This window comes from Microcoleus sp. S36b_A4 (assembly GCF_036700645.1).
Lineage (GTDB): Bacteria > Cyanobacteriota > Cyanobacteriia > Cyanobacteriales > Microcoleaceae > Microcoleus.
On record NZ_JAUBPI010000055.1, the window covers coordinates 1 to 42846 of the forward strand.

Genomic DNA, 42846 nt, shown 5'->3' on the forward strand with positions numbered 1-42846 from the left:
AGTCATAATAGATTATTTAATATGCTGCGTGATTACACAATCATTCTGCCTATTCAGGACGGCGATGTCTGAGGGGTGAAACCCCTCAGACATTCGCCAACAGTCTCTTAAAATAAAAAATATAATTTATGAACCGCAGATGACAAGGAATTGATGCTGATTCACGCAGATGCAGAGAAGAGATATATGAATAATAATTCCGATGCTAACAGATTTGGAACCAGGCTTGATCATGCGTATGCGATCGCATAGTCATTTTGCGGCATCCGGGTGACAGTTGCCTAAGTCCTGATGCAAAAAGATACCTATTTAATGGACTTTCATAGATTAGTTTCGCTCTTTTGTAGTTCTTGTTGGAGAGTATTTTTGACACGATCGTACTCACCCTCGATTTGAGCCAATAGGGTTGAGGCTTGATCTAGTTCACCAGAGGTACTGATGACTTCTAACCTGCGACAAAGCTGGGCGAGAGGAGCAGCGCTTAGATTCGCACTACTACCTTTGAGGGTATGAGCCACTCGCTTTAGGGTTTGAGTATCCCCTTGGGCGATCGCTAATTTCATAGCTTCTAGCAACTTTAGACCTTCCTCCAAGTAGCAGTTCGCCAGCAAGCTCAAAATCTGGGTTGAATCTTGATCGATGCTGCTACAGAAAGCTTGCAGTTCTGTAAGATTAACTGCTGGCACATCAATTTCTGGCTTGTTGCTATCTGGTTCCTCCTTTTGGGCCTGCTGCGGTTCCGGGTTGGGTGGACACTGACTCAGCGCTTGGTTGAGAGCCTCTAGTCGAATTGGTTTACTGATATAGTCATTCATGCCAGCATCAAGACAAACCTGGCGATCGCCCTGCATGGCATTTGCCGTCATGGCAATAATCCTGGGACGAGTATGAGCCGGCCACTCCTGGCAAATACGACGGCTGGCTTCTAGTCCATCCATCTCTGGCATTTGTACATCCATCAGCACCACATCATAAGGCTGGCGATTCAGGGCTTCCAAAACTTCTAATCCATTGGCAGCAATATCTGCCCGGTATCCCAAACGCTCTAACAGCAGCAGTGCCACCTTCTGATTCACCAGATGATCTTCTGCTAAAAGAATTCGCAGTGGGAGTCTCTGGGCCAGTTTCATATCATCCTGAACAGATATAGGAAGTTGTTGTTGAACTTTTTTCGGTTGAGCTTGTAGCACATGGATCAGTATTTGATAGAGCTGGGATTTTTTGATGGGTTTGCTTAAAAAAGCCGCAAAGTGGGTCGATAGCGCTGAAGAACTCGCTTCTGGGTAGCCCATTGAAGTCAGCAACACTAGGGGTAAAGGGTGGCACTTAGGATGCTGGTGGATGGCTGAGGCGAGTGTGAGACCGTCCATTTGTGGCATTTGCATATCTAAAATAGCCACATCAAAGGTTTCTCCACTCTCAAGCCAATTGAGCGCTTCCACAGCCGATTGGGCAGCCAGACTCTGCATCCCCCAAGTCTCTGCTTGCAACGTCAGAATCTTTCGGTTAGTGGGCTGGTCATCCACGATTAATAAACGCTTGCCAGATAGTTCTGGTACCATTTCCATCGGTTCCGCTAACTCAGTAGCCACAGAGGATGCCACAATCGTGAAGTAGAAGGTAGAACCCATTGTGACTCGATTAAGCTTAGCGGCTTGCCATTTTGGTGAAGGGGTTCCTCCGATGTGGCCTCGGCTTTCAACCCAGATCGTGCCGTTCATCGTTTCACTAAGTCGCTTACTAATCGCCAGACCTAAACCTGTCCCTCCATACTGCCGAGTCGTCGAAGCATCTACTTGACTAAAAGACTTAAACAGTCGATCGAGCCGGTTGGCTGGAATGCCAATGCCTGTGTCTTGAATGGCAAACTGGATTTCATACAAGCTTTCTGACAAGTTACCTGGCTCAGAAATTGTTTTGTCAGGATCAACTAGAGAGGCTTCCACGGAAATGGTAACTTCCCCAGTTTCGGTAAACTTAATCGCATTGTTGAGCAAGTTAACTAGAATCTGACGGAGACGGGTGACATCACCCAAAATCAACTTAGGAGTCTGAGGCTGGATGAGGTAGCCCAACTCAATATCCTTCTCATCTGCTTTAACTGCAAGTTGGTCGATCGCATTTTCTATGCAATCTCTCAAGCTCAAGGGATGCTTTTCTAACTCCAGCTTGCCCGACTCAATTTTGGAGAAGTCAAGGATGTCGTTGATGATACTCAGGAGGGTATCCCCACTATTGCGAATCGTCTCGATAAAGTCTCGCTGTTGAGCCTTGAGTTCTGTATCCAGCAGTAGTCCCGTCATGCCAATAACCGCATTCATGGGAGTGCGAATTTCATGGCTCATCATCGCCAGAAACTCACTTTTGGCTCGGTTCGCAGCTTCTGCTTCCCGTCTAGTTTGCTCCAGGGCACAGTTTTTCAGAGTTAATTCTTCTCGTTGTTGAGTTTCTTGCTCTAGTAACTTGGCTTGAGCTAGGGCAATTCCTACTTGAGCCGCGACGGATTCTAGCAACTCCACTTGATCGGTAGTCCAATGACGGTAACGATCGCACTGGTGCAAACAAATGGCACCATTCGGTTCTCCTTGGTAAGAGGTTCGCACTGCTAATGTCGATCTCAAATTCAGACGGGTACAAATTGAATGAGCACAGGTGACCAATGAATCGCAGTAGACATCCGGGGAGGCGATCGCTTCATCTTGAGCCATCAACCGTTTTGTATAAGCAGGACTCGCCGCCAGAAGGTTATGCTCGCCGCTAGGCCCAGAGCCCACTCCTAGATACTCTGCAACGACAGGAAACTGAGCCAGTGGATTGTCCTGGTATGTGCTAATTAAGCAGCGACTGACCCCAAAAGTTTGCCCAATCTGAATAGCAGCCGTTGCAAATATCTGCTGAGCATTAAGGCTTTGACGAATTTCTTGGGTAATTTGCTTCAGCAGTAGGGCCTTTTGCAACTGTCGTTGTAGTGCTTCTTCTGCCTGCTTGCGATCGCTAATATCCTTCATGAAGCAGTGATGCCCGACAAACACATTTTGCTCGTCATAAGCAGAAACCATCACCAATTGTTTATAGAAGCTAGAGCCATCTTTTCGCATTCCCCTAGCTTCCGCTTCGACTCTGCCGTCTCTCAACATTTGCTCATAAGCAGCCCCCATCTTCTCAACATCTTCAGGATGAAAGGTTTTTTGCCAGTCCATCCCTAGCAGTTCCTCGGGCTGATATCCGCAGATGGCAGCATAAGTCACATTGACAGAGATATAGCGTCCTTGAGGGTCAAGCCGAGAAATGCCTGCCACGGCATTTTCTAGAGCCGCACTCATTTGTTGCAGTTCTGCTTCGGCTCGTTTGCGATCGCTAATTTCAATTAGAATGCAACCCACTGCTATAGGCTGCTCTGCATCCTTGAAAATGGGAAAGTGAGAAACGAGCCAGTGGCGCTTGACACCCGTTTGACTGGATAGTGCTGTGCTCATTTCCAAGTTGATGGAAGGTTTTCCTGTCGTTAAAACCTGTTGTAACAGTGCATTTACAGTAGGAGCAAATTCCCCCAAAATATCATCGGTTGTCTTACTTAAGTGAGCCTCCACAGAGTGGCCATTAAATTCAGCTAGTGCCTCATTGATTTGTAAAAATCTCAACTGCCGATCGTGGATACACAGCCCCACCCCTGCTAGGGAAGCTCCTTTAAAAAAAGCATTCAATAATTGCTCTCTGGCTTGAATTTCCTGCTCTAAGTTTTTGCGCTCGGTAATATCGCTGTGAGAACCAGTCATACGGACAACTCGGCCCGCTTCATCCGAAAGCGCCTGCCCTCGAGTTAGAATCCACTTGTAGCTCCCATCCTTACAAAGAACTCGATGTTCCGTAGTATAAAAAGAAGTTTTTCCCTCAAAGTGATCTTGAATTACTTGCATGACGCAACCGAGATCCTCGGGATGCACCCGCTTGCTCCATTCGTCCAAGTGATGGGGAATTTCATGGTCTTCGTAGCCCAACATTTCTTTCCAGCGAGCGGAGAAGAATACTTCATTGGTGTTGACGTTCCAATCCCATACCCCATCATTACTACCACGTAGGGCGAGTTCCCACCGCTCTTCACTCGCTTGCAGAGCGACTTCTGCCTGATGCCGTTCAATTTCACTACCAATCCATTGAGCCATCAGCTTCAGTAATTCCACATGGGCAGATTTAAAGCTGTCTGCACGGGGAGATTTACTAGAAAAGCTGAGTGTACTGTAGACTTGGCCTGCAACTAAAACTCGTGTTCCAATATAAGCTTCCATGCCAAGGGCAAGATAGGCAGGATGGTAACGCCATTTTGAGGTGCCTATATGTTCGATGGTTAGGGGTTCATTTGTGTCTAAAGCTTCACAGCACAAAGTTTGCTTAATATCAAAGACATCACCTGGTTTCAGGACTCGATCGGGCGATCGCGCAACCATCACCTCATAACGGTTATCTTGCACACGAGCCAAGACGCCACTTTCAAGCCCCAAATTCTGACATCCCATGTCAATCAACGCTTGGATGCGCTGCTCAAAATTGAGATTTTGGGTAGCAGTGACTTCATATAAAGCTCGTATCGCCGCTTCTCTTGTTCTTAGTTCAGATTCGGCTTGTTTACGTCTCTTAATTTCCCCTTTCAGAGAGTGATTGATTCTGGATAATTTTTGCGTTCGTTCGTGAACCCGCTGTTCTAATGTAGCGTTGGCGTGTTTAATCTCCCTAAATTTTTGATAAAGCGCGATCGCCATCAATTGAAAATTGCGAGCAAGCTCATTGATTTCACTAACAGAGGTATGTTTCCATTCAAATGTTTCTTCTGAAAGCTTGTTGGGTAAGTCAGTAGTCGCACGAGCTAAATAAGATAATGGCTTGACCAGTCGTTCGCTAACCAACGTTGCAAACAAAAATGCCAACATTGTGACGACGAGTAGAATACTCAAGTCAACCTTGTAGCGATTTTGTAAATTTTCTACATAGGGAGCTGCTGGAATTTGTAAGCGTAATTTCCAGTCGAGATCGGAGCTAATAGTAAATTCCTGTATATACAGAGAATTTTTCCAACGGATCATCGGATTCTTGCCATTGCTAGGAAGCCACTGCTGCAAGGTTCCCTCTAAGGTGCGAGTGCTGCCGTCCTTTGACTCCTGAACACTGGTCAAAAGCTTTTGGTCGGATTGATTACTAGCAATGACTCGGTTGTTTTCATCGAGTAATGTAATGCCTAGTTGCTGATTGTTTCTCTGGAAAATGTAGAGAGCTTTGATCTGGCTTAATGCTAATGAACCGTGGATCAGCCCAAGAAAACGACCTTGAAATTGCAGGGGTACATTCAATCCTACATGAGGTTCGTCCACTAATATATCTTTGTGGATAGGAGTCATCCAAGGTCTCAACCGCTCTTGAGCCAGGGGAATTAGAGATTGATGTTCCCTGCTTTGTTCGATCAATCGCCGGCGGGTTTGATCTAAAGGAGAAGAAGTAGCTAAAATTGTTCCAGATGAATCGGCAACATAAATTGTGTCGAAATCTGGAAACAACTGCTCGATCAGGCGAATGTCTTGTTGTAGCTGCTGGGATGAATGAATCGCTTGATTAGTAGCAGTGGTGGCTTCAGGCATGAGCGATATGTCAGCTAATTGGTTCAAAGCTGTGAGGTATCGGTGATGCCATCGAGATATTGCGCTAGTGATAGTTTTTGCGTTTGCTTGTAACTCCGTTTGCACCGTCGTTGGGATTTGACCAACAAAGTATCTACCATCAAGAACTAATAGCATCAGTCCTGGAATAAAGACAAAAGCAACCAAAAGATGAAAAATAGTTTGTTGTAAAGAGAGGGCGAGATGCTTTGAAGGACTAATCCACCGAGAAATCGGCGCATACGAAATGATTAAGCTGGCAACTAAGGCATTAAAAATGCCGTTGACTGCTTGCTTGCACATAACGAGGATGGTCTGATTCGCTTCCATGTGCATCATTTGACCGTAGAAAAGCCAAACGAGGGGCATTCCAATTAAGAACCAGTAAATCCCATCGAATAAAAGGATATTTGGCTGTTGGCGCTTCTTGCAAAGAAACCCTACAAACAGAGCCTCAATTACCAAAATAATCGTGGCGTATGGATGATGCCAAAGGATATAAGTATAGCTGCCTGCAATTAGACCAGCCACGCCTCCCCAGCCCCAGCCGAAGTAGTAAGTAATAATCAGTATGGGAATACTGCCAAAGAGGAAATCAACCCCAAAGAAAAGAGACAAATTGCAATGGTTGCCCAGAACACCCGCACCAGTGAGAAGGGCGATCGCACCAAACCATCTTTGATCACGCACTGAGCTAGCTCTTTCCATAAACTTCTAGAATCGCTACTTGCTGAATATAAACTAATTTTGATAAAAAATTGTCGTAGACACACTCTCGTTCTATCCCTGACAGTTTTCATGAATGTCGCACAACCGATTATTGAGGCTTTAATACTAAAATCAAGGCTTACTCATGTAGGACTTGATATTTCCCTAAACTTTTAAAAAATAATTATTCCAAATTACGAGAGGCATAGTTTTTACCCTTATGATTTAACGGGTGAATTCATTAACTGTATGAATCTTGGTGCAAAAAGTATTACGACCTTTGTCTTTGGCTTGATAAAGTGCTGCATCGGCAGCAGTAATTAAAGTTTCTGGCCGGCTCTCTTGGGTAGGAATCACACTGGTAATACCGAAGCTGAGCGTAATGCAATGATTCGGAGAACTCTTATGAACTATTGCTAAAGCTTGGATGCAAGCCTGAATTTTTTTAACGATTTGGACGGCTCCCTCAAGCTCTGTTTCGGGCAAAATCACTACAAATTCTTCACCTCCATAACGTGCGACTAAATCTCCAGCTCGATTAATACTGCGATTGAGAGCTGCGGCAACTTGCTGTAAACATACATCCCCTGCTTGATGTCCATAAGTATCGTTGTAAGGCTTGAATAAATCGATATCACACAAAATCAGTGACAAAGGAGTTTGCTGCCTCGTCATGCGTCGCCACTCCTCCTCTAGCTGTTGGTCAAACTGACGGCGATTGGCAATCTGAGTCAAGCCGTCAATTGACGCGAGGTATTTTAATTGCCGATTGGCGGCTTCTAGCTGTTTGTAAAGTAGGGTTTGTTGCTGTTGCAAGTGGAATTGCTGAATCAACCGTCGCACTCTCTGTCCCAGAACAGCCCAGTGAATTGGTTTGGTTATATAGTCAGCCGCTCCCGCTGCAAACGCTCGATCGACAGATTCTTTGTCTTCCAAGCTAGTAATCATCAAGATAGGTGGGCGATCGCTCTGAGCCACTTCAGATAATTTTTGACAACAAGCAAAACCATCCATAGTGGGCATCACTGCATCTAGCAGGATGAGGTCTGGATGTACTTCCTCATAAACTGCTAGCCCTGTCAACCCATCATTAGCTTCAGCCACTCGGTATTTTTCCTTCTGTAAATACAGTCGAAGTTGCAAACGCATCAAGGCATCGTCATCCACAATCAGAATTAGAGAGGACGATTCCGTAGATGGGTTAGTCGAAATGGCTGACTCTTCTAATGATTGATACATACGTCATGGTGTATCTCAAGCTTTGGAAATATTCTAGCCTAGCATATTTTGAGCTTGGGATGGAAAGTAAAAAATTGGCTAATATGTCATAAATTATACACCAGCTAAGCTGCCGCAACAACATCCTAGGTAGCGTCCGGTTTATTAAACCAACAGCCACACTCTACTTAAAATTTGTCGCTTTTTTTCGGAGATATAAAGTCTGGTCACTTGCACTAATTTTTGTAAATATGTAATTATTTTTGGGGTTTTAAACAGTTTTTACAACGTTGAGCGAGCTTTGACGAACGATCGCCTGTTATCTGGCGATCGCCGCTCGAATAATATGCTATATTTCTCAACTTAATTCAGCCTTTTTTAGGTGCATCAAATTCCTACCTCATCTTTGAGCGATCGTCCGAGCTATTTTTGGGAAATACATCTGATGGTCACATTATCGCGTATAGCTTCGCCCTTAGTTGAGCGTTTGTTCGCACTAGGAAGCTCTGACGGCTAAAAGGCGTAAGCTTTGTTAAGAAATATTTACAGCCTTTTGCGCGTTCTCGGATAGGTTGTTTCTCTCCTTTCTCCCAATAATCCCCCCAGATAGTGTCTAAACTCCTGTCTTTGGGCTTGAGTCTGGAACACATCGTCAAAGCGTTGGCACTATCTTTCAAAGCATGGGGGCATGGAAGCTAATACTATAGAATTCTCGCATCATTTGTGAATTTCTTACGGACTCCCCGCGAGTTCGGGGAGGGTTGGGGTGGGTAAAAAAAATATGACTCTTGCAAGAATTGCTATATAATATAATCACTGGAAAACAGTAAATTAACTTGATAGAGATCACTAACTATGGAAGTAGCACTCGCTGATTTTTCTCAAAGCTTTCAAAAAACGAAAGAAGTTTGGACGGAACAAGTCGGACAAGCAGTGAATTCTATTTCAGAAGCAACAGCAGAACCTAAATCCTCTCTCTCCGAAACTGCATTTCAGGCAAAAGAAGCTCTCAGTCAAACTACTAATTCTGCAGTTAATACTGTTAATCAAGCTACGAACAATGCTTGAGGTACTGTAGCGGAGAAAATAGAAAAAGCGAGAATTTATATATCGGAAGTCGGCAATCAAGCAGTTAGTCGCATCAGTGAAAGTACCAACAAAGCTGTTGATGCTGTTTCTCACTCTGCGGCAACTGCTAAAGAAACTATTAATCAAACGACTAACTCTGCGATCAATACTCTGAATCAAAGCACTAACCAAGCTGTAGAGAGTGTAAATCAAGCTACCGAAAAGGCTAAGGCTTCATTAGAAGATAGCATTAACAAGGCGGGAAATATGAGCGGTGCCGTTTCAGATGCCATCAAAAGTGCTATCAATGGTACTGTCAAAGATTGGATTGATGCTCACCCTGTAGTCTTCTGGTTGGTGAGTCATCCGCTGATATTTTTAGCAAGTTTGCTACTATTTATATTCATTATATTGGGTCTTTTTCAGGGTTTAAGTAGCTTTTTTGCTGGAGGATGGTTATTTATTCTGCAAAGCCCTGTAAAATTTATGCAAAGAGTTGTGAGTGTCGGCTCTAAATCTGTAAGTAATGTCGGTGGAGTGGCTGTAAACTCATTGGTTTCAAAGAATCCCCAAGACAAAAATAATTCAGGTTTACAATTGAGGGGAGTTGAATCAAACCGTTTGGAGTCTCAAGAACGACTTGCTAATATTTTGGGCAGATTGGAGGCAATTCGAGAAGAGCAGAATCAGCTTTTACAAGAAGCGTCGGCTATTTTAGGCAACAAATTTAAGGCAGAGTGATCAGGTGTGGGGCGATCGCAACTCGTGGTAAATTTAAGACATCCAGGCTTTCCATCAAAGCCAGATCCATGAAGGCTTGTAGTCGATCGCTCAATACGCCATGCCCGATTCCGAATTTTCCGATGATTTAAAATGGACGCCAGAAGCCAAGGCGAAGCTGAAAAATATTCCCTATTTTGTCCGGGGACAAGCTCGCGTCCGCATCGAGCAGTTGGCCCGCGAAGCCGAAACCGAAGTCGTCACCGTTGACTTAGTTGAGCAAGCTCGCATCGAGTTTGGGCAATAAGGCCTCGAAATGTACCCTAAAGCTTTAAACTATAAGTTGCCTGATTTTGATGTTCACAGAGCTACTGAGTCACCCGTGCGGAAAATAGTTATTGCTGGCAACTGGAAAATGTACAAAACTAGGACTGAATCCCTAGAGTTTCTTCAAGGATTCATGTCCTGCCTGACGGAAACCCCAGAGGAACGGGAAGTCGTGCTTTGCGTTCCCTTCACTTCCTTGGCTGTCCTCTCGAAAAATTTGCACGGCAGCCGGATCAGACTCGGTGCTCAGAATGTTCACTGGCAAGAGTCTGGAGCTTTTACTGGGGAAATTTCCGGGCCAATGCTGAGTGAACTTGGTGTCCGTTATGTCATCATCGGCCACAGCGAGCGACGCCAATATTTTGGGGAAACTGACGAAACGGTCAATTTGCGGCTAAAAGCGGCTCAGAAATACGATTTAATTCCGATTCTGTGCGTTGGGGAAACCAAGCAGCAGCGAGATGCAGGGGAAACTGAATCTCACATTTTTTCTCAGTTGGCAAAAGATTTGGTTGATGTTGACCAAAATAAGTTAGTCATTGCTTACGAACCGATTTGGGCGATTGGCACTGGCGATACTTGCGAAGCTAAGGAAGCTAACCGAGTTATTGGTTTGATTCGCAGTAAATTGACTAATCCTGGCGTGCCAATTCAGTACGGCGGCTCTGTTAAACCGGAGAATATTGATGAAGTTATGGCGATGCCTGAGATTGACGGGGTTCTGGTAGGCGGTGCTAGTTTGGAAGCTGCGAGTTTTGCTCGAATTGTCAATTACAAATAAGTCCTAATGGGTAATTAGTAATTGGGGGGTTATGCCAGGAGTTATGACACCAAAACCAGATAATCTGTAAGAGTTATAGCAGACGAAAGCTGGAAAATTGTTTGCTTCAACACTTGAACCAGGACAGTAGGAAAAGTGTCATACACTCCTCTAGCAAACTTTGTTAAACAATTAAAAATCGAGTTTAAGTAAAATAAAACTTTAAAAGGACATAGGCATGGATGCACTCGTAGCAACAATCGCACAAATTTTAGATTACGTTCACACCCAAGGACCAAACGCGATCACGCAGCTAACCGCACTACTCACAGCTCTCAAAGCGGGAGTTGGAGCTGTGGCGTTTCTGTCTGGCTTGGTTGCTCAAGAACCCGCTATTACTGCGGCGTTACCTGCTGTCACTGAAATTATCAGCCAGTTGATAGCTTTAATCAGTTCCGGGGCGGGAATTACTGAAATAGCAACGGGGCTCGGTCAATTGGCGACCTTGCTAGGATTGTCTATTGAGACTGTTGTCTCTGTCTTGCAAACGATTGGCGCTTTATTGGTAGCATTTTAAATTGAGTCGCCTAGCTTTTTAGGGAATTAACCACGCCTTCCGACTTACGCGCTCGCACTGGGCGGATCAGCTAGTCGAAAAAGAAGGTAGTCACCAAATAAAAATGACAATTAGAGGTCAATCTTTCGAGTGGGGAAAACGCACTTATTTAATGGGCGTTTTGAATGTTACCCCTGATAGCTTCAGCGACGGCGGAGATTTCTATACCATAGAATCTGCTTTGGCGCAAGCGGAAAATATGGTAAAATCGGGGGTAGATATTATTGATATTGGCGGTCAATCTACTCGGCCTGGTGCAGCGGAAATATCATTAGGAGAAGAGATTAATCGCGTTATACCTGTCGTACAAATACTCCGACAAAAAGCCGATATTTTTGGCTCAGTTCCTATTTCAGTCGATACTACCAGAGCGCAGGTTGCGAAAGCTGCGGTTGAGGCGGGAGCGGATATAATTAACGATATTTCGGGAGCTACTTTTGATGCGGAAATGCTGTCAACGGTTGCTCAGTTAAAAGTGCCAATAATTTTGATGCACATTCGGGGAACTCCCCAAACGATGCAACAACTGACAGATTATCGGGATTTAATGGGGGAAATTGGGGGATTTTTCGAGAGTCGAATTGCTGCAGCAGTTGCTGCGGGGATTGACAAATCTCAAATAATTCTCGACCCTGGTATTGGCTTTGCCAAGACTTACAGTCAAAACTTAGAAATTCTGCGAGATTTGCGAAAATTCCGTGTTTTAAACTGTCCGATTTTAGTCGGAGTATCGCGAAAAAGCTTCATCGGTCACATTTTGAATCAGCCAGAAGCGAAACAAAGAGTTTGGGGGACAGCGGCGGCTTGTACAGGTGCGATCGCAAATTTGGCAGATATCTTGCGAGTTCACGATGTCAGAGAAATGCACGATGTTTGTCTGGTTGCCGACGCTATCTTCAGAAATCAGTCTTGAGAAGTGTGAGTATCAATAACTTTCATTTCCCCGCCCTCAGAATGAATGACATCGGGCATAGAACCCATCAGCTCGCCCAGAGCTTCCGTCATGCTTCTCGGATCCATAAACAGAATTTTGGCATTGTCGCTTTCGCCCAATTTTTGTTGAGCGTCTAAGTATTTTTCGGTTACTAAGTAATTCAAAACTTGCTTACTATTGGGATGGGAGTCTAAAGCTTCAACTAAGAGCCTCATATACTCCTTAGTGCCGATCGCCTTATTAACCATTGCTTGCCACTCGCTCTTAGTGGCGCGCTCCAATTCCATAGCTTCTTGCACCCTTTTCGGAGGTGTAATGCTTTGAATTTCCACCCGAATTACTTTGACACCCCAAGTTTCGGTAGCTTCGTCCAACTTTTTGAGTAACTTTTTATTCATGTCATCTCGGGAACCCAAGATGTCTTGCATTGGCAATCGACCAATTTCAGCGCGAAACGTCGTTAACACTAAGTTGGCGATCGCATTTTCAATTTGATCGATTCCATAATAAGCTTTCTGTAAATTCACAACCCGCCAATACACAACGGCATCGACTTCGAGAGCCACATTATCTCCCGTGATTGCTGACTGAGGTTTAATGTCTAAAACTCTTTCACGGCTTGTGTCCACGCAGACGACTTTTTCGACCAGGGGACTGATAAAGTGGAATCCTGGCTTGAGGGTGCGCTTGTATTGACCCAAACGTTCCACTAAAGCTTCGTCGCCACCGCTGACTATTTTGACGCTTGAGTTAACAGCGTAGCCGAGGATGAGCGCAAAGAGCATGGTAAGAATAGACTGCCCCATTTCTATTTTCCTGCTAAGGTTGACTGAGAATCGATCGGAATTCTACTCTAATTTAACTCAAACTCGGCCCCGCAGTGCTAAAATATCTCGACTGTTAATAACTACCTATTTCATCGGGTGGGCCCCATCGGCTCCGACTCTTACGGCGCTAGTGAAACCCAGGATATCAACAACACGTTTCCACAAAAGACATGAAAAACGATCGAGAGTTTCGCTTGTTCAAACCCTTAAGGTGGATCGCCCCAAGCATTTTGGTGGGTGCAGGAATCTGCAATGCAGCAGTGGCTCAATCGGCACAAGCTGAGCCAATCGCCCTGCAACTCTCGCAAAACTCGCAGCCACCGCGCCGAGGCCCTGCTGTTCGGGAAGTAATTTCCTACGAAATGAAGGGAGACGAACTCAGGATTTGCAAGCAAGAAGGCAACTCCGAGAAAAAGTGCCAAGTTGTAGGTAAAGGCTACACGGTGGGCTTGAGAACTGCCAACGACCTTTACGGTCAAGGGAATCTTGTCAATGCCGAAGCTTTGTACCGACAACTAATCGCTCGCTATCCCAAAGAAGCGGATGCTTATTACAAGTTGGGAACTATGCTGTCGGGGCAAGATAAAATGAGCGATGCGATCGTTTTATTCCAAAAAGCAATTGAAGTCAACCCACAGCACGCCAAAGCTCACAACGATTTAGGCGTGGCAATGGCAAGTCAAGGCCAGTTGCCAGAAGCAATTGTTCAGTGGAGACAAGCCGTTAAAATTAACGATCGATATCCCGATGCTTTAAACAATTTAGGAGTCGGTTTGTACCAGCAAGGAGACAAGGAAAACCAAGCGGAGGCGGTAGCCAGTCTCAAAAAAGCTAAGGAGTTATTTATCAAGCAAGGTAGAACTCAAGCTGCTAACAGAGTAGATAAAATTTTGGAGGAAATCAATTCGCGATCCAGCGAGTCCTAAACTCAACCGCCGATCGCACATTGAAAGAAAAAACACCTTTGGCGATCGGCGTTAATGGGCGTTCAGCGGCGGTTAAACAGCCCCAAAAACGAGAATCTAAAGCATTTCCTTCAAAACTTGTATAATCAAATCCCCATCCACCCGATCGCTCACAGCAGCCTCACCCAAGCGCACCGGCAGCACAAACCGCACCTTGCCATCCTGCACCTTCTTATCCAGTTGCAAAGTATGCAAAATTTCCTCAACATCCACACCCGCCGGCAATTTGGCAGGTAAACCCGCTTTTTCAATCAAAGCAGACTGACGGCGATCGCACTCAGCATCCCACATTCCCAACTCCACAGCCAATCGGCTTGACGCAGCCATGCCGATTGCCACTCCTTCCCCGTGATTGATCACCTTGTAATTGGTCAAACTTTCCACAGCATGACCGATGGTGTGTCCGTAATTCAAAATCGCCCGCAAACCCGATTCCTTCTCGTCTTTGCTAACCACCTCAGCCTTAGCTTGGCAAGACCTGCTTAAAATTTCAGCCAACAAATCCGCCTTCACATAGCGCATTTGATCCAAACGCTTGCACTTTTCCAACTTTTCAAACAATTCAACATCCCAAATCACTCCGTACTTAATCACTTCCGCCATCGCCGAACGAAACTCCCTCGCCGGCAGAGTTTTGAGTACATCCGGGTCAATTAACACCAAACGTGGCTGGTGAAAAGCCCCGATTAAATTCTTCCCTAAAGGATGATTTACCCCTGTTTTGCCACCAATAGAAGCATCAACCATCGCCAGCAGCGAAGTCGGAACCTGCACGACATTAATTCCCCGCAGCCAAGTCGCCGCCGCAAAACCCGTCATATCGCCCACAACCCCGCCGCCCAAAGCGACCATTGTCGAGGAACGTTCTAAGCGGTTTTCCAAAGCCGCACCGTAAATTTTCTGTACCGAATTTAAAGTTTTGTACTGTTCTCCCGGTGGTAAAATGCAGCTACCGACTTCCAGACCGGCTGATTCGAGGGCTGCGGTTGCTCTTTCGCCGTACTGCCGAAAAATCGACTGATTGGACACCAGCAGCACTTTTTTGCCCAAACTTAGATCGCCCATCAGACTGCCGAGTTCGTCTAATCCGCCCGATCGCACGCAAACATTGTAAGATTGTGGCCCCAAGTCAACTTTAATTATGGATTGCATATTTATCTAATTTAGATATTAGATTTTAGATTATAGTTCTTATAGGTCTTTTTATTGATTGTTTTGGAGAAATTGCAATGACTCTTAGCGGAGCAATAACTTATTTTGGGATTTTTGGCGGCATGATCGGCTTGGCGACAGTGCTGATGTTTGGTCTCCGGGCTGTCAAACTCATCTAATTTGCTAATTTAGATGTCTCAACCAGAGGATTTAATCTCTGGCAAAAGTATCAGTTCGACAACGTATTTGCGCCAAAAATCTCTAGGTTTATCTGTAGATTGACGGCGCAAATGCTTCATTTCATAAAACTTTTGGATTGAACGATCGTGCTTATTCTAATTGACGAGCATCTTCAGCAGGTGGATGCCAACCACATTTTACCCAAAACCTGCGCGATCGCCGAATCGAATCCTCTTCATCATAACGTTCATAATTAAGGTCAAGCCGATTGCACGTTGCTCGACCTATGGGAGTTTTAGGGACAATATTTAGACCATCTGCTGTCCAGATAAAATGTTCTGACCACTGCTGCTGACGAGAATTAAATAATAAACATTCTTGCTGAGTTTCCTGGTCAATTCCGTTGTTGACATACTCCCCTGCCTAAAGGCGAGGGGATTCTAAGCTCAGCCAGCAATTGCAGGCGAAGCCTGTCTAACATTGCCTAACTTAGCGGTCGATGCCCCAACCGCTTGAATATTTTTAGCTGCGTTTTCATCCCGTCCGTTCACCGATTGACAGGACGGACAGCGCCATTCACGAACTGACAGATCCAACTCTTTCAGAACGTGTCCACAATGCGAACAAGTCTTGCTGGATGGATACCAACGGTCGATGAAGACTACTTCTTTTTCTTTCTTCTTAGCAACCCATTGAAGAATTGAGAGGAATTCACCAAATGCCAGATCCGAGATTTTGCGTCCCCATAAGCGCTGCATCCCTTTGAGATTCAACGTCTCAAAGCACAATACATCAAACTGATTCGTCAAATCATGTGCCAACTTCCAAAACCAATCAGAGCGGCGATTAACTACGTCTTCATGTTTGCGGACAAGATTCAATCTCGCTCGTTCTCGATTCGCTGAACCTTTCCGTTTCTTTGAGTGCTGACGACTGGCTTTCTTGATGACATTGAGTGATTGTTTGAGGAATTGAGGCGATTCGATTTTGGAACCATCCGAGACGGTGAGGAACGTTTTCAGCCCGAAATCAAAGCCAGCGATGCGACTCGTCTCGACTCTAATTTCAGGCCGGGTCACGTCGTCAACAACCACGACCATGAACAGTTCTCCGAGCGGAGTCCGTTTAATGGTGAGTGTCTTGACGTTACCCTCAATGTCTCTAGAATTCCAATACTGATAGACCTTGCTCCCAATCTTGATGCGATTGCCTCCCAAGAATTTGTAGCCAGCCTGCTTGAGGGTGAAGGATTTGTATTTTCTAACCTTCTTAAAGTTGGGGGGTCTAACTCCTTTTTTGTGATGCTTAAAAAACAGTTTGTAGGCTTTCTCAATGCGTTGACAGATATCCTGTACAGCTTGAGAACCGACTAATTTCCAAAACGGGTTACGTTTCCGCAGTTTTGCGATATGAGCCTGAAGTTTTGCACAGTTCAAATGCTTACCCCAAATCCGGTAGTACCGTTTGTGGAGGGCAATGCAATGGTTATAAATCACCCCAGCGGCATTGATTGACCGCTTGAGATGTTTATTTTGCTTGCTTTGATAGAGCTTGAACTTCAGTGTCTTCATGTTAGTATTGTATATCATTTAGATCTACTCACGCAATGAAAAAGAGCGTATTTTTCCGACTCACAGAAGAATAATTTAAGAAGCTAGAAGCTTATTGCGAATCAATAGGAATATCTTTCATCAGATATCTTAAGGGAATTCATTAGAAGCCTTAAGACAAAGAAAAAGCCGTCCTAAAGGGACGGGGCTTTAGACCCATTTTCTCGGTAAAGCGATCTGGGCTTAGATATTCTGGAGAGTGGCAGTATTCGCAGAGATATTTAGCTCGTTGTCGTATAAATTGTCGAGTGCGATCGGACACCATTTAGCTTGGGTGGAAAGTTGGGCGTTAATCAAGGTAAAAATTCGGGATAGTTCGATGATGCCAGCTAATTCTGGAATTTCATCGACAGTTAACAAATCTAGTCTTTTTATCTCTAGCAGTTCTTCCATGCGAGATTGGAGATCGTCGGTAAATCTGAATAAGTAAATATTCCCAAATTCTACCATTTTGATGCCTTGGGGCATCAAAGAAGAAGGTTTCACCATTAATTGAGTATTCATAGGGATCAAAACTCTCAGATACTCTTGGAATATTGTAGCTTATCCGTTGTTAAGTGAATTTAAGGAAAGAGCGATCGCACTTGCTATAAAACACGATCGATCCTGATTAATTAAAACATTCAATCTAATTGAGTCGATCGAACTTCTGCCAATTTCTCAGCCCCTGTCGTATCAAAAACTATCGCGTGTTTAGCCGTCGGCAACAACCGCCATAAAATCTGTATGTATCCCTCCGCATCGCCCCGACGGTGGAACCGAGCAACCACCAATCGCTGCATATTTGGTAATTGCCGCACGATACACCAGGTATGAGTGTTTAATTTGGGCTTGGATGTTGGTATCATAGGGTAATCCTTCCCCACGTTCGTGGGGTGTGGTAGAAAAAGCGATCGCCCTTAAGTTTTCGAGGCTAGGAGGGCGATCGTTTTCACTGTACATAGATCATATGTTGCATACGCATCAATGTCAAGTTAAAACATGGGATACGTTAGACTGCGGATTCGAGAACTAGCTGAGCAAAAGGGTTGGACACTAAAGCAAGTTGCCGATCAATCCGGAGTTAATTACAACACTGTCAGAAGCTACGTTCAGCGCGATGCTTTGAATACAGTCGATCTTTCTGCTGTCTACAAAATTGCCCGCGCCTTCGACGTGACAATGGAAGATTTGGTCGAGATTTTGGAAGATTGAGGGCGCACCAATGGGGCGTGTTCGACTAAAAATTCTAGCGCTGGTAGAAGAAAAGGGCGATCGCGCTAATGGGATACGTTGATTAATGCCGTACTTATCGCCGCCGTTTCTTTACTTGTTCGTAGGGGAAACAATCAATAACGTCAGATAGCATATAACTACCTTTGGAATCTGATTCCATCAGTTCCAAGTAGACAGTCTTGGGGACTTCAAAGTATCGATATGTTTTGCCACTATTGAAAACAACTTCGAGGGTGTAGCTTTCCTCGTCATAACCCGCAGATTGGATCATGCTAGATTCAACAGGTTCTAGTTTCATGGTAATTAGGCGATGCTTTTCTCTAACTATTTATAGCCGATCGCCCTGCAATTTAAATTAGCCCGCCTAAAAAAACAGAATACTCAGATCCTCGACTTCGCAGAAGTCCGGGATGTAGCGCGCGATCGCCCGCTTTCCCCTAAAATAACTTCTACTCCCCCAATCCAAAATCTAAAATCTAAAATCTAAAATCGATATGTCTCATTCCACAGATATCGTCACCCTCGCCCGCTGGATGGCTGCCGATTTCAGCAACCAAGCCCAAGCCTTTGAAAATCCGCCATTCTTCGCCCACATCCGCGTCTGCATGAGGCCTTTGCCGATCGAAGTTCTGGATGGGATCAGCTTGTACCTAGAACAAGCCTACGATATTGAACTGAATGTACCGTACCGAGTCCGAGTTTTGAAATTAGTCCCGGTGGGCGATCGAATCGACATCGAAAATTATGCCATAGAAAACGAAGAACAATTCTACGGCGCTGCCCGCGACCCGCAACGGCTGCAAGAAATCAAAAAAGCACAACTGACTCTACTTCCCGGCTGCACCTTTATTACGCAGTGGACGGGCAACAGCTTCAAAGGGTCTGTCGAACCCGGAAAAGGCTGCATGGTGGTCAGAAAGGGCAAAAAAACCTATTTAGACAGCGAATTCGAGATTGACCAAGAAAAGTTTATTAGCCACGATCGCGGACGTGACCCAGAAACCGACGCCCACGTCTGGGGTGCCCAGGCCGGCCCCTTTGAATTCACCCGCCGAGCCAGTTTCGCCGACGAAATTCAGGTTTAATCTAAAAAAACAGACTCCTTCCTGGGCGAACACGCTTGATTAAAGGTTCAGAATGCACCAATACCTGGTACATTAACCCAGTATTGGCAAGCAAGATTCACCGTTGATTTATGAAAGTCCTGGTTATTGGTGGCGATGGCTATTGCGGTTGGGCAACCGCACTCTACCTTTCTAACAAAGGTTACGAAGTTGGCATCCTCGACAGCTTCGTGCGGCGGCACTGGGATCTGGAACTGTGCAGCGACACCCTCACTCCCATCGCACCGATTCAGCAACGACTCCAGCGATGGCAAGATTTAACGGGCAAGTCGATCGACTTGTTCGTCGGTGACATCACCAACTACGATTTTCTCAGCAAAAGCATGAGAAAATTTGCACCAGAGGCGATCGTCCATTTCGGCGAACAGCGTTCGGCACCTTTCTCAATGATCGATCGCGAACACGCAGTCCTTACTCAAGTCAATAACGTCGTCGGGACACTCAACCTGCTGTACGCCATCCGCGAAGACTTCCCCGATTGTCACCTAGTGAAATTGGGGACAATGGGCGAATACGGCACGCCGAATATTGACATTGAAGAAGGCTACATTACGATCGAACACAACGGGCGCAAGGATACACTACCCTATCCCAAACAACCAGGCAGTTTCTACCACCTGTCAAAAGTCCACGACTCCCACAACATCCATTTTGCTTGCAAAATCTGGGGTTTAAGAGCCACCGACTTAAATCAGGGCGTAGTTTACGGCGTGCTCACAGATGAAACCGGCATGGATGAACTGCTGATCAACCGTTTGGACTACGACGGAGTATTCGGTACAGCATTGAACAGATTTTGCATCCAAGCTGCGATCGGTCATCCTTTGACGGTTTATGGCAGTGGCGGACAAACCCGCAGCTTCTTAGACATTCGGGATACCGTGCGGTGCGTGGAATTAGCGATCGCCAACCCCGCCGAAGCCGGACAATTCCGCGTCTTCAACCAATTCACCGAACAATTCAGCGTCGGCGACTTAGCCTCCTTGGTGCAAAAAGCAGGCACGGCAATGGGATTAAAAGTAGAAATCAACAACATCGAAAATCCCAGAGTCGAGAAAGAAGAACATTATTTCAATGCCAAAAACACCAATTTGCTAGATCTCGGTTTGCAACCGCACTATCTCTCAGATTCCCTGCTCGATTCTCTGCTGAATTTTGCTACAAAATATCAGCACCGTGTGGATAAAAACCAGATTTTGCCGAAGGTTTCTTGGAAGTAAGTTCTGGTATCTATTTGCGGGGTAAGAGATTTTTTAACGAACCGCGAAGGCGCGAAGCGCGCGAAGTAAGAGAAAAGAAGGGAAGATAGGAGAAGGGTTCGCAAGTTCTGAATGGACTTGGCTGTATATTACGATAATCTATCTTTTTTATCTCTTGCTCTGTGTTCTCTGTGTCCTCTGCGGTTAATTAAAAGATGGCATCAGGTTTTTACTGCTGGCTTGTTTGAGAAGAAAAGCCGTGAAAAGTCGAATTCTAATTCTGTTACTTTTAGTGGTTATGCCTGGATTTTCAGCGAAGGCAGTTTGGGCTTATTATTTAATAGGACAATGGGCTGCTGTAACGCCGAGCGATCTAAATTAGTGGCGAGTTAGCGAAGGCTTATCTGCCACTTAAAAAGCAAGATAAATTGCCGGAACAGCACAGGAAATTTACAGAATTAATTGCTTGACCAAAAGTGTGGGATGGCTTTTAGGTGGGATAATTGTATCAATTGGCATTCAGGGAATTGGCATTTTATCCCAAAAACCTCTCGCTCGGAATTAGCTGTACTGCAACTGACAGAAAAAGTGTAGAAAAGCAGCCGATAGCACGCCATGACTGACTCCCCCCGACACAGTGTATCCTGTTACCGATGACGTTTGCCCCAAGCTATAATTATCTGCTCCCTAAGTAACTTATTTTTATGAAAATTGCTCTTTTCACTGAAACATTTTTGCCGAAAATAGACGGCATTGTAACGCGCCTGATTCACACTGTAGATCACTTGCAGCGATCGGGCGAACAAGTTCTGATATTTTCTCCAGATTACGGAATTAAAGAATACAAAGGCGCACGAGTTTACGGTGTGGAGGGTTTGCCTTTGCCGATGTACCCGGAATTGAAAATGGCACTGCCTTCTCCGGCTGTAGGTCGCCAATTAGAGCAGTTTAAACCGGATATTATTCATGTTGTCAATCCCGCTATTTTGGGATTGGGCGGTATATATTACGGGAAAAAGTTCAACATTCCGATTTTGGCTTCTTACCACACGCATTTGCCGAAATATTTGCACCATTACGGTTTTGGAGTCCTCGAACCTTTATTGTGGGAATTGCTCAAAGGTGCTCACAACCAAGCAGAATTGAATCTGTGTACTTCTACAGCAATGGTGGAAGAACTCAGAAACCACGGCATCGATCGGGTAGATTTGTGGCAGCGGGGCGTAGATACTGAAATGTTTGTCCCGGAATTGGCAAGTCGAGAAATGCGATCGCGCCTTTCTGCAAATAACCCAGACAGTCCCCTGCTGCTGTACGTCGGCCGCCTCGGTGCAGAAAAAGAAATCGAACGCATCAAACCCGTCCTCGCAGCAATTCCCGATGCCCGCCTCGCCTTAGTGGGAGACGGCCCGCATCGGCAAACCCTGGAACAATATTTTGCCGGTACACCCACCAATTTTGTCGGCTATCTCAAGGGGCAAGAACTGGCAAGAGCTTACGCATCTGCCGACGCCTTCATTTTTCCCTCCCGCACCGAAACCCTGGGCTTAGTGCTCCTAGAAGCCATGGCTGCGGGGACGCCTGTAGTGGCAGCGCGCAGCGGCGGAATTCCCGATATCGTCACCGACGGTGTTAACGGATATTTATTTGATCCCGCCGACGAAGAAGGAGCACTCGCCGCCACCCAGCGTCTGTTTGCGAATCCTGAAGAACGGGAAACCCTGCGCCATAACGCTCGCCGAGAAGCCGAACGCTGGGGTTGGGCCGCCGCCGCCGCACAACTGCAGCGCTACTATCAATCAGTGGTGTTTGCCCAGTCTGTGCCCAGAGCGGCCTAAATGTCAGGATCTGTAGCATTTTTAAACATTACCGCCAGCTTAGCTTCGCTGTTCGATCGTCAGTTTGTATTGAATACGGATGTTTTCAAAGATTGATCGAACTTTTTTGCTGTATAAATTACCGTTGTTATCCTGCTGTTGCATTTACCATTAAACTATGAGTAAGCTCTGTAGGAATGCCTTGCGCGCTGCTTTCATAGCGCCCTTTAGCTGACCGGATACGGTCGCCGAGTGCGCTAAAACAGTCACACCGCGCGCTGGGACCGAGAACAGGGCGTCCAATCCACATTGCACTCTCGATCCAACTAAAGCCTGTCACCTAATGTTCAGGCTAGCAGTTTTGCTAACTCAAGTTCAGCTTGAATTGACGAACCCTCATCAGTATCGAGGTTGTAAAAAAGATCGATCGAGCATACATAACAAGCAAACTGAAGTTGCGTGCGCCACTTTTGAACTCACGATTCATCAAAGCGACAAGCGAGTGCCGATGCGCTTGCAAACAAATTCAAGAGTTTGCACCGCCGAATCTAGCGCCGATCGACCTGCGGTCAGTCTACCCCTCTGAGCAAGCAGTTAATCATGACATTCTCCAATACTGGTAGCGTTCTGGCTACACTGACTCAAGTCAATTTTATGGGGGCATTGACCTCCCGTGTTAAGAGCCTGCCAGTTCCTGAATTAGTGTGCCTGCTGGACTTTATCACGGCTGAATTTCAGCAATTTATCCGGGCGATGGACCTGATTAACAATGAAGCACTCGAAAGTCTCTTAGAGCAACTTTTAGATGCCTTCACTGTCAAAATTGGTCAAATTTTGCAAGCAGACCGGACAACAATTTTTTTGGTTGACTCGAACAAAAATCAACTGTGGCACAAAACCGTCGATCCACTTACGGGCGAGGATGTAGAAGTGCGCTTGCCGATGGATGCAGGCATTTTAGGCTATGTAGCAACAACCGGAAAATCGATTAATGTCGCCGAAGCTCGATCGCACGAGTATTTTAATACCGAAGTAGACGAACCACCGGGCTATCAGATCGAGACCATCCTCTGTATGCCAATTTTTAGCAGCAAGAGCCAACATGAACCCGTAGCGGTGGTCAGATTGTTAAATAAAGCTGGCGATGCCCCCTTTAACGAGGAAGACGAACAGCAGTTCCAGGCTTTTGCAGATTCGATCGGGATTATTCTCGAAAGCTGTCAGTCTTTCTACGTCGTGGCGCGCAACCAGCGAGGGGTTGCCGCACTTTTGAGAGCCACCACGACTTTGGGTCAAAGTCTTGACTTGGAAACAACTTTGCGCTCTGTAATGGATCAAGCTCGCGACTTGATGCAAGCCGATCGCAGCACGCTATTTTTGTTAAATCGGGAAACCAACGAACTCTGGACAAAAGTCGCCAAGGCTGACGGCACAACGATGATGGAAATTCGTATTCCCGCGAATAGGGGAATTGCTGGCTATGTCGCTTCGACTGGTCAACCTCTAAATATTACAGATGCTTACGACGATCCCCGCTTTGACCCATCTACAGACCAGCAAACGGGATACCGCACTCGGACTGTTTTGTGTATGCCGGTGCATAACGCTAAAGGTGAGCTGATCGGGGTAACTCAGCTAATTAATAAGAACCAAGGTAGTTTCACCCCTTCCGACGAAGAGTTTTTGCGAGCGTTTAATTCCCAAGCGGGAATGGCGCTGCAAAATTCTCAACTGTTTCAAAACGTGATGGTGGAAAAGCAGTATCAAAAAGATATGCTGCAAAGTCTTTCAGATGCAGTAATTTCCACCGATTTACAGGGGCGAGTTGTAACAATTAACGAAGCAGCGCTGGAATTGTTGGGCTGTCCGGTAAATCAAGCTAAAAGCAAACACAATCCCCAGATTTGGGAAGATAAACTGGTGAATCGCTATGTTTGGGAAGTTGTGCCGATCGACAATTTGCAATTTCGACTAGAAGACAGTCTCAAAAATGCTGCCCGACATTACGTTCCTGAACAAAGTTTAACTGTGGGACTGTTGGTAGAAAAAACGCTAAATTCCCAAAAAAAAGAAGAAGAAGAAAGTTATATTTTGGCCGTGCCCGATCGCACTGATCCTAATTTATATTACGCTTGGGGCGAAAACCGCGCGTGGACTGAGGAAGTAGCGCTGGCAGAATTAGCTAATGCCCAATCTCTATTTGCGCTGCGAAATTCTGCCCTGTATCACCCTTATTGTCCGCTGCCCATCCCCGCCTCTCGAATTAAAGTAATTGAACGTAGTTTGAATTTGACTGTCAACCCGCTGATCAATCCAGAGGGCGGCGTGCGCGGAGGTTTAGTGGTACTCGAAGACATCAGTCGCGAAAAGCGGATGAAAAATACGATGTACCGCTATCTGACTCCTGGAGTCGTAGATAAAGTGATGGCCTTGGGTGAAGGCGCCCTGATGGTGGGCGAACGCAAAGAAGTGACTATTTTATTTTCCGACATTCGCGGCTACACCACGCTGACTGAAAATTTGGGAGCGTCGGATGTGGTATCCCTGCTGAACGAATATTTTGAGACGATGGTGGAGGCAGTTTTCCACTACGAAGGCACTTTAGACAAGTTTATCGGCGATGCTTTAATGGCGGTTTTCGGCGCGCCCCTGCCGCTGAATCCCCCGGAAAGTCATGGTTGGATGGCGGTGCAGTCGGCTTTAGATATGCGCCGGCGTTTGAAAGAGTTTAATGATTCTCGCCCCGGCGAAGATCCATTTCGCTTCGGAATTGGAATTAGTTCCGGAGAGGTGGTTTCGGGAAATATTGGTTCTCAAAAGCGAATGGATTACACGGTAATCGGCGATGCGGTGAATTTGAGTTCGCGATTGGAACAGCTTACAAAGGAGTACGGCTGCGATATAATTTTGAGCGAATTTACATACAGTTTGTGTCGCGAAGGGATTTGGGTGCGAGAGTTGGACAAGGTGCGGGTTAAGGGCAAAAATCAGCCAGTGGGTATTTACGAGTTGCTGCAAAATAGTTCTGAACCCATGGATGGGGAAACCGTTCGGTTTTTGGAACTTTACAGTAACGGTAGGGATGCTTATATTGCTAGAAATTTTCAGAAAGCTATTAGTTATTTTGAAGCGGCTTTAGCAATGCGACCCAGCGATCGACCTGTGGAAGTTCACCTAGACCGATCCCTGAGCTATTTGGAAGTACCCCCGCCCGATGATTGGGACGGTGTGCATACGATGACAACCAAGTAGTAGATCATATTACATCCGAGTGTTCAAAAGTAAAAAGATTTGATAAAGATTTTAAATCTTCCTTATGACAGAGTTAACAAGTGTAAAAATGTGAAATGATAAATCGGATGGCATATTAAAGTTAGTATTTATTTCCAGGCTAACAATTAAATGAGTTATTTATCTGTTCCGAATGCCACAAAAGCTGATCGCATTCTGGTGGTAGACGACGCACCAGATAATGTTTTGTTGGTTCAAACAATCCTAGAAGAAGAAGGTTACGAAATTAGCACGGCGGAAAACGGCTTTTCTGCCTTAAGTCAAATTGAGAAGTCAGCCCCGGATTTGGTACTTCTCGACGTGATGATGCCGGGAATGGATGGTTACGAAGTCACTAAACGCATCCGACAAAATAAGGAATTGCCCTTTATTCCGATTTTGCTGATCACGGCTCACGACAGTGCCAGCGTAGTGCAGGGATTGGACATGGGAGCAGACGATTTCATCCGCAAACCAGTCGAAATGGATGAACTGCTGGCGAGGGTTCGATCGCTCCTGCGGCTTAAACACAGCGTAGACGAGCGCAATTCGATCGCCCTCCAGCGCGAAGATTTTGTCTCCCGACTCGCTCACGACTTGCGGACGCCCCTCGTAGCAGCCGATCGAATGCTAACTTTAATGCAGCAGGGAGCTTTGGGAGAAATTTCTCTTCCCATGCGCGACGCTTTCGGGACGATGGTTCGCAGCAACCAAAACCTGATCGCGATGGTAAATATGTTGCTGGAAGTATATCGCTATGAAGCAGGCCGCAAATCCCTGAGTTTCGCTGCCGTGGACTTGCGCCAGCTTATTACTGAGGTAGCTGAAGAACTAGCTCCCCTAGCGGATGCTAAAGGTTTGTCGGTAAATTTAGACTTGAAAGAAAGTGCAGAAAGTGCACCGATTGCGAAGTATCCGGGCGATCGTCTGGAACTGCACCGCTTGATGACAAATTTAATCGGAAATGCAATTAAATTCACCGACAACGGCTCAATAGATGTCAGCTTAAAAGCTGCTAATTCACCTGCTTATACGAGCTTCAAAAACCAACCGCTGGCATGGGTAATCATAGACATCAAAGACACCGGTGCCGGCATTTCTCCCACCGAACAAGCAAAGTTATTTGAAAGGTTTAGCTCGGGAACTCATAAGAAGTCCAGTACAGGTTTGGGACTACATCTCTGCCGCCAAATAGTCGAAGCTCACCGCGGCACGATCGAGGTAACATCAGAGTTGGGCAAAGGCAGTTTGTTTACTATTCGCTTGCCTTGTTAGAGCGGTATAAATAACTCTAACTTTCGGGTGCTAAAGGCCCACATTACTACAGATAAACTGTAAGTGTAGGGTGCGAACTGCGTACCTAATCGAATTATGGTTAATTTACCAGATGTCATATAATGACTTGGCAACCGAATTGATGGCGATATGTCTAACTGTCCAGTGTGTGGTGCTGAATACTTAGAAGGAAAAGCAGAGTTTTGCTCGATTTGCGGCTGGGATTTGACTCCCTACCCGCAGCGTGCGAAGCCTTCCAAAACTTATTTAAAAAAAGAACAAGTTAGATTGCAGTGGGCAAAAGAAATGTGGGAATTTGCCCGCAATCAACAAAATTTATCAGCTAAATTTGATGAGTTGCAGGGGGAATTGCAGCAAGGCGCGATCGCCCGCACGTACCTTCAATCTCAGTTAGAATGGGTTCTATACCGCCTCGAACAACTAAACCCCGAATTGATTGTCAGCACTCTACTGCGGCTGGAAGACAAAATCGGCGCTATACCTGACAAAACTCCGGCTATCTCCGAAGTGGGGATGGACTACCGCCAACTGACAAAGCTATTAGAAACTGGAAAATGGCGCAAAGCTGATGAACACACTTGGGAAATCTTGCTGCAAATCGCTGTCAGGGAAGACGAAGGCTGGCTGAGTGCAGCCGATATTGACAGTTTTCCTCCTACAGACCTTCGTACGATCGACCGACTTTGGCAACAATACAGCAGCGGGCGGTTCGGGTTGAGCGTGCAGCAGCAGATTTGGGAAAGTACCGAGGCAAATTATACTGAATTTTGCGATCGAGTCGGCTGGCGAGTCAAGGAAAATTGGAAATATTATAGCGAGCTCTCCTTCAACGAAGATGCTCCCCCCGGACATCTCCCCGTCACCGCATGGAGGCAGCGCGCCTGTTACGGTGCTGGTCAACTCACCGCAGCAGAAAACTTTGCCCGCATTGCTGCGAAACTGGCAACTGGCGATCGGTGATCATCCAAAATAAAAAATTCAAAATCGACATTAACTGCTATAATCAAAACGGTTTAGCAACTGGGGCTGTGGCTCAGATGGATAGAGCAAGCGCCTCCTGAAGAATCGGGCACCCTGCGAGGAAACTCTAGGAGTGAATGTGGTCAAATTTGGTGAAACCTAAAGAGTTCGTGGGTTCCTATGACTCTAAGGCAATACCAAGCCAAGCCTGAGTTCAGGGCGATTATGCGATCGCCTATATTGAAATCAGGAAGGTTTAGAGACTAGACGGTCACCACCTAAAAGCTGCAAGCATATGGTGAAGGTATAGTCCAGAGAGTGGGGAAACTCACACAAATCTGAAGCGCTAGGCCGCCGGTTCGAACCCGGCCAGTCCCGTTAAAAACCAAGAAAAATTAAAATCAGGAGGGGAAAGCTTAAGTTTGGCCCCTCTTTTTTGCATATCCGCTAACGAATTCGCCCACAGACGAATACTTGCTGGAAGACGAGGACTTACGCAGAACCTCTCTCTCTAGAGTCCATCTGAAATCTAAAATCTAAAATCCCCCGTTTAAGCCCCCAACATAAGCGTAGAGTCAATCTAAAATCTAAAATCTAAAATCTAAAATCTAAAATCCTATGATCCCCCGACCCTTTTTTAATTTTTAATTTTTAATTCCTGTTAGTGGGCTATACGTGCGGTATTTTTTGTTATGGTTCCTTTGTGAGTTACATAAAATTTTTATAGGTTTAGATGTGGTTAAAAATCAATTCAAACACGCAGCGTTACAAGCGTTTGAACACTTCACGCAGTTTTTGGTTCCTAGTAGGGCTTTTGATGGCGTGCTGGTTTGGCTATCAGCAGGTTAAGAGCGAATTTCAGAGACCCCAAGCTTTGTTAGTTCTAGGTGGGGCTACGGAGCGAGAGGTGTTTGCCGCCAAATTTGCTCAGGATTATCCTGAATTGCCGATTTGGGTGTCGTCTGGGAGCAATCCTGAGTTCGCGGAATGGGTGTTTTCAGAAGCGGGAATTGAGTCCGAGCGCCTGCACTTAGACTACAGAGCGGTGGATACGGTAACAAATTTTACTACCCTGGTAGATGAATTGAAAGCTCAAGGGATTGAGAGCGTGTATCTGATCACTTCTGACGATCATATGCGGCGAGCTCAGATTATCGGCGAAATCGTACTCGGCAGTCGAGGCATTAGTTTTAAGCCTGTGGCAGTTCCGTCTGGGCGAACCCCCGAACCGGTGGAAAAAGCTGTTCGCGACGGCGCTAGGGCTATTCTTTGGCTCACCACCGGTTATACGGGTGCTAACTTCAGCCAAGCCAGAATTGAATAAACAAAGGGAAGGATTAAGCAAGTTTTAGTTTTTTCCATTCCCTCTGGTTTTAAAACTTCTCTTCTATCGCGATTTAAGGAAACGCGAAGATGCTGATGAAAAATGCGTAAAAGAACAGAAGAGAAAAGAAGGAGTAGTTTAAAATTAGTAGATGAACTTCAAAAGCTAAAATTAATGACCGAGCAAATTCTGCCGCAAGTTCTGGATAAAATTTTGAGTGACACCAAAACGCCGGATGATGTTTTTTCCGCTTTGGTGCCGGCTTTAGGCGAGGTGTTAAATTGCGATCGGGTATTTCTCTACCTCCGCAATCCTGAAACGCAAAGGGGCAGAGTACCTTACTGCTGGCGTCGCAACTCGAACTTTCCAGAGATTGGGGACGCGGAATGGAAAAAAGAACCCGAATCTTTAGGGGAAGAAGACCCTTTATTTGCAGCAGCTTTGCGAACTGAACCGTCGATTTTTGTTGAGGATGTTGAGACAGCCAATCCTGAAGTTGTCAACAAAAATTTTGAGGCAAAAGAGTTCGGACATCGAGCTTTGATTCACGCTCACCTTTGTGCTGACGGCTTATTGTGGGGGGTTTTGCAGCCTTGTATGTTCGATCGCCCCAGAGTTTGGACTGACTTCGATCGCCAAGTTATCGCAGCAGTTACAGAAAAATTTTCCCCTTTAGCTGTCGCTTATGTCACCGCATCAGCATCAAAAGATGAGCGATAAAAATCAATAATTTACCTGTAGGCAGCGGGTGGGTAATGAATAAATGTCAAGTTAAGACTAAAACCACGTCTAGGTCGGGGTTTTATCCGAATTTCAATGCCCTTCCCGGCCGAGAAAAGAATGTTTCCTCAATCCCCCCTTTTTTAGTTAGGGGGCATTGAGGAACTAATTTTCAAACAAAAGTCGGGTACTAAATTTGAGCTGATTGTTATCACTAATGGTGAGGTGTGCATCGCCCTAGGGATAGACTTGGTGCACAATTCCTGTTTAAAAAACGCCCCAATTTTGAATACCCCGACTGCTGAAAACCCCTTGGGCCCGACTAATATCATCCTCAGCGCCATCTACTACTACCAAATAATCGCCCGCGTGCAGGCGATCGGTGTAAGTTCTAGCTGTTTCTTCGGGAATTCCCAAGTCAGTCAAGGCCTTCACCACCCCACCGAAAGCTGCCGCTGAGACGCCAGTGCTTGCTACGCTAGCCACCAGTGAGGCGCCCAAAGTGCCCGCTGCAATCATCGGCCCGATTCCGGGAATAGCTAAACTTCCGAGACCCACTAGCACGGTGGCTAAAGCACTATTTGTCAGAGTGTCTGCTACCACTCCTGCTCCTGTGTCTAGATTTTTATCGCCTACCTGAGCGATCGTTTGAGTCTCGCCTACAGACTCGCCTGCCTCCCTAGCAACAACCGAAACTTTATCCATTGGAAACCCGGAAGATTTCAATTCTGTCAGAGCTTGCTCTGCCTCTTCGCGGTTAGAAAACAATCCCAACGCGCGGGTTTGATTGCTTGTTACCATATCTTTCTTCTTATCTCCTGTCCAATTAAACTCAAATTCAAGCCTAATTATTGCGCTTGTTTTCAATCAGTTATATTGATATTTTTCGATGTTTATCTTCAGCATTCATCTATCTGTAGATATAACCTGAAAAACAGCAACAACAGTTATAAAATCAGCGCCCCAAATCGTGCATGGCATTAATCTCGATCGCACATCTTTGAGTCAGCGCTTGCAACTCCTCGCGATCCGACGAACCGGGCGCTTCAATTAGCTTGCCAATTCGCACCGTCAGCGGCACCGGACGCGGCATTCCAGAACCTTTCGACGAAATCGCGTGAGTTCCCCACAAACTAACAGGTAACAGCGGCGCTTTTGCCTTAGCAGCTATCAGCGCAGCACCTAATTTCGGTTCAGTAATTCTGCCGTCTGGCGTGCGAGTTCCCTGCAAAAATACACCCGTCGCCCAGCCGTTTTCCAAAGAGTTGATAGCCGAGCGAATTGCGCTGCGATCGGCACTTTCCCGCTTAACTGGATAAGCACCGTAAAGCGTAATTGCCTGCTTCAAAATAGGAACTTTAAATAACTCTTCCTTTGCCATAAATGCGACGGGTCTCCTCATGCAATTCGACAAAATCGGAGGGTCAAAATCGCTGGCGTGATTGCTGACTACCACCACAGGCCCTTCTGTCGGAACATTTTCTGCACCGTAGATGCGGCCTCGAAAGTACAGGTGCAGCATCGGGCTGACAATTGACCATTTAAATAAATAGTAGAGAAGTAAACTTTCAACTGGTTCGCGACTTTTGCTCACAGAAAAACCTTAAATTTTAAATTACATCGAATATTAGCCTATCAGTTCAGCAATCAAAAAAGTAGCACTACACGGATTTTGACACGGATACACGGATAGGCCAAGCGATCGGACTGTTTAGCTAATTGGCTAAGTTGACTATGATCACTGTATCCGTGTTTATGCGCGTCGTGCTGTTAGATGATTCGGCGGTTGAAACCGCTTTGCAAGCTGGTGTAGCGCCAGAATTTATTCTGGCGAATTCTTTGCAAAGGCTCAATTTCCGGCCAGCATAGCTTTCTGTCCCTCCGAAGAAGTCGCGTAGCCCAAGAAATCCTTAACTGCTTGGCTAGGAGGATTTTTGTAGGCGTAGTACAACTGCCGCTGGTAAGGATAGTTACCAGCATCCGTAGTCGCACCGTTGATTGGAACAACGCGCACCGTTTTCTGATTGACTACTTGAGCGAAAGTCGCATAGCCTATGCCGTTGTTGCCTAAAGCTTGCAGCAGGGGAGTTGTCGCATCTCGATCGAGCGTGGTAATATTTGCCGTCGTGCCAAACTCGCCACCTCGGAGCACTTGTTCTTTAAACGTTTGGTGAGTGCCACTAACTGCGGGTCTGTTAATTACTTTCATCGGGCCCGCCGGGCCGCCGACTTTCGACCAGTCTTGAGTATTTCCCTTAAAAATATCTTGAACTTGAGCCGAGGTTAAACCTCCTTTGAAGGGGTTGTTAATGCCAACTACAATGGCGATCGTATCTAGGGCAACAGGCACCGCTGCCAAACCCTGACCTTGTGGTTGAGCCGTCAAAGGCTGCGATACCGCAGCAATATCGGCTGTTCCTGCCACCAAATCTTGAATTCCCTTTGCAGAACCGTTAGCTTGGGAATCAACTCTAGTGCCAGGAAACTTGGCTTGAAAGCCATTCTTAAGATTGAGGTTGATTGTCACCATACTGGTAGAACCTTGAATCCTGACAGTCGTACCCGCAGGAACAGAAGCTGGAAGCGCAAAGGAACTAGCTGCAACAGGCGAAGAAGCACCGCCGACTACTGGCGCGACGGGAAGTGGGACGACATCGCCTGCAGGTGTGGGAGTGGGGGGATTGTTACTAACATCTTGCGACGCTGGTTTGTTGAGAAAAAAGAACCAACCGCCACCGGCTAGCAAGAGAAATAACAGGATAAAAACTATGGGGGGAGGCCCGCTCTTCGCCATAAAATTGTCCTTAGCTGGGAAGTTCTTTGTTGTTGGAGTCGTCTAACATTTGTAACCTACGATTAACTTCATCGTCTAAGGTCATATTTTCTAATTCGGCCTGAAGTCTTTCTTGGGGGTTCTCAGATATTTCTGCTAAAGCTTGCTGTTTGAGGTTGCGGCCGTGGACGGCGTTTTTGGCTTGCTCAAACTGCGATCGAGCTGAATCTATACTGAGGTCGTTGTTGACTTTGGATATGGCTCCGAGGGCTTCGTTAATCTCTGCCATATCTTTCATATTTTGCATATCGGTTTTGTAAGCTTCCAGCTTCATCCGTTCTCGATTTAGCTTGTCTTTGGAAGCGTTGACGTATTGTTCGGCTTGTTTTACTTGGGATTCTAATTGCGGCAGAATTTGTTCTGTCTGAATTACCTTCGCCATTGCCAAGCGGGCTGCTTCTTCGTTGCCATTGCGCTGGGCTGTGATGGCTTGGCGCTCTACGGTTTGCATTTCCCTAACTTTTTCTTCATATTTCGTTTTGGCGCGCTGGTAGGCTGCAACTTGGGTGGACACTGCTGCTGCTAGCTTTTGCACTGATTCTTGCATGGATCGCAGTGACTCTTCGGCTACCGCCACCGACACCTGGCCGCCGGATTCTACGGGCAGTCCCCACATCCAGTTCCAGGCACCTACTATGGTTCTGCCTGCCTTGTCGCCCATCAACCAGTAAAGGACTTTTTTCATATAAGTAGCAGATAAGCTTGGTTTTTATGCCTAGTGTATATCAGGATTTGTCGATCGCCCCGTCAATCGATTTTAGATTTTAGATTTTAGATTTTAGAATTGAAGCATTGACCCCACGGATAAATTCGGGAGATCCTTTATCGGATACAGGTTTTTTATTTCTGGACGGATGAATCCGGGGGCTTGTATCCTGGATGCTTTCGGTCAGGTCGATCGATTTCTCGATTTTTGATTAATATTGTCTAACTGTCTGGATCGTCTATCCCCAATTTGCAAAACAGGCAATATTCGGATTTGCCTGTTTTGCGATTCGTTTTTGGGCAATCTTCGGATCGATTAACTCTCAATTTTATAACCTGCCGTTTAATAACAGGCTAAAAATAGATTAAGCGGGTAAATCTGCAAAACTGCTAACATTTACCAATGCTAAATCGGGACAAGTCCGTTTGATCAAACCTGTGAGAACTTTGCCGGGGCCAATTTCCACTACCCGATCAATTCCTTGTTGTGGCAATTGCAGGGAAATTTCTCGCCACCGCACGCCTTTGGTCATCTGCTGAGTCAACCGCTGCTTTAAAGTTGCTGCGCTGGTAGTGGCTGACGGTTCTGCGTTCGAGAGCACCAGCATTTTAGCATCGGAAAACCTTGCAGACTTTAAGGCTAGTTGAAACTCGGCAGCCACTGATGCCATCAGGGGAGAGTGAAAAGCACCGGAAACATTCAATTTAACGGCGCGTTTGACTTTGATTTTGGCAAGCAAATCTTCTACTGCTGCGGGCGTTCCAGAAATCACGACTTGTGCTTCGCTGTTGTCGTTTGCCAGCACCACGTCTCGGCTGTATTGAATTTGCAGTTCTAGTTCCTGCCTGTCGAACCCGATCAAAGCCACCATTTGACCGCCGGAGGCAGTGTCCATGAGTTCGGCGCGACGTTTGACTAAGCGTAATCCGGTTTCAAAGTCAAAGACGCCTGCTGCGTAGAGGGCAACATATTCTCCTAAACTGTGACCGGCAACTACCGCTGGTCGATCGCTTTTTTCTCGCACTAAGTCGGCCAAAATACTTTCTACTACGAACAAGCAAGGCTGAGTGTAGAGAGTCCGAGATAGTTTTGCTTCTTCTTTTTGGCAAACTTCCGGGACAGACCAGCCTAAAATTTCTTTAGCGAGCTCAAATTTGGCTTTGGCTGTTGGCAAGTTTAATAAGTCTGCACCCATCCCGATCGCCTGGGAACCTTGTCCGGGAAATACCCATGCTGTTTTAGTCATTTTTCCGGTAATCTGCTAATTGGTGGTTGCTAATTGGTGATTGCAAAAATTCTTTCTTTCCCGCTTCTAAGTTCGCTCGCTGGTATCCGCTATCTTTCGGTTAACGAACTCTCTACTCGCGACTCATAATTCTAACATCTAACTGCGATTTTTACCAGGTTTATTTTTTTTTGCTACTTTAATTTGATTAATAGGCGTAGCACAATTTTCAACCTTCAAACCGGGGAAAGTCGATCGAAGAATAGAGGATGTTCCATTTCAGCACGCCCTTGTCAATAACTGCTGTCCGGCTGGTGCACCGCTGCGAACCTTGCCCTATGTATGGCGTGTTAAAGGATTTGTATTTTACTCGATCGAACTCCCGACAATAACCGGAGCAAGTTTACAGCCGGCCGCCAAATATTACCTTCCCCATTGAAAAATCGCAGCCCCCCAAGTCAAACCTGCACCGAAACCAGCAGCAGCAATAGTATCGCCCGCTTTAACTTTACCCAGACGCACGGCTTCGTCTAAGGCAAGGGGAATTGAAGCGGCTGAGGTATTGCCGTAATTCGCCAAATTGCTGATTACTTTTTCGGGGGGAATCTTTAGCCTTTGGGCAACTGCATCAAGAATCCGCTGATTGGCTTGGTGCAACAACAGCCAGTCAATTTCGGCGACGCTGATATTGGCCCGAAACATAGCTTTTTCTATGACTTCCGGCACTTTTCTCACGGCAAAGCGATAGATTTCTTGACCATTCATTGTGATGGGTTCAAATCCGCCAACTCCGACGCTGACGCCCTCAATTAATTCTTTTGACTCGGCTTTGTAAGCCAAATTGAGAGACGAATTTTGTGTGCCGTCGCTGCGAATTTCAAATCCCAAAAAGGAATCGACTTCTGAAGCTTGCAATACCACCGCACCTGCACCGTCTCCAAATAGAATGCAAGTACCCCGATCCGACCAATTCACCCAGCGAGATAAAATATCTGCTCCGATCAGCAAAACATTTTGATAAACCCCTGTCCGAATGAACTGCGAGGCTGTCACTAAACCAAAAATAAAGCCCGAACAAGCTGCTGTTAAATCAAAAGCCACAGCTTTTGTCGCGCCCAATTGATATTGAATTTTACTGGCAGTGCCAAACAAATCGTCAGGACTCGAAGTCGCCAAAATAATTAAATCGATATCTGTCGGCGAAATTTCTGCCATGGCGATCGCCTTTTGAGATGCCTCTGTGGCTAAATCGCACAAAGAAGTGCGATCGTCCGCCAGCCTGCGGGAACGAATGCCCGTCCGCGCGCCAATCCACTCGTCAGAAGTTTCTACTATCTGACTCAAACCGTTATTATCCAGCGAAACCTGCGGTGTACAAGAACCGCTACCTGTGACGGCAATGCCGAACCCTGATTGCTGCAACATTCCTCTCCATTTATGAGCGATCCATCTAGAAATTAAAAATTAAAAACTCCCAATTAAAATTATTTTTTAAACTTCTGAAATTACTTTTTTTAAGCAAAACAGTTGGTTTAATCTGACATTTTTAATTTTACATTTTTAATTTTTAATTCCTACTTACTGCCTCTAATTCACAGCTTCTTGTTCCAGAGCGCTTTGGTTATTGGACGATCGAATTCGCTCCAGCACTTGGTTGTCAATAGCCTCCTTCGCCAAACGAATGGCATTAAAAATCGAGCCAGCTTGAGACGAACCGTGGCTGATAATGCAAACTCCAGCAACGCCCAATAGCAAACCGCCGCCGTGTTCAACGTGGTCTACCCGCTGCTTGAATCCTTGCAAGCTTTTTTGCAGCATAGGGTCGTTCATTTGATGTTGGAGTCCTTTGACCAACTCTTCCTTAAGCACCTGGACTACGACTTCGCCCACAGCTTCGGCAAACTTCAACAACACGTTGCCTACAAACCCGTCGCAGACAATCACGTCGAATTTCCCCGACAGCACGTCGCGGCCTTCGGCATTGCCCACAAAAGGAATGTTCGGGTTGTCCACCAATAACTGGTGAGTTCGCACTGCGGCGTCGTTGCCTTTAGAAGGTTCTTCGCCAATGTTGAGCAGGCCGATTTTAGGTTCGGCGACGCCCAGCACGCACTGGCTGTAAATAGTTCCCATAAGAGCGAACTGCTCCAAAAATTTGGGGCGGCAGTCCACGTTAGCGCCGACATCGAGAATGAGTACAGAGCTGCCCGGTATCATTGTCGGCAAAACCGCACCGATCGCAGGGCGATCGATTCCGGGGAGCCGGCCCAACCTGAGCAGGGCAGCAGCCATTGCCGCGCCGGAGTGACCGGCGGACACCACAGCATCAGCTTGCTGCTGCTTTACCAAGTTCATCGCTACGTTAATCGAAGCGTTGGGCTTGCGTTTGAGGGCACTCAAAGGTTCTTCGTGCATTTCCACCGCTCCTTCAGAAGGAACGATTTCTAGCTGACCTGTACAGACGCGGCCGATCGCGTCTTGTTGCCGGAGCGAGTCTTCTATTTGCTGCGGGTCGCCCACGAGCAAAATCTCTACGCCTAATTCTTCTTGTGCCTTAAGCGCTCCAGCTACAACCTCGGCGGGGGCATGATCCCCACCCATAGCGTCTATTGCAATTCTTGCGCGTGTCGATCCCATTGACCAATGTTTGAGAAACACTAAAAATTCTACCAGGAAGTCAGGAGCGTGAATCCATAAGTCTGAATAAAGAACTAAAATCCGCTCGCTAGGGCGATCGGACAATTCTTATTTCCGACTACTCTGATAGAACTTGTTTTGTCACTACTTTACTATTTTTGACGGCATATTGAAAAAATCAATGAAATAGTTTACATGACCGCAAGCACTTTAGTCCGGGAACGCCGGATTCATCCGTGGAGCAAGAAAAAAGCTCCCCATCCTCATCACTTGCCCCCGGATTTATCAGTGGGAGCGCTTTCTTCAATTCTTTAATCTCAAATCTCAAATCGATTGACTTTAGGAGTAAAAAATGCTGGATTTATTTAGCTCAGGGATGATGTCTCTGTGGCTGGACATGGCTGGGGTAGGCACTGCCGCGCCTAATGCTGCGTCAGTGCTGGCTTGGCGGGGAGGGATACCCGGGTTAGTGGTGGCCGAAGATTTGGCTTTTGGGCGAATAAATGCGGCAAATCCAGACTTGCCTGCAGAAGCGACAGTGCGGGAATATTTAAAAGAGTTGAAAGACAAAAACCTGATTGATGGAAATCAGGGAATTTGGGTGCAAGCGGGAATGGTGCCACTGGTAAGTCAGCAGGGGAAGACGCTGATGCCTGGGGCTTCGCTGACTAAGATTGCAACTTCTCTGGCGTCGCTGGAGACTTGGGGCCCTGATTATCAGTTTGAAACGCGGTTCCGGGGAACTGGGCCGATTAGGAATGGGGTGTTGCAGGGAGATTTGGTGGTCAGCGGCGGGGGCGATCCGCTGTTTGTGTGGGAGGAGGCGATCGCCGTTGGCAATGCTCTCAATCAAATGGGTATCAATCGTGTGGCAGGGAATTTGGTGGTGACAGGCAATTTTCGCATGAATTATCAGTCCGATCCTTTGGCCGCGGGGGAGATACTGCGGCAAGCTCTTGAGGGTAGCAATTGGCCTGCGGACGTGGTGGCAATGTATTCTAAGATGGCTCCGGGAACTAGAAAGCCGCAAGTAACGGTGGCCGGCAGCGTCATTGCTGAGAAATTTGTGACTTCGGGGCGTTTGCTGCTGAAGCGCCGATCGCTCCCTTTAGCCGAAATTCTCAAGCAGATGAACGTCCACAGTGATAATGAAATAGCTCAGATGCTGGCAGACGATTTGGGCGGGGCAAAAATAGTGCAGCAGCAAGCGACTTGGGCTGCGGGGGTGCCGGAGGAGGAACTTCAATTAGTTAACGGTTCGGGATTGGGAGTGGAAAATCGGATGTCTCCGAGGGCGGCTTGTGGGATGATGCAGGCGATCGGGCGCAACCTTCAGACGACTGGGCTGACGATTGCTGACTTGTTTCCGGTGTCCGGGCGCGATCGAGGAACTTTGGAACACCGACACATTCCGCGATCGGCTGTGGTGAAAACTGGTACTTTGGACACGGTGATTGCTTTGGCTGGAGCCATACCCACGCGCGATCGGGGTTTAGTGTGGTTTGCAATTATTAATCGCGGCACCGATTGGGACTCTTTGAGAGCACAGCAAGATATATTTTTGCAAAAATTGGTGCAGCAGTGGGGAACTGTATCGATTTTGCCAGTAGCAATTACACCGCACATTGACGGCGCCAGACCTGCCTTAGGGGCAGCAAATCGTAGCGATATTTTGGTCGGAGGTTAAGAAATAGGGGTTGAGTTGGGGTTCGGGGAAGGAGCACTGACAAAATAGCTTAGAATTGAAACAAGACTATTGTGCAAGAAGATGATCAAACTGCGATTGAAGAGATACGGGAAAAAACGCGAGACAAGCTACCGGATTGTAGCGATGAACAGTTCTACCCGCCGCGACGGCCGTCCCTTAGAAGAGCTCGGCTATTACAACCCCAGAAATAACGAAACCAGGCTGGATGTTCCAGCGATTGTCAAGCGCCTGCAAGACGGCGCTCAGCCAACTGACACTGTGCGTGACATCCTGAGAAAAGCCCATGTATTTGAACAAGTCGGAGCCGGAGCCAACGTTGAATCCAGCACAGCAACAGTCAGCTAGTCCCAACTATGCTGGACTGGTTAAGTTTTTAATTGGGCCTTTTTTAGAGACCCCAGGCTCTTTGCGGGTTGATTGCGAACTGCACCCGCGCCAATCGCGGGTCTGGGTTAGGCTGGCTTTTGAAGATCCCGACAAAGGCCGGGTTTACGGTAGGGGCGGACGCAATATTCAGGCGATTAGAACTACGCTCGAAGCGGTGGCGCAGACGGCGGGTCAGTCGCTCTACTTAGATATATACGATGGTGAAGCGGGTGATCGCGGATCTGGCCCGCCCAGGGGCGATCGCGATCGCCCGGATCGCGACCGCCCAGATCGCGATCGGCCAGATCGTGGCTCGCGGGAGCCGCGAGGCGACTTCCGACCCCGGACGCCACCTCCGTCGCCGAGTCCCTTAGCTAGCAGAACTCCGAGAGAACAACCTCGCCGTACTAACACACCTACGTTTAGAACGAGCAGAAATACTCCCGGTTATTAGCTAACTGCAGAACCCAGAAAGAATTTTAGATTTTAGATTGCCTGTTGTAGACTTTGTATTACAAGCCCCGTTTGGTTTGAAATTGCCGATTTTGCGATCGGAAACAAATGTAAAATTTAAAATTTCAAATGTCAGCGGCATCAGGTTAATCTAAAATCTAAAATTTCCCATCTAAAATCTAAAATTGCCTGACTTAATAGAAGGGAGATTTGATTTGTGCCTCAAGCACCAAACTCATTTGGGAGCTAAATCTAAAAGACGCCTTAGATACTAGGTAAAACCTAGTAACTGGCGTCTTTTTGTTCGCAAATAGTGACAGGTTGAACGTTTAGTTGTTAACTATTAATTGCTTATTTGGAGGAGCTTATGTTGGCATGAATGAAAAACTAATAATAGAGTTACCGAGCACCCAAAGCGCAATGTCGCTGGCCGGTCATCAAGAAGAAAACCTGAAAATGATCTCTAAGCAAACCGGTGCTAACGTGGTAATGCGAGGGCAAGAACTGCTGATTTCCGGCACAAAAAGTCAAGTAGAATTGTGTCATAAATTAGTGCGATCGCTCTCCGACTATTGGAAATCCGGCAAAAATATTACCGGAGTTGAAATCCAGACGGCACGCCAAGCTTTGGATACCAACCGCCAAGGCGATTTACAAGACTTGCAGCGAGACGTTCTCGCCAGAACCCGCCGCGGCGAAGAAATTAGAGCCAAAACCTTCAAGCAGCGGCAATACGTCCAAGCAGTACGCACACACGATCTGACATTTTGCATTGGCCCTGCTGGTACTGGCAAAACATTTCTAGCAGCTATTTTCGCCGTACAAGCGCTGTTAAGCAAGCAGTACGAACGGCTGATTTTAACCAGGCCAGCCGTGGAAGCTGGCGAAAAATTAGGGTTTTTGCCAGGAGATTTGCAGCAAAAAGTCGATCCATATTTGCGCCCGCTTTACGACGCCCTGCAAGAAATGATCGACCCTGAAAAAATGGCCGATTTAATGGAAAGAGGCTTGATAGAAGTAGCTCCTTTAGCTTATATGCGGGGCCGCACTCTCAGCAATGCTTTCGTAATTTTGGACGAAGCTCAAAATACGACGCCGGCTCAGATGAAAATGGTGTTGACTCGTCTGGGCTTTCGATCGAGAATGGTAGTAACGGGGGATATCACTCAAACAGATTTGCCACCAAACCAACAGTCGGGATTGTCAGTCGCCCAAAACATTCTACGCAACGTTGAGGGCATTGCTTTCTGCGAATTCTCTCAGGCGGATGTGGTACGACATCCTCTAGTGCAGCGGATTGTCGCTGCTTACGAACTGCACGAAACATAGTCAGTAGTCAGTAGTCAGTAGTCAGTAGTCAGTAGTCAGTAGTCAGTAGTCAGTAGTCAGTAGTCATTGGTTGTTAGTGATTGTTGTTTTTAATTACCAATAATCAATGCCCAATGTCCCATGCCCAATGCCCAATGCCCAATGCCCAATTCCAAATACCCAATACCCAATTCCAAAATTAAATTATGCCTAACCTGAAAGAGTTCTTGGAAGCTTGCGAACAATTGGGAACGCTGCGTTTAATCGTGACTAGCAGCGCGGCGGTGCTGGAAGTGCGCGGTTCAATTCACAAGCTGTTTTATGCGGAGTTGCCGAAGGGAAAGTATGCCAATATGCACGCCGAAATATTTGAGTTTCACTTGAATATGGACAAAATTAAACAGGTGAAGTTTGAAACTGGTGAGGCAAAAAGAGGCAATTTCACTACTTATGTAATCCGTTTTCTGGACGAACAAAATGAGGCTGCTTTGAGCGCGTTTTTGCAGTGGGGAAAGCCGGGGGAATACGAACCAGGACAGGTGGAAAATTGGCACGAATTGAAGGAAAAATACGGGGAGGTTTGGGAACCTGCACCTGTTGAGGCTCTTTAAAAGATAGGTTTTTCCACCTTTAAATTGCATATTGGGGGCGGGCAGGATGCCCAACCCCTACTCCCCACAAGCAGAACATTTATTTTTGTGCAACAGGCATCTTGCCTGTTTATGAAAATGGTATAAAATATGATGTTTAACTGATTTGTTGTCTGATTTTTGAATTAATGAACCGCAGAGGGCGCAGAGAAGAGATAAAGAAGAGAAAGAGAGACAGAAAATTAGTTGTTTGAATGTAATTGGGTATGAAGGTAATTTGGAGTTTTTGTCTGGTTTTGGCGGTACTGCTGTGGGGTGGCGTTGCGAGGGCGGGGGTTTTGGGCGATCGCATATCAAGTTTTCCCGATTGGGAAAGCAAGCCTTCTATCGCTGTAGCTAAGGGAGATTTGGTATATCCAGACTGGATGGCGGGGAATTGGGATGTTGCTAGCACTTTGGTAGATTTAGCCTCTCCTTTAGCGCCAAATATTGTCACGCCAGGGTTTGAAAGCAACCGCCAGTATTTGCAGCAGCCGATATTATTTAAAGTGCGATTTCAACCTGAAAAAAATCTTGGGTTAATTTCTAATTATACATTGAAAAAGGCTCAAAAGATTGTAGCCGATCGCACTTTTAACGGTTTGAATATTGCCAAGGCTTATTTAGGCGATCGTGGCGTACTTTCAGTGAAAGTCGATCCGACCAATCCCAACCGCCAAATTACTGTTTTGAAAGGGGAACGCCAATTAATTTCGATTGTTACCAGTCGGGGAACTGAGACGCCGAATCCTCGCGAGTTTGTGTCTACAGAGATTTCTCAGCAGATTTTTCGGGGAGAGTCTGATATTTATTTAAACGAGGTGGAAACTACAACTGCTTATCAAGTTGTTGGAGGTGGGAAAAATGGCGATTCTGCGAGTAAAAGAATTGAGGCGGATCAGGTGACAGCGATTTATTTGTCGCCACAAGACCCGGATTATTTTGCGGCTGGGGGGCATCCTGTGGCTTTGTACCGATATCGGTTGGAGTTGGTGCGGGCATAATTAAACTGTCATCTCGATCTACCTAGCAACTTCAACTTCAACCAATCCATTATCGACTCGCAAGGTCGTGTGATCAATACTTGGGCTGATGTGATTAACCGCGCTAACTTGGGTATGGAAATGATGCACGAACACAATGTTCACAACTTCCCGCTTGATTTGGTTGCTGGCGAAACAACTCCTGTAGCAATGGTTGCTCCTTCTATCAATGGCTAAGTTTTAGCTTTTGATTGACCAATAGCGCTCCTAGGGCGTCGGTTCAGTATTAGGAGTTGACAAAAAAAGGAATTTATGAAATTAGCCAGTGCATGAGTTCGACTCT

Annotated in this window: 40 protein-coding genes and 2 pseudogenes; 26 read left to right on the plus strand and 16 right to left on the minus strand. The window is 46.3% G+C overall.

Annotated elements, in window-relative coordinates:
* Positions 1–320: 320 nt before the first annotated feature.
* The 3 genes and pseudogenes from QUA03_RS17895 to QUA03_RS29045 form a co-directional block, all read right to left on the minus strand.
* Complete coding sequence (locus tag QUA03_RS17895; protein WP_445304862.1) at positions 321–6353, minus strand: response regulator; 6033 nt, start codon at positions 6351–6353, stop codon at positions 321–323.
* Positions 6354–6578: 225 nt separating this feature from the next.
* Positions 6579–7592 (minus strand): PleD family two-component system response regulator, encoded by a 1014-nt coding sequence (locus QUA03_RS17900; RefSeq protein WP_333213596.1) that lies wholly within the window; start codon positions 7590–7592, stop codon positions 6579–6581.
* 514 nt (positions 7593–8106) lie between these two features.
* A pseudogene (locus QUA03_RS29045) lies at positions 8107–8261 on the minus strand (IS701 family transposase); the annotation flags it as partial.
* A gap of 165 nt (positions 8262–8426) precedes the next feature.
* Between QUA03_RS29045 and QUA03_RS17905 the strand changes: the two are divergent.
* The 6 genes from QUA03_RS17905 (at position 8427) to folP (ending at position 11975) form a co-directional block, all read left to right on the plus strand.
* The gene (locus tag QUA03_RS17905) at positions 8427–8639 is read left to right on the plus strand and encodes a hypothetical protein (protein WP_333213597.1); all 213 of its coding nucleotides are present in this window, start codon (positions 8427–8429) and stop codon (positions 8637–8639) included.
* Between the two features lie 267 nt (positions 8640–8906).
* Positions 8907–9380, plus strand: a complete 474-nt coding sequence (locus tag QUA03_RS17910) for a hypothetical protein (protein WP_333213599.1) — start codon at positions 8907–8909, stop codon at positions 9378–9380.
* A gap of 100 nt (positions 9381–9480) precedes the next feature.
* Positions 9481–9666 (plus strand): PCP reductase family protein, encoded by a 186-nt coding sequence (locus QUA03_RS17915; protein WP_006633749.1) that lies wholly within the window; start codon positions 9481–9483, stop codon positions 9664–9666.
* 75 nt (positions 9667–9741) lie between these two features.
* Complete coding sequence (tpiA, locus tag QUA03_RS17920; protein ID WP_333213657.1) at positions 9742–10467, plus strand: triose-phosphate isomerase; 726 nt, start codon at positions 9742–9744, stop codon at positions 10465–10467.
* A gap of 217 nt (positions 10468–10684) precedes the next feature.
* Complete coding sequence (locus QUA03_RS17925; protein WP_333213601.1) at positions 10685–11023, plus strand: hypothetical protein; 339 nt, start codon at positions 10685–10687, stop codon at positions 11021–11023.
* A gap of 103 nt (positions 11024–11126) precedes the next feature.
* Positions 11127–11975, plus strand: coding sequence for a dihydropteroate synthase (gene folP / locus QUA03_RS17930; RefSeq protein ID WP_333213603.1), 849 nt, complete (start codon positions 11127–11129; stop codon positions 11973–11975).
* On the opposite strand, the gene QUA03_RS17935 is transcribed toward folP, so the two are convergent.
* Positions 11966–12802 (minus strand): stomatin-like protein, encoded by an 837-nt coding sequence (locus QUA03_RS17935; RefSeq protein WP_333213606.1) that lies wholly within the window; start codon positions 12800–12802, stop codon positions 11966–11968. The genes folP and QUA03_RS17935 overlap by 10 nt on opposite strands.
* A gap of 191 nt (positions 12803–12993) precedes the next feature.
* Here QUA03_RS17935 and QUA03_RS17940 point away from each other — a divergent pair, with 191 nt between their 5' ends.
* Positions 12994–13749, plus strand: coding sequence for a tetratricopeptide repeat protein (locus QUA03_RS17940; protein WP_333213607.1), 756 nt, complete (start codon positions 12994–12996; stop codon positions 13747–13749).
* Positions 13750–13845: 96 nt separating this feature from the next.
* On the opposite strand, the gene aroB is transcribed toward QUA03_RS17940, so the two are convergent.
* Entirely contained in the window at positions 13846–14940 is a 1095-nt protein-coding gene (gene aroB / locus QUA03_RS17945) for a 3-dehydroquinate synthase (RefSeq protein WP_333213608.1), read from the minus strand.
* A 77-nt stretch (positions 14941–15017) separates the two neighbouring features.
* On the opposite strand from aroB, the gene petL reads away from it, so the two are divergent.
* Positions 15018–15119, plus strand: coding sequence for a cytochrome b6-f complex subunit PetL (petL, locus tag QUA03_RS17950; protein WP_006633742.1), 102 nt, complete (start codon positions 15018–15020; stop codon positions 15117–15119).
* A 447-nt stretch (positions 15120–15566) separates the two neighbouring features.
* Here the strand turns inward: petL and QUA03_RS17955 are convergent, their stop codons facing one another.
* From QUA03_RS17955 to QUA03_RS17965, 3 genes are all read right to left on the minus strand, one after another.
* Entirely contained in the window at positions 15567–16691 is a 1125-nt protein-coding gene (locus tag QUA03_RS17955) for a transposase (RefSeq protein ID WP_333213609.1), read from the minus strand.
* Between the two features lie 222 nt (positions 16692–16913).
* The gene (locus QUA03_RS17960) at positions 16914–17234 is read right to left on the minus strand and encodes a hypothetical protein (protein WP_333213611.1); all 321 of its coding nucleotides are present in this window, start codon (positions 17232–17234) and stop codon (positions 16914–16916) included.
* Positions 17235–17353: 119 nt separating this feature from the next.
* Positions 17354–17578 (minus strand): hypothetical protein, encoded by a 225-nt coding sequence (locus tag QUA03_RS17965; RefSeq protein WP_333213613.1) that lies wholly within the window; start codon positions 17576–17578, stop codon positions 17354–17356.
* Positions 17579–17711: 133 nt separating this feature from the next.
* Here QUA03_RS17965 and QUA03_RS17970 point away from each other — a divergent pair, with 133 nt between their 5' ends.
* Positions 17712–17924, plus strand: a complete 213-nt coding sequence (locus QUA03_RS17970; protein WP_333213615.1) for a helix-turn-helix transcriptional regulator — start codon at positions 17712–17714, stop codon at positions 17922–17924.
* A gap of 94 nt (positions 17925–18018) precedes the next feature.
* Here QUA03_RS17970 and QUA03_RS17975 read toward each other — a convergent pair whose 3' ends face one another.
* Positions 18019–18243, minus strand: coding sequence for a KTSC domain-containing protein (locus QUA03_RS17975; RefSeq protein ID WP_333102552.1), 225 nt, complete (start codon positions 18241–18243; stop codon positions 18019–18021).
* A gap of 196 nt (positions 18244–18439) precedes the next feature.
* Here QUA03_RS17975 and QUA03_RS17980 point away from each other — a divergent pair, with 196 nt between their 5' ends.
* The 9 genes from QUA03_RS17980 (at position 18440) to QUA03_RS18020 (ending at position 29655) form a co-directional block, all read left to right on the plus strand.
* On the plus strand, positions 18440–19030 hold the full coding sequence (locus tag QUA03_RS17980; protein WP_333213617.1) for a chromophore lyase CpcT/CpeT: 591 nt from the start codon (positions 18440–18442) through the stop codon (positions 19028–19030).
* Between the two features lie 110 nt (positions 19031–19140).
* Positions 19141–20289, plus strand: a complete 1149-nt coding sequence (locus QUA03_RS17985) for an NAD-dependent epimerase/dehydratase family protein (RefSeq protein ID WP_333213619.1) — start codon at positions 19141–19143, stop codon at positions 20287–20289.
* 683 nt (positions 20290–20972) lie between these two features.
* Positions 20973–22106 carry a glycosyltransferase family 1 protein gene (locus QUA03_RS17990; protein WP_333213621.1) on the plus strand — a complete coding sequence of 378 codons (1134 nt, stop codon included), beginning with the start codon at positions 20973–20975 and terminating at the stop codon, positions 22104–22106.
* Between the two features lie 322 nt (positions 22107–22428).
* On the plus strand, positions 22429–22671 hold the full coding sequence (locus QUA03_RS17995) for a hypothetical protein (RefSeq protein WP_333213623.1): 243 nt from the start codon (positions 22429–22431) through the stop codon (positions 22669–22671).
* A gap of 14 nt (positions 22672–22685) precedes the next feature.
* On the plus strand, positions 22686–25337 hold the full coding sequence (locus tag QUA03_RS18000; protein WP_333213625.1) for a GAF domain-containing protein: 2652 nt from the start codon (positions 22686–22688) through the stop codon (positions 25335–25337).
* Positions 25338–25487: 150 nt separating this feature from the next.
* Positions 25488–26630, plus strand: coding sequence for a response regulator (locus QUA03_RS18005; protein WP_333213627.1), 1143 nt, complete (start codon positions 25488–25490; stop codon positions 26628–26630).
* 150 nt (positions 26631–26780) lie between these two features.
* Positions 26781–27611 (plus strand): GUN4 domain-containing protein, encoded by an 831-nt coding sequence (locus tag QUA03_RS18010; RefSeq protein WP_333213629.1) that lies wholly within the window; start codon positions 26781–26783, stop codon positions 27609–27611.
* Positions 27612–28344: 733 nt separating this feature from the next.
* Positions 28345–28935, plus strand: a complete 591-nt coding sequence (locus tag QUA03_RS18015) for a YdcF family protein (RefSeq protein ID WP_333213631.1) — start codon at positions 28345–28347, stop codon at positions 28933–28935.
* A gap of 102 nt (positions 28936–29037) precedes the next feature.
* Positions 29038–29655, plus strand: a complete 618-nt coding sequence (locus tag QUA03_RS18020; RefSeq protein ID WP_333213633.1) for a GAF domain-containing protein — start codon at positions 29038–29040, stop codon at positions 29653–29655.
* A gap of 267 nt (positions 29656–29922) precedes the next feature.
* Here QUA03_RS18020 and QUA03_RS18025 read toward each other — a convergent pair whose 3' ends face one another.
* Together QUA03_RS18025 and QUA03_RS18030 are read right to left on the minus strand one after the other, a co-directional pair.
* Positions 29923–30456 carry a hypothetical protein gene (locus QUA03_RS18025; protein WP_333213635.1) on the minus strand — a complete coding sequence of 178 codons (534 nt, stop codon included), beginning with the start codon at positions 30454–30456 and terminating at the stop codon, positions 29923–29925.
* A 154-nt stretch (positions 30457–30610) separates the two neighbouring features.
* Complete coding sequence (locus QUA03_RS18030) at positions 30611–31249, minus strand: lysophospholipid acyltransferase family protein (protein WP_333213637.1); 639 nt, start codon at positions 31247–31249, stop codon at positions 30611–30613.
* 140 nt (positions 31250–31389) lie between these two features.
* Here QUA03_RS18030 and QUA03_RS18035 point away from each other — a divergent pair, with 140 nt between their 5' ends.
* Entirely contained in the window at positions 31390–31524 is a 135-nt protein-coding gene (locus tag QUA03_RS18035) for a hypothetical protein (protein WP_333213639.1), read from the plus strand.
* On the opposite strand, the gene QUA03_RS18040 is transcribed toward QUA03_RS18035, so the two are convergent.
* The 5 genes from QUA03_RS18040 to plsX form a co-directional block, all read right to left on the minus strand.
* A complete protein-coding gene (locus QUA03_RS18040; RefSeq protein ID WP_333213641.1) occupies positions 31505–32449 on the minus strand; it encodes a phosphate ABC transporter substrate-binding protein in 945 nt (314 codons plus the stop codon). The genes QUA03_RS18035 and QUA03_RS18040 overlap by 20 nt on opposite strands.
* Before the next feature lie 10 nt (positions 32450–32459).
* Positions 32460–33173 (minus strand): PspA/IM30 family protein, encoded by a 714-nt coding sequence (locus tag QUA03_RS18045; RefSeq protein ID WP_333213643.1) that lies wholly within the window; start codon positions 33171–33173, stop codon positions 32460–32462.
* A 385-nt stretch (positions 33174–33558) separates the two neighbouring features.
* The gene (gene fabD / locus QUA03_RS18050; RefSeq protein WP_015175203.1) at positions 33559–34440 is read right to left on the minus strand and encodes an ACP S-malonyltransferase; all 882 of its coding nucleotides are present in this window, start codon (positions 34438–34440) and stop codon (positions 33559–33561) included.
* 402 nt (positions 34441–34842) lie between these two features.
* Complete coding sequence (locus QUA03_RS18055) at positions 34843–35844, minus strand: beta-ketoacyl-ACP synthase III (protein ID WP_333213645.1); 1002 nt, start codon at positions 35842–35844, stop codon at positions 34843–34845.
* A gap of 162 nt (positions 35845–36006) precedes the next feature.
* The gene (plsX, locus tag QUA03_RS18060) at positions 36007–37056 is read right to left on the minus strand and encodes a phosphate acyltransferase PlsX (protein ID WP_333213647.1); all 1050 of its coding nucleotides are present in this window, start codon (positions 37054–37056) and stop codon (positions 36007–36009) included.
* Between the two features lie 352 nt (positions 37057–37408).
* On the opposite strand from plsX, the gene QUA03_RS18065 reads away from it, so the two are divergent.
* The 7 genes and pseudogenes from QUA03_RS18065 to QUA03_RS18095 form a co-directional block, all read left to right on the plus strand.
* Complete coding sequence (locus QUA03_RS18065; RefSeq protein WP_333213649.1) at positions 37409–38743, plus strand: D-alanyl-D-alanine carboxypeptidase; 1335 nt, start codon at positions 37409–37411, stop codon at positions 38741–38743.
* Between the two features lie 81 nt (positions 38744–38824).
* Entirely contained in the window at positions 38825–39109 is a 285-nt protein-coding gene (gene rpsP, locus QUA03_RS18070; protein WP_333085027.1) for a 30S ribosomal protein S16, read from the plus strand.
* Positions 39081–39584, plus strand: coding sequence for a KH domain-containing protein (locus tag QUA03_RS18075; protein WP_333057401.1), 504 nt, complete (start codon positions 39081–39083; stop codon positions 39582–39584). Before rpsP ends, QUA03_RS18075 begins: the two co-directional genes overlap by 29 nt.
* A 374-nt stretch (positions 39585–39958) precedes the next feature.
* Positions 39959–40912, plus strand: coding sequence for a PhoH family protein (locus tag QUA03_RS18080; RefSeq protein WP_333213651.1), 954 nt, complete (start codon positions 39959–39961; stop codon positions 40910–40912).
* Between the two features lie 185 nt (positions 40913–41097).
* Positions 41098–41502, plus strand: coding sequence for a ChuX/HutX family heme-like substrate-binding protein (locus QUA03_RS18085; protein ID WP_333213653.1), 405 nt, complete (start codon positions 41098–41100; stop codon positions 41500–41502).
* A 245-nt stretch (positions 41503–41747) separates the two neighbouring features.
* On the plus strand, positions 41748–42524 hold the full coding sequence (locus QUA03_RS18090) for a DUF6816 family protein (RefSeq protein WP_333213655.1): 777 nt from the start codon (positions 41748–41750) through the stop codon (positions 42522–42524).
* A gap of 24 nt (positions 42525–42548) precedes the next feature.
* A pseudogene (locus tag QUA03_RS18095) lies at positions 42549–42740 on the plus strand (photosystem II q(b) protein); the annotation flags it as partial.
* Between the last annotated feature and the right edge of the window lie 106 nt (positions 42741–42846).

Excerpts from the sequence above, each read along its gene's own strand:
- QUA03_RS17895 (WP_445304862.1), bottom strand. The coding sequence starts at position 6,353 with ATGGAAAGAGCTAGCTCAGTGCGTGATCAAAGATGGTTTGGTGCGATC.
- QUA03_RS17900 (WP_333213596.1), bottom strand. The coding sequence starts at position 7,592 with ATGTATCAATCATTAGAAGAGTCAGCCATTTCGACTAACCCATCTACG.
- QUA03_RS17905 (WP_333213597.1), top strand. The coding sequence starts at position 8,427 with ATGGAAGTAGCACTCGCTGATTTTTCTCAAAGCTTTCAAAAAACGAAA.
- QUA03_RS17910 (WP_333213599.1), top strand. The coding sequence starts at position 8,907 with ATGAGCGGTGCCGTTTCAGATGCCATCAAAAGTGCTATCAATGGTACT.
- QUA03_RS17915 (WP_006633749.1), top strand. The coding sequence starts at position 9,481 with ATGCCCGATTCCGAATTTTCCGATGATTTAAAATGGACGCCAGAAGCC.
- QUA03_RS17925 (WP_333213601.1), top strand. The coding sequence starts at position 10,685 with ATGGATGCACTCGTAGCAACAATCGCACAAATTTTAGATTACGTTCAC.
- folP (WP_333213603.1), top strand. The coding sequence starts at position 11,127 with ATGACAATTAGAGGTCAATCTTTCGAGTGGGGAAAACGCACTTATTTA.
- QUA03_RS17935 (WP_333213606.1), bottom strand. The coding sequence starts at position 12,802 with ATGGGGCAGTCTATTCTTACCATGCTCTTTGCGCTCATCCTCGGCTAC.
- QUA03_RS17940 (WP_333213607.1), top strand. The coding sequence starts at position 12,994 with ATGAAAAACGATCGAGAGTTTCGCTTGTTCAAACCCTTAAGGTGGATC.
- aroB (WP_333213608.1), bottom strand. The coding sequence starts at position 14,940 with ATGCAATCCATAATTAAAGTTGACTTGGGGCCACAATCTTACAATGTT.
- petL (WP_006633742.1), top strand. The coding sequence starts at position 15,018 with ATGACTCTTAGCGGAGCAATAACTTATTTTGGGATTTTTGGCGGCATG.
- QUA03_RS17955 (WP_333213609.1), bottom strand. The coding sequence starts at position 16,691 with ATGAAGACACTGAAGTTCAAGCTCTATCAAAGCAAGCAAAATAAACAT.
- QUA03_RS17960 (WP_333213611.1), bottom strand. The coding sequence starts at position 17,234 with ATGAATACTCAATTAATGGTGAAACCTTCTTCTTTGATGCCCCAAGGC.
- QUA03_RS17965 (WP_333213613.1), bottom strand. The coding sequence starts at position 17,578 with ATGATACCAACATCCAAGCCCAAATTAAACACTCATACCTGGTGTATC.
- QUA03_RS17970 (WP_333213615.1), top strand. The coding sequence starts at position 17,712 with ATGGGATACGTTAGACTGCGGATTCGAGAACTAGCTGAGCAAAAGGGT.
- QUA03_RS17975 (WP_333102552.1), bottom strand. The coding sequence starts at position 18,243 with ATGAAACTAGAACCTGTTGAATCTAGCATGATCCAATCTGCGGGTTAT.
- QUA03_RS17980 (WP_333213617.1), top strand. The coding sequence starts at position 18,440 with ATGTCTCATTCCACAGATATCGTCACCCTCGCCCGCTGGATGGCTGCC.
- QUA03_RS17985 (WP_333213619.1), top strand. The coding sequence starts at position 19,141 with ATGAAAGTCCTGGTTATTGGTGGCGATGGCTATTGCGGTTGGGCAACC.
- QUA03_RS17990 (WP_333213621.1), top strand. The coding sequence starts at position 20,973 with ATGAAAATTGCTCTTTTCACTGAAACATTTTTGCCGAAAATAGACGGC.
- QUA03_RS17995 (WP_333213623.1), top strand. The coding sequence starts at position 22,429 with ATGTTCAGGCTAGCAGTTTTGCTAACTCAAGTTCAGCTTGAATTGACG.
- QUA03_RS18000 (WP_333213625.1), top strand. The coding sequence starts at position 22,686 with ATGACATTCTCCAATACTGGTAGCGTTCTGGCTACACTGACTCAAGTC.
- QUA03_RS18005 (WP_333213627.1), top strand. The coding sequence starts at position 25,488 with ATGAGTTATTTATCTGTTCCGAATGCCACAAAAGCTGATCGCATTCTG.
- QUA03_RS18010 (WP_333213629.1), top strand. The coding sequence starts at position 26,781 with ATGTCTAACTGTCCAGTGTGTGGTGCTGAATACTTAGAAGGAAAAGCA.
- QUA03_RS18015 (WP_333213631.1), top strand. The coding sequence starts at position 28,345 with ATGTGGTTAAAAATCAATTCAAACACGCAGCGTTACAAGCGTTTGAAC.
- QUA03_RS18020 (WP_333213633.1), top strand. The coding sequence starts at position 29,038 with ATGCGTAAAAGAACAGAAGAGAAAAGAAGGAGTAGTTTAAAATTAGTA.
- QUA03_RS18025 (WP_333213635.1), bottom strand. The coding sequence starts at position 30,456 with ATGGTAACAAGCAATCAAACCCGCGCGTTGGGATTGTTTTCTAACCGC.
- QUA03_RS18035 (WP_333213639.1), top strand. The coding sequence starts at position 31,390 with ATGATCACTGTATCCGTGTTTATGCGCGTCGTGCTGTTAGATGATTCG.
- QUA03_RS18040 (WP_333213641.1), bottom strand. The coding sequence starts at position 32,449 with ATGGCGAAGAGCGGGCCTCCCCCCATAGTTTTTATCCTGTTATTTCTC.
- QUA03_RS18045 (WP_333213643.1), bottom strand. The coding sequence starts at position 33,173 with ATGAAAAAAGTCCTTTACTGGTTGATGGGCGACAAGGCAGGCAGAACC.
- fabD (WP_015175203.1), bottom strand. The coding sequence starts at position 34,440 with ATGACTAAAACAGCATGGGTATTTCCCGGACAAGGTTCCCAGGCGATC.
- QUA03_RS18055 (WP_333213645.1), bottom strand. The coding sequence starts at position 35,844 with ATGTTGCAGCAATCAGGGTTCGGCATTGCCGTCACAGGTAGCGGTTCT.
- plsX (WP_333213647.1), bottom strand. The coding sequence starts at position 37,056 with ATGGGATCGACACGCGCAAGAATTGCAATAGACGCTATGGGTGGGGAT.
- QUA03_RS18065 (WP_333213649.1), top strand. The coding sequence starts at position 37,409 with ATGCTGGATTTATTTAGCTCAGGGATGATGTCTCTGTGGCTGGACATG.
- rpsP (WP_333085027.1), top strand. The coding sequence starts at position 38,825 with ATGATCAAACTGCGATTGAAGAGATACGGGAAAAAACGCGAGACAAGC.
- QUA03_RS18080 (WP_333213651.1), top strand. The coding sequence starts at position 39,959 with ATGAATGAAAAACTAATAATAGAGTTACCGAGCACCCAAAGCGCAATG.
- QUA03_RS18085 (WP_333213653.1), top strand. The coding sequence starts at position 41,098 with ATGCCTAACCTGAAAGAGTTCTTGGAAGCTTGCGAACAATTGGGAACG.
- QUA03_RS18090 (WP_333213655.1), top strand. The coding sequence starts at position 41,748 with ATGAAGGTAATTTGGAGTTTTTGTCTGGTTTTGGCGGTACTGCTGTGG.